At 62.8% G+C, this 57671-nt stretch carries 47 protein-coding genes and 2 tRNA genes (2 of these 49 running past the window's edge); 37 read left to right on the top strand and 12 right to left on the bottom strand.

Annotated features, from left to right (window positions below; genetic code table 11):
* A protein-coding gene (gene hrcA / locus HJ583_RS10300; protein ID WP_101942423.1) for a heat-inducible transcriptional repressor HrcA crosses the window boundary here: on the bottom strand, positions 1 to 883 show its 5' portion. It extends 146 nt beyond the left edge of the window; only the first 883 of its 1029 coding nucleotides appear in the window; it begins with the start codon at positions 881 to 883; the stop codon falls past the left edge of the window.
* Between the two features lie 240 nt (positions 884 to 1123).
* Here hrcA and HJ583_RS10295 point away from each other — a divergent pair, with 240 nt between their 5' ends.
* The 3 genes from HJ583_RS10295 (at position 1124) to HJ583_RS10285 (ending at position 11641) form a co-directional block, all read left to right on the top strand.
* Complete coding sequence (locus tag HJ583_RS10295) at positions 1124 to 8050, top strand: beta strand repeat-containing protein (protein WP_170021825.1); 6927 nt, start codon at positions 1124 to 1126, stop codon at positions 8048 to 8050.
* A 98-nt stretch (positions 8051 to 8148) separates the two neighbouring features.
* Entirely contained in the window at positions 8149 to 9963 is a 1815-nt protein-coding gene (locus HJ583_RS10290) for an O-linked N-acetylglucosamine transferase, SPINDLY family protein (RefSeq protein WP_170021824.1), read from the top strand.
* Positions 9953 to 11641, top strand: coding sequence for an FkbM family methyltransferase (locus HJ583_RS10285; protein ID WP_170021823.1), 1689 nt, complete (start codon positions 9953 to 9955; stop codon positions 11639 to 11641). The genes HJ583_RS10290 and HJ583_RS10285 overlap by 11 nt, the downstream gene beginning before the upstream one ends.
* Before the next feature lie 39 nt (positions 11642 to 11680).
* On the opposite strand, the gene HJ583_RS10280 is transcribed toward HJ583_RS10285, so the two are convergent.
* From HJ583_RS10280 to HJ583_RS10270, 3 genes are read right to left on the bottom strand one after another with little or no spacing between them, the layout of a single operon-like run.
* Positions 11681 to 12337 (bottom strand): FkbM family methyltransferase, encoded by a 657-nt coding sequence (locus tag HJ583_RS10280; protein WP_170021822.1) that lies wholly within the window; start codon positions 12335 to 12337, stop codon positions 11681 to 11683.
* A gap of 29 nt (positions 12338 to 12366) precedes the next feature.
* Positions 12367 to 13107: a hypothetical protein gene (locus HJ583_RS10275; RefSeq protein WP_170021821.1), complete on the bottom strand. Its 741-nt coding sequence runs from the start codon at positions 13105 to 13107 to the stop codon at positions 12367 to 12369.
* Entirely contained in the window at positions 13104 to 14285 is a 1182-nt protein-coding gene (locus HJ583_RS10270; protein ID WP_170021820.1) for a glycosyltransferase family 4 protein, read from the bottom strand. The genes HJ583_RS10275 and HJ583_RS10270 overlap by 4 nt, the downstream gene beginning before the upstream one ends.
* Before the next feature lie 145 nt (positions 14286 to 14430).
* Here HJ583_RS10270 and HJ583_RS10265 point away from each other — a divergent pair, with 145 nt between their 5' ends.
* From HJ583_RS10265 to HJ583_RS10230, 8 genes are all read left to right on the top strand, one after another.
* Positions 14431 to 15318: an NAD kinase gene (locus HJ583_RS10265; protein ID WP_170021819.1), complete on the top strand. Its 888-nt coding sequence runs from the start codon at positions 14431 to 14433 to the stop codon at positions 15316 to 15318.
* A gap of 27 nt (positions 15319 to 15345) precedes the next feature.
* Positions 15346 to 17016 (top strand): DNA repair protein RecN, encoded by a 1671-nt coding sequence (recN, locus tag HJ583_RS10260; protein ID WP_170021818.1) that lies wholly within the window; start codon positions 15346 to 15348, stop codon positions 17014 to 17016.
* A 99-nt stretch (positions 17017 to 17115) separates the two neighbouring features.
* On the top strand, positions 17116 to 18033 hold the full coding sequence (locus HJ583_RS10255) for an alpha/beta hydrolase (protein ID WP_170021817.1): 918 nt from the start codon (positions 17116 to 17118) through the stop codon (positions 18031 to 18033).
* 18 nt (positions 18034 to 18051) lie between these two features.
* A complete protein-coding gene (locus HJ583_RS10250) occupies positions 18052 to 18549 on the top strand; it encodes a heme-degrading domain-containing protein (protein ID WP_101942432.1) in 498 nt (165 codons plus the stop codon).
* A gap of 69 nt (positions 18550 to 18618) precedes the next feature.
* The gene (locus tag HJ583_RS10245; RefSeq protein ID WP_170021816.1) at positions 18619 to 19851 is read left to right on the top strand and encodes an MFS transporter; all 1233 of its coding nucleotides are present in this window, start codon (positions 18619 to 18621) and stop codon (positions 19849 to 19851) included.
* Between the two features lie 395 nt (positions 19852 to 20246).
* Entirely contained in the window at positions 20247 to 21839 is a 1593-nt protein-coding gene (locus HJ583_RS10240; RefSeq protein ID WP_170021815.1) for a GDSL-type esterase/lipase family protein, read from the top strand.
* A 149-nt stretch (positions 21840 to 21988) separates the two neighbouring features.
* Positions 21989 to 22064, top strand: a tRNA-Glu gene (locus tag HJ583_RS10235).
* Positions 22065 to 22130: 66 nt separating this feature from the next.
* A tRNA-Asp gene (locus tag HJ583_RS10230) sits at positions 22131 to 22207 on the top strand.
* A 131-nt stretch (positions 22208 to 22338) separates the two neighbouring features.
* Here the strand turns inward: HJ583_RS10230 and HJ583_RS10225 are convergent.
* The gene (locus tag HJ583_RS10225; protein WP_170021814.1) at positions 22339 to 22989 is read right to left on the bottom strand and encodes an FMN-binding negative transcriptional regulator; all 651 of its coding nucleotides are present in this window, start codon (positions 22987 to 22989) and stop codon (positions 22339 to 22341) included.
* A gap of 34 nt (positions 22990 to 23023) precedes the next feature.
* On the bottom strand, positions 23024 to 23641 hold the full coding sequence (locus HJ583_RS10220; RefSeq protein ID WP_170021813.1) for a DJ-1/PfpI family protein: 618 nt from the start codon (positions 23639 to 23641) through the stop codon (positions 23024 to 23026).
* Between the two features lie 91 nt (positions 23642 to 23732).
* Between HJ583_RS10220 and HJ583_RS10215 the strand changes: the two genes are divergently transcribed.
* From HJ583_RS10215 to HJ583_RS10120, 20 genes are all read left to right on the top strand, one after another.
* On the top strand, positions 23733 to 25067 hold the full coding sequence (locus HJ583_RS10215) for an aminotransferase-like domain-containing protein (RefSeq protein ID WP_170021812.1): 1335 nt from the start codon (positions 23733 to 23735) through the stop codon (positions 25065 to 25067).
* Positions 25068 to 25167: 100 nt separating this feature from the next.
* Entirely contained in the window at positions 25168 to 26865 is a 1698-nt protein-coding gene (locus HJ583_RS10210; protein WP_170021811.1) for a GspE/PulE family protein, read from the top strand.
* A gap of 11 nt (positions 26866 to 26876) precedes the next feature.
* Positions 26877 to 28097 (top strand): type II secretion system F family protein, encoded by a 1221-nt coding sequence (locus tag HJ583_RS10205; RefSeq protein ID WP_170021810.1) that lies wholly within the window; start codon positions 26877 to 26879, stop codon positions 28095 to 28097.
* Between the two features lies 1 nt (position 28098).
* Complete coding sequence (locus HJ583_RS10200) at positions 28099 to 28566, top strand: hypothetical protein (protein ID WP_170021809.1); 468 nt, start codon at positions 28099 to 28101, stop codon at positions 28564 to 28566.
* Positions 28567 to 28596: 30 nt separating this feature from the next.
* Positions 28597 to 29082 (top strand): type II secretion system protein, encoded by a 486-nt coding sequence (locus HJ583_RS10195; protein ID WP_170021808.1) that lies wholly within the window; start codon positions 28597 to 28599, stop codon positions 29080 to 29082.
* Positions 29083 to 29126: 44 nt separating this feature from the next.
* Positions 29127 to 29615 carry a pilus assembly FimT family protein gene (locus HJ583_RS10190; RefSeq protein ID WP_268968153.1) on the top strand — a complete coding sequence of 163 codons (489 nt, stop codon included), beginning with the start codon at positions 29127 to 29129 and terminating at the stop codon, positions 29613 to 29615.
* Positions 29605 to 30162, top strand: a complete 558-nt coding sequence (locus HJ583_RS10185) for a prepilin-type N-terminal cleavage/methylation domain-containing protein (RefSeq protein WP_170021806.1) — start codon at positions 29605 to 29607, stop codon at positions 30160 to 30162. Before HJ583_RS10190 ends, HJ583_RS10185 begins: the two co-directional genes overlap by 11 nt.
* The gene (locus HJ583_RS10180; RefSeq protein ID WP_170021805.1) at positions 30146 to 30958 is read left to right on the top strand and encodes a type II secretion system protein; all 813 of its coding nucleotides are present in this window, start codon (positions 30146 to 30148) and stop codon (positions 30956 to 30958) included. The genes HJ583_RS10185 and HJ583_RS10180 overlap by 17 nt, the downstream gene beginning before the upstream one ends.
* Complete coding sequence (locus HJ583_RS10175) at positions 30930 to 31388, top strand: agglutinin biogenesis protein MshP (protein WP_170021804.1); 459 nt, start codon at positions 30930 to 30932, stop codon at positions 31386 to 31388. The genes HJ583_RS10180 and HJ583_RS10175 overlap by 29 nt, the downstream gene beginning before the upstream one ends.
* Positions 31385 to 34279, top strand: a complete 2895-nt coding sequence (locus HJ583_RS10170) for a DUF6701 domain-containing protein (RefSeq protein WP_170021803.1) — start codon at positions 31385 to 31387, stop codon at positions 34277 to 34279. The genes HJ583_RS10175 and HJ583_RS10170 overlap by 4 nt, the downstream gene beginning before the upstream one ends.
* A gap of 51 nt (positions 34280 to 34330) precedes the next feature.
* Complete coding sequence (locus HJ583_RS10165) at positions 34331 to 35272, top strand: type IV pilus biogenesis protein PilM (RefSeq protein WP_170021802.1); 942 nt, start codon at positions 34331 to 34333, stop codon at positions 35270 to 35272.
* Positions 35269 to 35886, top strand: coding sequence for a PilN domain-containing protein (locus HJ583_RS10160; RefSeq protein WP_170021801.1), 618 nt, complete (start codon positions 35269 to 35271; stop codon positions 35884 to 35886). Before HJ583_RS10165 ends, HJ583_RS10160 begins: the two co-directional genes overlap by 4 nt.
* On the top strand, positions 35883 to 36545 hold the full coding sequence (locus tag HJ583_RS10155; protein ID WP_170021800.1) for a type II secretion system protein GspM: 663 nt from the start codon (positions 35883 to 35885) through the stop codon (positions 36543 to 36545). The genes HJ583_RS10160 and HJ583_RS10155 overlap by 4 nt, the downstream gene beginning before the upstream one ends.
* Entirely contained in the window at positions 36530 to 36883 is a 354-nt protein-coding gene (locus HJ583_RS10150; RefSeq protein WP_170021799.1) for a hypothetical protein, read from the top strand. The genes HJ583_RS10155 and HJ583_RS10150 overlap by 16 nt, the downstream gene beginning before the upstream one ends.
* Complete coding sequence (mshL, locus tag HJ583_RS10145; RefSeq protein WP_170021798.1) at positions 36880 to 38571, top strand: pilus (MSHA type) biogenesis protein MshL; 1692 nt, start codon at positions 36880 to 36882, stop codon at positions 38569 to 38571. Before HJ583_RS10150 ends, mshL begins: the two co-directional genes overlap by 4 nt.
* A complete protein-coding gene (locus tag HJ583_RS10140; protein WP_170021797.1) occupies positions 38568 to 39245 on the top strand; it encodes a tetratricopeptide repeat protein in 678 nt (225 codons plus the stop codon). The genes mshL and HJ583_RS10140 overlap by 4 nt, the downstream gene beginning before the upstream one ends.
* A gap of 41 nt (positions 39246 to 39286) precedes the next feature.
* The gene (locus tag HJ583_RS10135; RefSeq protein ID WP_170021796.1) at positions 39287 to 43669 is read left to right on the top strand and encodes a response regulator; all 4383 of its coding nucleotides are present in this window, start codon (positions 39287 to 39289) and stop codon (positions 43667 to 43669) included.
* 10 nt (positions 43670 to 43679) lie between these two features.
* Positions 43680 to 44849, top strand: coding sequence for a response regulator (locus HJ583_RS10130; protein ID WP_170021795.1), 1170 nt, complete (start codon positions 43680 to 43682; stop codon positions 44847 to 44849).
* A 190-nt stretch (positions 44850 to 45039) separates the two neighbouring features.
* On the top strand, positions 45040 to 45231 hold the full coding sequence (locus HJ583_RS10125) for a hypothetical protein (protein WP_101942472.1): 192 nt from the start codon (positions 45040 to 45042) through the stop codon (positions 45229 to 45231).
* Positions 45232 to 45433: 202 nt separating this feature from the next.
* The gene (locus HJ583_RS10120) at positions 45434 to 45832 is read left to right on the top strand and encodes a PKD domain-containing protein (RefSeq protein WP_170021794.1); all 399 of its coding nucleotides are present in this window, start codon (positions 45434 to 45436) and stop codon (positions 45830 to 45832) included.
* A gap of 62 nt (positions 45833 to 45894) precedes the next feature.
* Here the strand turns inward: HJ583_RS10120 and HJ583_RS10115 are convergent, their stop codons facing one another.
* From HJ583_RS10115 to moaC, 3 genes are read right to left on the bottom strand one after another with little or no spacing between them, the layout of a single operon-like run.
* Positions 45895 to 46347 (bottom strand): SixA phosphatase family protein, encoded by a 453-nt coding sequence (locus HJ583_RS10115; RefSeq protein WP_170021793.1) that lies wholly within the window; start codon positions 46345 to 46347, stop codon positions 45895 to 45897.
* Between the two features lie 18 nt (positions 46348 to 46365).
* Positions 46366 to 47856 carry a CYTH and CHAD domain-containing protein gene (locus HJ583_RS10110; protein WP_170021792.1) on the bottom strand — a complete coding sequence of 497 codons (1491 nt, stop codon included), beginning with the start codon at positions 47854 to 47856 and terminating at the stop codon, positions 46366 to 46368.
* Positions 47856 to 48338, bottom strand: a complete 483-nt coding sequence (moaC, locus tag HJ583_RS10105) for a cyclic pyranopterin monophosphate synthase MoaC (RefSeq protein ID WP_170021791.1) — start codon at positions 48336 to 48338, stop codon at positions 47856 to 47858. Before moaC ends, HJ583_RS10110 begins: the two co-directional genes overlap by 1 nt.
* An 80-nt stretch (positions 48339 to 48418) precedes the next feature.
* On the opposite strand from moaC, the gene HJ583_RS10100 reads away from it, so the two are divergent.
* From HJ583_RS10100 to HJ583_RS10085, 4 genes are read left to right on the top strand one after another with little or no spacing between them, the layout of a single operon-like run.
* The gene (locus HJ583_RS10100) at positions 48419 to 49879 is read left to right on the top strand and encodes a M48 family metalloprotease (RefSeq protein ID WP_170021790.1); all 1461 of its coding nucleotides are present in this window, start codon (positions 48419 to 48421) and stop codon (positions 49877 to 49879) included.
* A 24-nt stretch (positions 49880 to 49903) separates the two neighbouring features.
* Complete coding sequence (locus HJ583_RS10095; protein ID WP_217423365.1) at positions 49904 to 50131, top strand: sulfurtransferase TusA family protein; 228 nt, start codon at positions 49904 to 49906, stop codon at positions 50129 to 50131.
* A 16-nt stretch (positions 50132 to 50147) separates the two neighbouring features.
* Positions 50148 to 50690 carry a YaeQ family protein gene (locus HJ583_RS10090; RefSeq protein WP_101942479.1) on the top strand — a complete coding sequence of 181 codons (543 nt, stop codon included), beginning with the start codon at positions 50148 to 50150 and terminating at the stop codon, positions 50688 to 50690.
* Position 50691: 1 nt separating this feature from the next.
* Positions 50692 to 52098: a DNA recombination protein RmuC gene (locus HJ583_RS10085; RefSeq protein ID WP_170021789.1), complete on the top strand. Its 1407-nt coding sequence runs from the start codon at positions 50692 to 50694 to the stop codon at positions 52096 to 52098.
* Between the two features lie 150 nt (positions 52099 to 52248).
* Here the strand turns inward: HJ583_RS10085 and HJ583_RS10080 are convergent, their stop codons facing one another.
* Positions 52249 to 52482: a DUF1653 domain-containing protein gene (locus tag HJ583_RS10080; protein WP_101942481.1), complete on the bottom strand. Its 234-nt coding sequence runs from the start codon at positions 52480 to 52482 to the stop codon at positions 52249 to 52251.
* Positions 52483 to 52529: 47 nt separating this feature from the next.
* Positions 52530 to 53255, bottom strand: a complete 726-nt coding sequence (locus tag HJ583_RS10075; RefSeq protein ID WP_170021788.1) for a ParA family protein — start codon at positions 53253 to 53255, stop codon at positions 52530 to 52532.
* Between the two features lie 436 nt (positions 53256 to 53691).
* Here HJ583_RS10075 and HJ583_RS10070 point away from each other — a divergent pair, with 436 nt between their 5' ends.
* Positions 53692 to 55542, top strand: a complete 1851-nt coding sequence (locus HJ583_RS10070) for a pectate lyase family protein (RefSeq protein WP_235943797.1) — start codon at positions 53692 to 53694, stop codon at positions 55540 to 55542.
* Positions 55543 to 55640: 98 nt separating this feature from the next.
* Here HJ583_RS10070 and HJ583_RS10065 read toward each other — a convergent pair whose 3' ends face one another.
* Positions 55641 to 57395 carry a sensor histidine kinase gene (locus HJ583_RS10065; RefSeq protein ID WP_170021787.1) on the bottom strand — a complete coding sequence of 585 codons (1755 nt, stop codon included), beginning with the start codon at positions 57393 to 57395 and terminating at the stop codon, positions 55641 to 55643.
* A gap of 92 nt (positions 57396 to 57487) precedes the next feature.
* Here HJ583_RS10065 and htpG point away from each other — a divergent pair, with 92 nt between their 5' ends.
* On the top strand, positions 57488 to 57671 hold the 5' end (the start) of the coding sequence (htpG, locus tag HJ583_RS10060) for a molecular chaperone HtpG (protein ID WP_170021786.1). The gene runs 1736 nt beyond the window's last position; 184 of the gene's 1920 nt are visible here — the first part of the coding sequence; the start codon lies at positions 57488 to 57490; its stop codon lies off the right edge, out of view.

Genomic DNA, 57671 nt, shown 5'->3' with positions numbered 1-57671 from the left:
CACTGCATTCGTCCAGCGGGCTGATGCCGGATTCGCCGCCAATGAAGAGCTGCACGCCCTCGGCGCGATTGGAAATATCCAGCAACTGCACCAGGCCAGACTTCTGCTCGAACATTCGGAACAGCTCGCGCAGGCGGTTCATGTTGGAGGAAATGTCATCCACTTCCAATAGCTTGCGTTCGCCGGTGATCAGATAGCCCGAGTTCTGTTCCTCCATGGCTTCCTGGCCAACAGTAATGGCGGCCGACATCAGCTCGCTCATGTTCTGCTGCAGCTGCACCAGTTCACCGCGCAGGTGATCGACCATTTCGCCAAAGGCCAGCCCGGCGCAATGGTGGTTCAGGTAATTCGCGGCGGTGACGAGTTCGGAAGCTGTGTAGGCGCGCTGGGTGAACAGGATGCGATTCTGCACATCGCCGCTCATAGCCACGATGATCAGCAGCACGCGGGTGTCCGACAGGCTCACGAACTCGATCTGGCGGATTTTGGTGGCTTCGCGCCGCGGGGCGGCAACGATGCCGGCGAAGCTGGTCAGTTCGGAGAGCAGGCTGGAAGCCGCAGAGAGTACGCGGCGTGGCTCGTCCGGATGGATGTGGTGTTGAAGTTCGCGAACTTCGGTCTGTGCCAGCGGTTTGACGGTAAGCAGGGTGTCCACGAACAGACGATAGCCGCGCGCGGTAGGGATGCGACCGGCCGAGGTGTGCGGGCTGGTGATCAGGCCCAGCTCTTCCAGATCCGACATCACGTTGCGGATCGTAGCGGGCGAGAGTTCCAGCCCAGACTGCTTTGAGAGCACGCGCGAACCTACGGGTTGACCCTCGGCGATATAGCGTTCGACGAGCGTCTTCAGCAGGAGTTGGGCACGTTTGTCTAGCTGGGGCATGGCTGCATTGTAAGGGCTTGGCAGATGCTTTGGGCAGATCTTGCGGCCCGGCCCAAACAGCAGAATTGGGGGGCATTTAGCCGGCTCACATGCCGCTCCAGGCAGGCAAAAACTTGCAAAAATTTGCTAAACCTTTGTTCTGACACGCCGTTACAGAACGCATCGGGCTCCGACTGAAGCGGCTTGCTGCTGACTGGAACCTACAAAACTAGAGAAACGCATTCCCGTCAGGAGTTAGCCATGCCAACCGTTACCGGACTGTCGGCCTCACAGATAGCCGCACTGACCACAACCCAGGTGGCCGCACTCACGACCGCGGATTTCAAGGCGCTTTCCCAAACCCAGATCGGTGCATTCAGCGCAGAGCAGATTGCGGCGATGGAAACCCAGGATCTGGTGACCCTGACCGGGGCCCAGGTTGCTGCGTTCACCCCTTACAACGTAGTGGGTTTCACCAGTGGACAGATTCAGGCGCTGACTCAAACCCAGTTTCAGGGCATGACGGTTGAGCAACTCAGCTCCCTGAGTTCCGATCAGATAGCCGCCATGGAAACGCGTGATCTGGCGGCCTTGTCGGTGACGCAATTGCGCGGGCTGACGGTGGATCAGATTGTCGGGCTCGGTACGAGTCAGATCCGGTCTTTGAGTGCCACACAGGTCGCCGGCTTCTCTGCCGAGCAGATCGGCTCCTTCTCCACCACGCAGATTTCCGCCCTGTCGACGTCGCAAATCAAGGTTTTGACAACAGGGCAGGTGGCTTCTCTGGGGGCTGAACAGGTTGCGGCGCTGACCACGGCTCAGGTGAGGAATCTGACTGTTAGCCAGGTCCAGACCTTGTCCGAAGACCAGCTCAATGCGTTGGAAACCAGTGACTTCAGTGCTTTGACGGCAACCCAGATCCAGGCGCTGAAGACCAATCAGATCAGTGCCCTGTCGGAATCCCAGATTGCGGCTTTGACGACGCAGCAGGCTGCCAGTCTCACCCAGGCACAGATCCAGGTGCTCTCGCCGGAGCAGATTCAGGCCATGAAGACGCAGGACGTTGGCGCACTGGCTGTATCGCAGCTCAGGGGGCTGACAACCGAGCAAATCGAATCCTTGTCGTCGGCCCAAGTGGCGGCAATGACTTCTGGCCAGTTGGCCAGCTTCAGTGCGAATCAGCTCAAAGCGCTCACGACGGCACAGGTGTCAGCCCTTGAAACACAGGATCTGGCCGCGCTGCTTGCAACCCAGATCAGCAGTTTGAAAACGGATCAGCTCGCTGCGCTGAGCACCACACAGATCCAGGCCTTGCAGGCTACCCAGGTTGCCGCATTGAGTTCCGCCCAGGTACGTGCTTTGAGCAGCGCCCAGATCGCGGCGCTGGAAACGCGGGATCTGGCCGCCCTGTCTGCCACGCAGATTGCAAGTCTGACCAATGAGCAGGTGTCTGCCCTCGGCACACAGCAGTTTGCGGCCCTTTCAGGCGCGCAGATCAAGGGGCTGACGAGCAGCCATATCCAGGCGTTGACGACGGGCCAGATCGAAGCACTGAACTCGGTGCAGGTACAGAGTCTGTCTGCGACCCAGGTTTCTGCCATGTCATCCGATCAGATCGTGGCGATGGAAACCCGCGATTTCTCGATGCTGAGCGCTACGCAATTGCGCGGATGGGATGCCGGCCAGGTCGGCACCCTGACCACGAGTCAGATCGTGGCCTTCACGGCCATGCAGATCGCTGGTTTGACCACCTCCCAATTGTCGGGGCTGAGCACGGGGCAGGTCAGTGCGATCGAGACACGTGATCTGGTTGCCCTGACGGCAACGCAGATCCAGAGGCTCTCGACGGATCAGCTGAGCGCTTTGAGTTCGACCCAGATTCAGAGTCTGACCGCCCTTCAGATCAAGGGCCTGGATGCTTCGCAATTTGCGGGCTTCTCAACTGAGCAGATTCAGAGCCTGACGACAGCCCAGTTCAGCAACCTTTCGGCGGCCCAGCTGGGAGGGCTCAATTCGAGTCAGATCGCTGCAATTGAAACAAGCGATCTGCGTTTGTTGTCTGCAACCCAGCTTGCCGGGCTGAATTCTGACCAACTCAGCGCGCTGGGGACGGACCAGCTGGTAGCGTTAAAGACCAATCAGATTCAGGGTTTGACCACTACTCAGCTGGCTGGGCTCACGTCCGATCAGATCGAGTCACTGACGACCGATCAGTTCAGGGCCATGAGTGCCAAGCAGATCAGCTCTTTTTCGACTACCCAGGTCGCAGCTCTGGCGACCGATGATCTGACGTCCTTGACGACCGCACAGTTCAAGGCAATGAGTGCAACCCAGCTGGCCGCATTGACGACCAGCCAGATCACTGGGCTGAATGAAGAGCAGATCAGCGTGCTGAGCTCGGCGCAGCTGGCTGGCCTCGAAACCGCCGATCTTTCGGTCATGAATGCCACGCAGTTGCGGAGCCTGACGACGGCGCAGTTGCGCCAGCTCTCGACTGATCAGGTGGCTTCACTGACCTCAGCTCAGGTCGCAGGTCTTGGTGCCGCTCAGATCAGCGCCTTGAAGACGGATCAGATTGCAGCACTCAACTCCGAGGATCTCTCGGCGATGAGCCGGGTGCAGATCCGCAGCATGACAACTGCGCAGCTGAACGTACTGACGACGGATCAGTTCTCCGGGCTGGACTCTTCCCAGATCACGGCCTTGAGTGCCGCACAGGTGGGCTCACTGCGCACGGATCAGATTCGCGCCATGACGGTGGACGAACTTGGCGCCATGAGCCAGAGCCAGGTGCAGGGTTTTGTCACCTCACAGATCCGCGCAATGACGACCGAGCAGGTCAGCGCCCTGACGAGCGCGCAGATGTCTGCCATGAGTTCGGGTCAGCTTGCCGCACTTGATTCTGCCCAGATCGGGGCCATCGGTACCGGGGATCTGGCTGCCTTGAGCGCCACCAAGGTGCGCGGCTTTACGACAGCTCAGATGCAGGCGCTTACCAGTGACCAGATCACAGCCCTGACGACGGGCCAGATTGCCGGGCTGAGTACGGCTCAGGTTGCCGCGCTTGAGACCGCTGACCTGCAGGCCATGAGTTCGCAGCAGATTGCCGCGCTGACCAATACTCAGGAGCGTGCACTCACCAGCCAACAGGTGGGCGCTTTGACGAGTGACCAGATCGGCTCACTGTCTGCAAGCTGGGTTGCAACGCTCGCAACGAGCCAGATCGCCTCCTTGAGTTCCGAGCAGTTGAACAACCTGACGAGTGCCCAGATTCAGGCGCTCACGACTGGTCAGATCGCAGCCTTGTCGTCCAGCCAGATTACTTCGATGACGACGGAGCAGCTGTCCGCCTTGCGTTCGGCCCAGATGACGGGCTTTGAAACCGGCGATCTTACGAATCTGACCACCGCACAACTGGCCAGCCTGACGACGGCTCAGCTGGGCGGCTTGAGCAGCACCCAGATTGCTGCGCTCAGCACTACCCAGATCGGGCAGCTGAGCACTGATCAGGTACGGGGCTTGAGCAGCGCTCAACTCCAGGCGCTGACCACTACCCAGATGAGCGGGCTGAGTTCTGATCAGCTGGCGGCGCTGACGACTGCCCAGTTTGCAGCGCTCGAAACGGCAGATGTAGCCGCGCTGAGCACCGAACAGCTGGCTAATTTGTCGACTACGCAGGTGAATGCGCTCTCTACTTCCCAGGTGGCAGGACTCCAGACCTCGCAGATTCGCGGCTTGACCTCGGCCCAGGTGGCTGCGCTGAGCACCAGCCAGATCAAGGCATTGACTACGGCCCAGGCCGCTGCCTTGGGCACTGCGCAGACGGCGGGTCTGGGAAGCACCCAGATTGCTGCGATGGAAACCCGTGATCTTGCCGCGCTGAGTTCTGTTCAGCTGGCTGGTTTGACGACAACCCAGGTCGCTGCATTGGGCACCCAGCAGATTGCGTCGCTGACCACCACTGAATTGCAGGGGCTCACCAGTGCCCAGGTTCAGGCACTCGATAGCACCCAGATTCGCGCACTGACGACCGGCCAGATTGCTTCGCTGACGACCAACCAGACCAATGCGCTGACCACAGCCCAGCTGCTGGCCCTAGAGACGGCTGACCTGGCTGCGCTCACCACGACGCAGGTGTCGCAACTCGCAGCAGGGCAGGTGGCTGCCTTGACGACCAGCCAGATCCGCATTCTCTCCTCTGCACAGATCGGAGCGCTGAGTGCCGAGCATATCAATGCCATGTCCACGGATCAGGTGGTGGCGATTGAAACGGCAGACATCGGGGCGCTGAGCAGCACCCAGATCAGGAACTTCAGTGCAGACCAGATTGCCAGCCTGACGAGTGCTCAGGTCGCGGCCTTGAGCACCGATCAGATCCGCTCGGTCGAGGCGGATGATCTGGCTGCGGTGAGCAGCACGCAGATTTCCAGGTTGTCGACGGCCCAGGTGGCTGCCCTGACGACCTTGCAGGTTGTGGGTCTGGAAGAAACCCAGGTTGCTGCTTTGAGCAGCGCCCAGATCCAGGCCATGGGCACCAGCCAGATTGCTGCACTGGAGCTCAATGACCTTGCTGCCATGAGTACCGCGCAGCTTGCCGCATTCTCCACCGCACAGATCGCCGGTTTGACGACGGCCCAGGCGACAGCCTTGACGACAGCCCAGATTGCAGCCCTGAGCAGCGCTCAGGTGCGCGCGCTGGAAACGCGTGATCTGGTCACCCTGAATGCTGATCAGATTGGTGCGCTGGATACCCGGCAGATCGTTGCCTTGAGCAGCACACAGGTTCAAGCGCTGACGGCTGAGCAGTTGGGCGCCTTGAGTTCCGCTCAGGTTGGGGCACTTGAAACCTCTGATCTGGCGCTGCTGAGCACCACACAGATCCGCAATCTCTCGGCTGAGCAGATTGCTGGCCTTACTACGGCCCAGATCCAGTCCCTGAGTACCGATCAGGTCAAGGCGCTGACTGGGGCGCAGATTGCGGCCCTGAGCTCTACCCAACTGGTGGCCATCGAGACCCGTGATCTGGAAGCACTGGGCGTAGGCCAGGTCAGAAGCTTCACCACGGATCAGGTTTCTGGGCTGACCAGTGCCCAGATCCAGGCCTTGAGCACCACTCAGGCCCAGGGCTTGAGGACGGATCAGATTGCCGCACTGACCACTGCACAGGTTCGCGCAATGGAGGTCGCCGATGTGTCGGCCTTCACCACGGCTCAGCTCCAGGCCATTGAAACGGCGGACTTCGCCGCATTGAGCTCGGCACAGGTCCAGGGCCTGAGCACCGCTCAGGTAGAGGCCATGACAACGGCTCAGGCTGGCGCGATGACCGCGACTCAGGTTGGCAGCATGACGACGGCTCAGGTGGCGGCAATGCAGACGGCCGACCTGACACAACTGGGCTCCAGCCAGATCCAGGCGCTGAGCACGGCGCAGGTTGTTGCCTTGGGCACGACACAAGCTGCCGCGCTGCTGACCAGCCAGGTGTCCAGCCTCACAGCGGCCCAGATTGGCGCCATCGAAACCTCCGACCTCGTCGCACTCGATACCAGCCAGTTCCAGGCGTTGAGTTCCGCGCAGATCCAGGCGCTGGGCACTGGCCAGGTGCAGGCCTTGAAGACCACGCAGATCGAGGCGCTGACAACGACCCAGGCCGCCGCGCTTACAACGGCGCAAGTGGCTGCGCTGACCACCACGCAACTGGTGGCCGTGGAGACCAGGGACATCGCGGTATTGGGCGCCGCCCAGATGACCGCGCTGAGCAGTGCGCAGGAAGTGGCGCTGACCAGCGCCCAGGTAGCCGTGCTCTCCAGCGTTCAGATTGGCGCACTGTCCGGCGACTGGGCGGATGCGCTGGGAACCACCCAGCTGGCCGCACTGACCAGCGCTCAGACCCTTGGCATGACCACTGCCCAGATCCAGGTACTGGATTCGGCCCAGATCGTGGCCCTGACGAGTACCCAGGCTCAGGCGCTGACCATCGAGCAGCTCGCCGCCATGAGCAGTGCTCAGGTCGCCGCACTGGCGACGGACGATCTCTCCGTATTGAGTGGCAACCAGATCCAGGCGTTGGGCACGGCTCAGACCCGTGCGCTGACTTCCGCTCAGATCCAGGCGCTGACGACCACCCAGGTCCAGGCGCTCACCGCAGAGCAGCTTGGCGCTTTGAGTTCCGATCAGATCGCAGCCTTCGAAACTTCCGATCTGGCCGCCATGACAACGGCACAGGTGCGCAGCCTCTCCACAGCACAGATTGCCGCGCTGACCACGGCCCAGATCTCCGGGTTGAACACCACGCAGGTCAGTTCGCTGACGGTGGCTCAACTGGGTGCGTTCGAAACCAGCGATCTGCAACAGCTCACTTCCTCGCAGATCCAGGCGCTGACCGCGCTGCAGATCACCAACCTGAGTACTGCACAGACCCAGGTGCTGACTTCGACCCAGATTGCGGCGCTGAACACGAGCCAGATCCAGTCGCTGACGGCAGACCAGCTCGGAGCACTGACCTCGGCGCAGTTTGCCGCGATCGAAACCGGCGATGTGCAGGCCCTGACGGCGATCCAGATCCAGTCTCTGAGCACCACGCAGATCGCGGCACTCACGACCTCCGCCGCTGGCCAGCTCGCGGCACTGACGACCAGCCAGATCCAGTCGCTCACAGCGGCTCAGGTGGGGGCATTGAGTACCGCACAGATCTCTTCGCTGACGACCAGTCAGGTTACTGCGATCGACCCGACGGATCTGGTCTCGCTCACCACCGCCCAGATCGATGCGCTGAGCAACGATCAGGAAACGGCGCTGAATTCCAGCCAGCTCGTGGCGCTGAGCAGCCAGCAGATCGGTGCGCTCTCCACGACGTGGGCTGGCGCTTTGAGCACGACGCAAGTCGCACAGCTCACGGCTACGCAGATCACTGGTCTGACGACTTCTCAACTCGCAGCATTTGGCAACAGCCAGATCCAGGCGATCGAGGTGGTGGATCTCATGCAGATGAGCACGACTCAGATTACCAATCTGGCCGACAGCCAGCTGCAGGCCTTCAGTACTACGCAGATCCAGAACCTGACCGAAGGTCAGATCAGCGCACTGAATACGGATCAGCTGACCGCACTCACTGCATCGCAGGCCGCCGCAGTGACCGAAACCCAGCGCGCCGCCCTGACTACGGCTCAGATATCCGCCCTGGATTCCTGAGTAATGATCTGATTTGGCACCCCGAAACCGGTTTATTCCGGTTTCGGGAGCAGGCCGGGAGGCATTAATCTGCAGGCTACCCGTGAAAGGATGTAGCCGTGGCTGAGTCTGGAACAGATTTCGGGAGTGTGCTGCTGCGTGCCTGGCAGGGTCAGCTTGATCTGCTGCAGCTCTTCAATGCTGCTGCGGGTCTTGATGCGCAAGGCCTGTTTCCACTCTCGGCCGTGCTGTACCAGACCTGGCTGCAGCGCAATCATTCCGATCGTCAGCAATACGTCTACTTCAATCTGGGGTCCGCCTTGCTCAATGCGGGCGATCTGGAGCCTGCCCAGGCCGCCTATCAGAAGGCGGCAGAGCTGGATGCCGGATTCATCCAGCCACGATTCAATCTGGGTATCGTGCAGGAGCGGCTTGGGCACATCGCGGATGCACTGGAGATGTGGCGTTGGGTGACGGTCAATGTGAACCAGGAGGACCCTGAGCAGCGCGAGATGCTGATCTCGGCGCTGAATAATATCGGGCGGGTGCAGGATGCTGCCAAGCAGTACGGCGAGGCACATGATTGCCTCACACGCAGCCTTCAACTCAAACCCGATCAGCCTGATGTGCTGCACCACTGGGTCTTCATTCGGGCACGGCAGTGTGCCTGGCCGGTGTATTCAGCGATCCCTGGTGTGAGTCTTGAAGCCATGCGTGCGAATACCTCGGCGCTGGCCATGCTCAGTCAGAGCGATGATCCGCAGGCCCAGCTGGAGGCTGCGCGCAACTATGTGCGCAAGAAACTCGCGCCGCTACCGCCTCCGCTTACGGATGGCAGCCGCTATGCACATGACAAGATTCGCGTGGCCTACTGCTCGTCGGACTTCTGTCTTCACCCGGTAGCGATGCTGACGGTCGAGTTATTTGAATTGCATGATCGTGAGCACTTCGAGGTCTACGGCTTTTGCTGGACGCGCGAGGATGCTTCGCCGATTCGCCAGCGTATCGCCAAGGCTTTCGATCATTTCATCCGTATCGATACGCTGGATGACGAAGCTGCTGCCCGCCTGATTCGAGAGCATGAAATAGACATACTCATCGACCTGCACGGGCAGACGCTCGGTGCGCGCGCCAACATGCTGGCATATCGTCCGGCACCGGTTCAGATCACCTATCTGGGCCTGCCGGCCACCACAGGGCTGCCATCGATCGATTACGTGATTGCTGATCGCTTTCTCATCCCGGAGGAAAGCACTCCGTTCTACTCCGAAAAGCCGCTGTACATGCCGGACATCTATCAGGTCAGTGACCGCAAGCGGCTCTGCCTGCCGCCGCCGAGCCGTGAGAGCTGCGGCCTGCCGGTGGATGCTTTCGTGTTCTGCTCCTTCAACAACAATTACAAATTCACACCGGCCGTGTTCGAGGTCTGGATGCGCATCCTGCAGCAGGTGCCGCATGGGGTGCTGTGGCTGCTCTCGGACAATCCGTGGGCCGAGGCCAAACTGCGCCGTGAGGCGCTGGCACACGGCATCAATCCGGCCCGTCTGATCTTTGCGCCGCGTGTCGCACCCGAGGCTTACCTTGCGCGCTACATGGCCGCTGACTTGTTCCTCGACACATTTCCCTTCAATGCCGGCACCACTGCCAACGATGCGTTGTGGGCGGGCTTGCCGGTGCTGACGTGCCCCGGGCGGACCTTTGCCTCGCGCATGGCCGGCGCCTTGCTCACCGCAGCAGGCTTGCCCGAGCTGATCTGTGCGGATTTTCCCGCCTACGAGCGCAAGGCCATCGAACTGGCCAACGACCCGACCACCTGTCGACGCCTGCACGAACACCTGCTGCAGCAGCGCGAACATGGTCCCTTGTTCGACAGCCCGCGCTTCGTACGCCACCTTGAGCAGCATTTCCGGAGATTGATCCATCATGAAAATTAGCCTGCCCTGGGGGCGCCTGTTCCGCAGCGCTGACGCCATGCCTGCCGAACCGTCTGCAGCGTCCGCATCGAGTGTCGCTGCGCCCGCGCCTGCCATCCCGGCGCGGCGCCTGGTCTGCTACTGCGATGGCGGTTTTGGCAATCGCTTCAATGCGCTGGTCACCGGCCTGATCCTGGCTCGCCGGGCGGATTTGCCGCTGGAGGTGGTATGGCCGGTCAACAACTGGTGTGGGGCGCGCTTTGGCGAACTCTTTGATAGCCCGCTGACGGTGATCGAGCGCGAGCTGGTGAGCTTCGTGGCCGAGAAGGGCGAGTACCAGTATCTGATGACCGAGGATCACCTGCAGCAGGGCGTGAGCTTCCGCTCGCCGCTGGGCTTTGAGCAGGAAAGCGAGCTGCTGGCCTGTGTGGGCGGCGATGACAAACCGGTGTTTCTCTACACCCCCTTGATTCCGGCCTGCCTGCCGCCGGACGAGGTGCTGGCTCAGGTGCGTGCCTTGCAGGTCCGTCCGGAAATCCAGCGCCGAGCGGAGGCTTTCCTGGTTGCAAAAGGTTTGCAGGGCGAGTTCTTTGGTCTGCAGATCCGCAAGACTGATTTCGGCGCCAATGCGGCGGACGACGAGAATCTCTTCAATCTCGTCAAATCCTTGCCGGATCGGCGCTTCTTCGTCTGTTCGGACGATGCCGGTGTCGAGCAGCGTTTTGCCAGCCTCGCCAATGTGGCCGTGCATGCCAAACAGGCTTATGTGGAAAAGCTTAATCCGGGCGACTGGATGGATCCGACTCAGGACTGCAGTGGTCGCATCTATCACGGCAACATTAATCGCAGTGCCGCCAGCGTGATTGATGCGGTGGTGGATCTCCTGATCCTTTCGCATTCAAAAGTGGTGCGCACTTCGGGCAGTACCTTTCTGAGCACCGCCTTGCTGCTGCAGGCGGCACGCGCTGACGTGGCTACTGCGCCGGTTGTGCCGCAGGCGGCGGCCGCAAGCATTGTGCCGGCGCAGGCCTACAAGATGAGCCTGCCCTTGTTCGATACGATCCGGGCACTGGGCCTGCCTGCCCCTGCCGGCATTCTGCAGGTGGGAGCCAGCTATGGTCAGGAGATGCAGTATTTTCTCGAGAACGGCATTCGCGCGGGCCTCTTCATTGAGCCCCTGGCGGAGCCTTTTGCTCACCTGGCGAGCGTCTGTCGAAAGATTCCAGGCTATGTGGCGATGCAGGCGCTGTGTGCCGACACGAGCGGGCAGACGCATACCTTTCATGTCGCCAGCAATGGCGGCATGAGCAGCAGCATCCTCAAGCCGGCGCAGCATCTGCAGGTCTTCGATTATGTGAAATTCCCCACCAGCGTCGAACTCGTCTCCCACACCCTGGACGAAGTCATGGCCTTCGTGTGTGAGTCCGGTCACAGTGAGACGCTGGACAAGCTCGATACGCTCTACATGGACACTCAGGGCGCCGAGCTCCGGATCATGGTCGGTGCGCCGCAGACGCTGAGGCAGATCAACTACATCTTCACCGAAGTGATGCGCGGCGAGCTCTACGAGAAGCAGGCTTCCTTTCAGAGCGTGTGTGCCTGGCTCGATGTAATGGGTTTCACCCTGAACAACGTGTATTTCGGCCCCGGCCATACCGGCGACGCGCTCTTCATCCGCAAGAGTCTGCTCGGTTTGTGAGGGGCGCGGGCAGGGCGCCGAGGCGCGCCCTGATCTGCCTCAGCGCGCGTACACGTCACCCCACAGCAGACTTTCGCTTGAGGCACTGTTACACAGGATCTGAATCAGCTGATAGAAGGGCAGCCATTGCTGGAACTGGAAGTTTTCTTGCTCTCCGAGTGAGAGATTGAACTCCTTGTAGCCCAGGCAGATCAGGCGCTCGATCACTTCCATCGAGCGCGGCATGAACTCCGCCGTGAATTCGAAAGAGAGGATGCCGATTTTCGAGTTCAAGCCCTGGACGACGTTGCTCTCGTAGCCTTCCACGTCGATCTTGCAGTAGCGCGGCACGCCGTACTCGGCAACCAGAGCGTCGAGCGTGGAGATTTCGACTTCGGCGGTCTTGTCCCACACGACATTGGCAAAACGGCCGGTCTTCCAGTGTTCGGCTAGCGTGCTCAGTACCGGGGATTTGGAGCAGATATTCATCGTCATTCGCCCGGGCAGCTCGCCGAGGGCTTTTTCGACGACGGCCGCATCAAGCTGGCCGCCGAAGCGCTGGCGCAACCGGGCCGCCATTTCGGGCTGCGGCTCCACGCAGACCACGCGTGCCTTGTGAGCCAGAAAGACCGCCGCCTTGTCACCCAGATTGGCACCGATATCGAATACCAGATCGCCCGGATTGAGCAGCTTGAGAACTTCGTGTTCATTGGCCATGTTCGGGGCTCCGTGCACACTTGAAGGGGTCAGAAGGGATTCAGGCACAGGTCGGCCTGGAAAGGGTGGTTGGGGCGATCCAGCGGGCCGGGGATGGGCTCGCGGGAATAACCGGCAAAGCCATCCAGATCACGGCGCAGGTAGCTCAGTTCCAGTACCTCGGGGATCGGCACGCCTTCCACCATCACGAAGCCCTTGTAGTTGTTGGCGTGCAGATGAATCGGCGCATGGTGCTTGCCCAAGCATTCAAGCAGATGCTTGACGCGGCTGAAGAACAGCGGGTCGGCAAGCTTGTTGAAATCATGCAGCTCGCAGCAGATCACCTCGAAGGGCAGCAGGGCGTCCGGATTCAATTGCTCGAAGATCTCGTATTCACCGCCTTCGATGTCGAATTTGAAGAGAGGGTGTTGTGGTGTCCCTTCAAATTGAGCGCAGATGTCCTGCAGGGACAGAAAATCTCCTTCCGTGCGTGGCCCCCAGCCCTTGCGAAAGAAACGGAAAAATGGGTGCTCGACCGGCAGCTTTGCAACCGTGTGATCGAACTGGATTACCTTCGCTCCGCGTTGGGCCAGCGCCAGATCGAAGCTCACATCCGGCCCCACACCGATCGAAACGACGGCATCACAGTTCAGTGCCTGGCTTGGCACCACGTAGCCACCGTCATAGTCATTGCCGAGGCGGACCTTGCCTTGGCTGCGCATCGCCAGCGGACGCATCAGGGCCATCATATCCAGGATGCGATGCTGGCGGCGTGGGTCATAGAGGTTCATCGGGCGTCCTTGTCGGGCTGGAGCAGAGGAATCAGTTCGCGGATGGCGCGATCCCAAGAGTGCTGTTCGGCATTGCGCCGCGCCGCCTGGCGTAGCGGGTCGGCGGCGTGTGCCGGGCGTGGGCCGGAGAGGGTTGCTGCCGTGACGAGGTTTTGCAGGCACGAAAAATCCGGATCGACCCAGCAGCAGTCCATGTTGTCGCGCAAGGGCCCGCGCCTGAAAACGCTGGCGATCTTGCTGATGTCCGTGGCGTCGCAAAAATCGTCGGTGGCACCGCCGGAGCTGACGATCACCGGGGTGCCGCAGGCCTGTGCTTCGAGCACAGGCAGGTTGAAGCCTTCGGCGCGATAGGGCGATACGTAATGGTCTGCGATGCCATATAACAGGCGCATCTCTCCCTGCGAGAGATTCTGCGAAACGACCATGATCGCGTTCAGCACCTCCTGACTGAGCAGGCCCGGGTGGCTGGCGGCGACTTGCTGCAGCACACTATCGACCGGCAGGCCGTACAGCGCCCGGGCATCCTTGAGGATCAGGCGAATGTTGGGCTGGCGCTGATGCGCAAGGGCGAAGGCACGCACCAGAAGATCGATGCCCTTGTTCCAGGTGGGGACGCCGACGTTCAGAAACACCACCGCATCTGAAGGAATTCCCAGCGCAGCCCTTTGGCTGGCTAGTTCGGCGGCGCTGAGCGGAGAGAAAGTGGCGAGATCTACGCCATGGCGTACGACGCGGATCTTGTCTTCGGCGAAACCGAAGTCGAGCAGACGATCACGTGACCAGCGGGTGGGCGTGGTGAGCAGATTCTCACCCGTCGTCATCAGACTGAGGTCCAGATCCGGATTCTGCAGATTGCTGCGCTGGTAGCCCAGCTCCGTGATGGCATAGCTGATGGTGCGGCGGGCACTTGATCCAGGTGTATGGAGTGGCGAGCAGATGCGATATACACAGTCGGCTTCCTCTTCAGGGATTGGCGGCATGCCCATGATGAAGGTGTCTTCAGCCGCGCTGAAGCCCGAGGCGTGATCGCGTGCGTTCCAGTGCTGCAGGAACCAGGGCATGTCCCGGTGAAACAGCTCGAATCCGCCATGGCGCGCCAGCGCCAGGATCTGGTGCTGGTTGACCATGGCGAAGGAATGACTCACGCCACGCCAGCCGGCAATCAGGATGCGTTTCATCGGGTGCCTTCAAGGGGATCGGCTCGTATCAGGCAGTATGGAGGAGGGCAGGGCTTGAAAAGACCGGATAAAGGGGAATTTGTCCGGTCAAACCCTGTGCTTGAAGCCATCCGCAGCTTGGCCGGCTGTGGTTTAATCCCGGCCCATGGATGATGAATTCAGGATTGTTGCCCTGGTTGGAAAGTTCCGCAGCGCGGATGTGGCCGAGTCGGTCATGCGCATGGCGGCATTTCTGGCTGGGCGCGGGCTGGAGGTCTGGCTGGAGGCAGGCACTGCCCATGCCGTAGGCCATACCGGCGCTGAGCGCGTGCTGAGTTTTGAAGAGATTGGTGAAGGTGCTGATCTGGTCATCGTGATGGGGGGCGATGGCACCATGCTTACCGCCGCGCGTGCCCTGGGGGTGCATCAGCTGCCGCTGGTGGGGGTGAATCAGGGGCGCCTGGGCTTCCTGACGGATGTGTCGCACGAAGAAATGTTCGAGCGGGTCGGCGAGATCATTGATGGCCGTTACCTGCGCGAACGTCGCTCCCTGCTGGAGATCGAGCTGTGGCGTGCCGGTGAGTGCATCCATTCAGGCATGGCTCTGAATGACGTCGTGCTGTCGCGTGGCGAGATCGGGCGCATGATTGAGTTCGAACTCCGGGTGGATGGCGAGTACATCTACACGCAACGCTCCGACGGCATGATCATTGCCACACCGACAGGCTCCACTGCATACGCTTTGTCGGCCAATGGTCCGATCCTGCACCCGCGCCTAGCCGGCATCGTGCTGGTGCCCTTGTGCCCGCACGCGCTGACCTATCGGCCGCTGGCGCTGGCGCAGGACAGCGTGGTCGAACTCAAGATTCTCGGCGAGCGCGATGCGATGGTGCACTGTGATGGCCAGACCATATTCGAAGCCACGCTGGGTGACAGCATCCGCGTGCTGCGCTCGCAACAGGGCGTGACCTTGCTGCATCCCGAGGATTACAGCTATTTCAATGTGCTGCGCGAGAAGCTCCACTGGAGCGCGTTGCCGCCCCAACTTAACTGATCTGTTGCCAAGCGAAGAAACCAAGCCATGCTGCGCCGTCTGCTGATTCAGGATTTCGTGCTGGTTGATCGTCTGGAGCTGGATTTCCGGGCGGGCTTCGGTGCGCTGACCGGCGAGACCGGTGCCGGCAAATCTATCCTGCTGGATGCGCTGTCTTTGCTGCTGGGTGAGCGTGCCGATGGTGGTGTGGTGCGTAGCGGGCGTGACAAGGCCGACCTGGTGGCCGAATTCGATCTGGCTGAGGACTCCCCCGCCATCGAATGGCTGGCGTCGAATGATCTTTCGGGCGATGAAGGCGTACTGCTGCTGCGCCGCGTGGTGGATGCCGGCGGTCGTTCGCGTGCCTATATCAATGGCCTGCCTGCCACGGCCACCCAGTTGCGCGAGCTGGGCGATTTCCTTGCGGACATTCACGGTCAGCATGCACATCAGGCCTTGCTGCGTGCGGATGCCCAGCGCGATCTGCTCGACAACCACGCTGGCCTGCGTGGCCTGGCGCGCGAAGTCGCCGGCCTGTGGCGCGACTGGCAAGGCGCCCGCAAGGCCCGCCTGGAAGCAGAGCAGGGCATGGAAGCCTTGCAGCATGAGCGCGATCTGCTCGCTCATCAGGTCGAGGAATTGCGCGCGCTGGCTTTCGAGGTGGCGGACTGGGAGGCGCTGAATGCCGAGCATGCCCGCCTCGCCAATGCCGCGGGCCTGATCGAAGGTGCGGCGGCGGCACTGGACGCCCTCAGCGAAGGTGAGGCGCCGTTGGGTGCCGAGACCGAACGTGTGGCCGCGCGCCTGAGTGAGCTCGCCGGCTATGACGCTGCGCTGGCGCCGATTGCCGAACTGATTTCCGAAGCCGCGATCCGCATGGACGAAGCGGGCCATGAGCTGCGACGCTATCGCGATCGCCTTGAGCTGGACCCGGCCAGTCTGCAGCGGGCCGAGCAGCGCATCGAAGCCGTGGTGGGCATGGCACGCAAGTACCGGGTGTCGCCTGAAGGTTTGCCGGAGTTGCTGAGCGAGGCCTCTTCGCGCCTGGCCAGCCTCAGCGCGCTGGCCGATCCGGCCGCCCTGCAGGCACGCGAAGCCGAAGCGCGCAGCGCCTATCTGGATGCCGCCCGGCGCCTCTCGGCCGGGCGGGAGAAGACGGCTGCCGAACTGAGTGGGGCCGTCACTGCCGCCATGCAGGATCTGGCGATGGCCGGCGGGCGTTTCGAGATCGTGCTCCTATCCGAGCCGGAAGGCTCCGCCGTGGGGCTGGAAAAGATCGAGTTCCAGGTGGCGGCCAACCCTTCCCAACCGCAGCGCGCGTTGGGCAAGGTGGCCTCTGGCGGTGAGCTCTCGCGGATCGGGCTGGCAATCCAGGTCATCACTTCCGAATCACAAGCCGTGCCGACCCTAATCTTCGATGAGGTGGATTCCGGCATCGGTGGCCGCGTGGCCGAGATTGTCGGCCGCCGTCTGCGTGAGCTGGCGCAAGCCGGGCAGGGCCGCCAGGTGCTGTGCGTGACGCACTTGCCACAGGTTGCCGCACAGGCCAACTGGCAATGGCAGGTCAGCAAGCAGACTACGGCGGGGATCACTACCTCGCATCTGGTCGAACTCGATGAGGCCGGCCGGGTAGAGGAAATCGCGCGCATGTTGGGCGGCGTCAATATCACCGACACCACGCGCAGCCATGCTGCCGAGCTGCTCGGCACACGCAGCTGATCGGCTCCGCCGGCCACATGCGGCAATCGCGATCAAGACCGCTGCCGGGCCCGCTTGGCATACTTGCCGTTTCCTGATGACGTTTGAAAAGCAGCGCTCATGACTCAGTCTTCTCTCCCTTTGCAGCACCTTCTGCGCATTCCACTGTGGCCCGGCGTAGCACCCGGTTCCGAGGGCGTTCAGCTCACCGAAACCCTCACTGAGCGCAGCCCCGATCCGGCCGTCTTCATGGATCGCGCCGTGACCGGCATAGCCAGCCCGTACCTGACGGCCTATGTACCGTCCAAGCCGAATGGCACGAGTCTGGTGCTGGCGCCCGGCGGCGGCTATATCCGTGTGGTGCTGGACAAGGAAGGCATCGAGATTGCCGAGTGGTTGAACACCTTCGGCATTACCGTGTTCATCCTCATGTACCGCCTGCCCGGCGAGGGCCATGCTTCGCGCTCTGAAGTCCCGCTGCAGGATGCGCAGCGCGCCTTGCGTCTGGTGCGTGCGAATGCCTCGGCCTGGGGGCTGGCGGCAGACAAGGTCGGCGCCATGGGCTGCTCGGCCGGCGGGCATGTGATCGGTGCGCTGGCCACCCTTTTCGAGCGGCCGGTGTATGCACCGCAGGATGCGGTGGATCGCCAGTCAGCCCGGCCGGACTTTGTGTCGCTGCTCTATCCGGTGCTGACCATGGATGCGCGCTGGGCCCATGTTGGCTCGCGCGAAAAGCTGCTCGGCCTGTCGGCTGGCGAGGCCGTGGATCCGGCACTCGAAACCGCCTGGTCGTGTGAAGCGCAGGTCGGTCCGGCCACGCCTCCGTGTTTCATTGCTCATGCTGCCGATGACGCGTCCGTGCCCGTGCAGAATGCGCTGGCTTTCCACCAGTCTCTGCTTCAGCAGAATATTTCGGCCGCGCTGCATATCTTCGAAAGCGGCGGGCATGGTCATGGCATCCGCCTTGCCAAAGGCCATCCTACCGAAGCCTGGAGCGGGCTTTTCGAACGCTGGCTGCGTCAGCGCGGCCTGATCTGAACCCGGAAGGAACCCCATATGAATCTCGACGCCGATCTAGCCCGCATTGCCCTGCAGGAAGAGCGCCTGCAGTTCGAGTCCTTCGGCCCGGATACGGCCTGGGCGCTGGGCTGCCGCCTGCGTGAAGCAGCAGTGGCTGCGGGCCATCGCGTGGCCATCGAGGTGTGTCAGAACGGTTTTCCGCTCTTCTACAGCGCCTTGGCCGGCTCTTCGCCAGATAACGCAGACTGGATCCGGCGCAAGCGCAATGTGGTCGAGCGTTTTCACAAGAGCTCCTACGCGCTGTGCCTCATGATGGAAAAGCGCGGTTCTACGCTCACTGAGCGTTACGGGATTCCGCTTTCTGAATACGTGGCGGCGGGAGGAGGTTTCCCGGTCCGCGTGCGCGGCACGGGAGTGGTCGGCTTCATTGGCGTATCGGGCCTGGCCCAGCGCGACGACCATGGTTTGATCGTCGAGGTGTTGGCAGGAATGTTGGGCGTGGCGCTGGCCGAGGTGGCACTCGCTGCCGAATAAGCCCGGCAGCTTGCGTCGATCTGCTGGCTCTGCGAGGCTGGTGGCACTTTCTTTGCGCTGGACTCTGCCATGACTGACAAGGACGCACGTTTTCCCGCCTGGTTCTGGCTCACCCTGGCCGCCGCTGCAATGCTGGCGATCACCATGGGCGCACGCCAGTCGCTGGGCCTCTTTCTCTCTCCACTCAATACGGCGACTGGCCTTGGTGTGGCCAGCATCAGCTTCGCCATGGCCATCGGCCAGTTTGTGTGGGGCGCGGTGCAGCCAGTGGCAGGGGCGGTTGCTGATCGCCACGGACCGGGACGGGTGCTGGTGGCGGGGGTGCTGATCCTGGCCGCCGGGCTGGCGGTCACGCCCTTCATGGCGTCTACCTGGGGCTTGAGCCTGAGCCTGGGCTTGCTGATGGCGGCCGGCTCCGGCGCGGGCAGTTTCTCGGTATTGATCGGTGCCGTCGCGCAGCGCCTGCCGCCTCAGAATCGTGGCATGGCCTCCGGGATCATCAATGCGGGCGGCAGCTTCGGCCAGTTCGTGTTTGCTCCGGTGGTGCAGGGGCTGATCCTGCTTCTGGGCTGGATGGGTGCCCTTTGGGCGCTGGCCCTCATCACCCTGGCGGCCTTGCCGCTGGTGCGCGTGCTCAAGCGTCCGGCACATGATGAGGCGGCTGTCGCCAGTCATGCCGCTGCGACGGCGGAGCCATTGTCAGTGGTCTTGCGTGGCGCCTTGCGCGATCGCAGTTATCTGCTGCTGCACGCAGGATTCTTCACCTGTGGCTTTCATATCGCGTTTCTCGTCACCCATCTGCCGGGGGAGGTGAATCTGTGCGGGCTGCCGGCCGGCGTGGCGAGCTGGTCACTGGCATTGATTGGTCTGGCCAATATTTTCGGCAGCCTGTTTGCCGGCTGGTGCGTGCAGCGCTATCGCAGCAAGATGATCCTGTTCTGGATGTACGCCTCGCGGGCAGTGCTGATCCTGATCTTCCTGGCTGCGCCCAAGAGCGCGCTGACTTTCTATCTCTTTGCCATCGGCCTGGGTTTTACCTGGCTGGCGACTGTGCCACCCACGGCCGGGGTGGTCGGCAAGCTTTTCGGCACGCGTTATCTCGGTACGCTCTTCGGACTCACGCTACTGTCGCACCAGATTGGTGGCTTTCTCGGTGCTTGGCTGGGCGGTCTGGCGTTGGCAGGCTGGGGCAGTTTTGCCCCGATGTGGTGGGCGGATATCGTGCTCGCTGCGCTGGCGGCGCTGCTGAATCTGCCTATTCGTGAAGCACCACTGCAGCCTGCTACGGGGAGGGTGTCCTGACCACAGCTTGCCCTGCCGTTAAGTCTGTCGTAACCCCCGGTCGCGGGGAGTACCGGGCCGGTTGTCGGTATGTAAGACAAATTCCTACAAAGACTCTTCCAAAAGTTCGATTTGACTGCTAATTTCCGCTCCGGGCTGTGAAATAAATCACGGTTTTCGGCCCGTACAAAAACGAGACGCCAAGTAGCACCCAGGAGTCCGGAGACAGGCGGTAGCGCACCTTCCGGTGCGGTGTCGGGCGGGAGACGGGCGCAAGCCTGCCTCCCGGTTGACATGTCGGGTCACCCCTTGCGGTCTTCCCTGACCTGATCCAGAACCGCAATCCCCATCAAGTAGCGTTGCATGCCCTGAGGCTAAGCTCGCCGGAACAATTGTTCTTCCGAGGAGCTCTTTGCATGATCACGCGCCGCACCCTTCTGGCCCTATCCATCTCCGCAGCCTGTGTCGGTCTGGCCGGCTGCGCTACATCCGGGCTGGACAATCGCCCCGAACTCGCCGGAGTGGTCGCCGTAGGCGGCCCGTTGGCACATGCCCGGGTCAGCATCGTGGATGCCAAGGGCCTGCGCCGCAACGTTCAGGCTGATAGCCGTGGCCGCTATGAACTGGACCCGAGCGGGCTGACCGCACCGCTGCTGATCTCGGCCATCGAGGCCGGTAACAACAGCAATTGCCGTTACAACGCCACCCTGCGCGCGCGTTGCCTCGCTTCGGTGCTGACCGAGCTTTCCCCGGGCCGCAACATCGCCAACATCAATCCGCTGACCGACCGCATCGTGTCCGATGTGGCAGTGGGGCTCAACTACTACGGCCCGCAACAACTGGTCGATGCCGGCAAGGCGGCGGACATCACGCCGGCTGCTGTGGCGGCGGCCAAGAAAACCTCACTGGAGGGATTTGCAGCCGCCTTGAAGGCCGCCGGTGTCAGTGAGGTCGAGCGCTTTGACGCGGTGACGACCCCGATGCAGGCCAATGGCAAGGGCCTGGATGCGGTGCTGGAAGTGGTGAATCACAACCGCAATTACCATAACCCGAGCAGCGAGTCCGCCTATACGGTGCTGACTGACATCAGCTTCCGCCCGATCGTTGGCCTCAATGGCAGCGGCCCTTACGAGGCGCTGGATTTCAAGCGCGCACAGCAGGAGCTGGCTGCGATCAAGGCGGCCAAAGTCCGCGTACTGGTGGTCGGCGACTCGACGGCGGCCACCTACGAACTGGAACGCATGCCGCGCATGGGCTGGGGTCAGGTTTTTGAAGCGAATTTCCGGCCCGAAGCTGGCGTGAAGGTGCTTAACGCCGCGCGGGCAGGGCGCAGCTCGAAGGATTTCTACATGGGCGGCTGGTATCAGCAGATGGCGCGCTTCATGCAGCCGGGGGATCTGGTGCTGATCAATCACGGCCATAACGATCAGAACTGCGATGGCAGCAAGAAGGAGCGCGGCGCAGCCGATGTGGCCGGGCTGTGCAGCTACCCGAACGACGCCCAGGGGCGTCCGCAGTTCCCGTCAGGCAAGCCCGAGATGAGCTTCCACAATTCGCTGCTGCGCTATGTGGACATGGCTCGCGCAGCAGGTGCCACACCGGTATTTCTGACACCGACCACGCGTGTCTGGAACAAGGATCGCAAGCCCGGCTTCCCGGTGGTGCCGCAGCACCTTACGACGCAGAACAGCGCCCAGGGCTTCGCCTTCGTGGGCGACTACAGCCAGACCGTGAAGGACGCGGCCCGTGCGAGTGGCGTCCCGCTGATCGATCTGGAAGCGAAAACCATCAGCTTTGCCAATGCTCACCAGCAGGACTGGCAGAACTACTGGCTCGCCATCGGTGATTTCAAGGCCTGGCCCTGGTACGCCACCCAGAGTGCCGGCACCGCGAAGAACCCGGATACCACGCACTTCCAGCAACGGGGCGCCGAAGCCGTCGCTGCGCTGGTCGCGCAGGGCCTCAAGGAGACGCCCGCGCTCAACAGTTACGCTGTGCTGCTCAAATAGCGCGCGACCCCCTGTCTTGTCTCATTGCCCGGCACCCGATTCAGGTGCCGGGCTTTTTTTCGCGTCTGCTGCAGTCTGCCGGGCCAGTCGTGCTAGTATCCGCGCCTCTCGCAGCGGTGCCGCCAGGTTCGGTTTGCGGGAGACGTCCGGTCCCCATCGTCTAGAGGCCTAGGACACCGCCCTTTCACGGCGATAACCGGGGTTCGAATCCCCGTGGGGACGCCAGATTCGAGGAGGCTGCGCAAGCGCAGCTTTCGGCAGAGCAAGGAGTGCAGTTCAGGCTGTACTCATGGAGTGGTAGTTCAGTTGGTTAGAATACCGGCCTGTCACGCCGGGGGTCGCGGGTTCGAGTCCCGTCCACTCCGCCAGCAATACGCAAATGCCCTGTAATCATGTGGTTTCCACAGCATTGCAGGGCATTTTGCTTTCTGGCGTTACACACCGGTATTACACGCGGCGCGAGCACGATAGGTCTTGCGTCCTTCGTCTGCTGCGCTTTCTAAAGCTGCGTTGAGATGTCGGCGTATTCGACCAGATCCGCGACAGCTTCATTCCGGTGGGGATCCTGCCCGTCGCGCAAACCTCTTGTCACACCGGTCCGGTCCGCAGCATTGCGGTTCTGGCTCAGCTTGAATTTTCCCTCAATGCGCTGGAGCGGGATTTCGATGCCGATGATTGCCTTGAGCTGGCCGGCCAGATAGTCGTCCGGCAGATCACGCAGGGACCATGGCTCAGGCCGGCGCTGCTCGTGCTGCTCCGTCAGGTCCTTGAGCTGGCGCAGTAGCCAGGCCGCGTCTTCGGTGACTTCCGGCCTGCCCCAGGCATGGACCGCGGTGTAATTCCAGGTTGGCACTGCCCGGTGGGTTTCGGCCTTGCTCGGATACCAGGATGGTGTGACATAGGCTTGCGGCCCCTGGAAGACCACCAGGCATTCGAGGAGCCCCTGCAGATCCTGCCAGTGAGGGTTGGCTCTGGCCAGATGCGCGCGCAGTACGCCGCATTCGCCTTCGTCCGGATACAACAGAAAGGGCAGGGGAGAGGCTTGCAGACCGCTCGGGCCGTGAGTGATCAGCAGGCCCAGTGGATGAGCCTGCATGAAGGCGTGCAGGATTTCGCTGCGCGCTTCGCGGAAGGAAGCGGGGATGTACATCTAGGGATTGTCCGTCAGTGAGCAGGCTGCAGTTTCAGGCAAGCGTGGCCGTGGCGTCCAGATAGGGTGCGATATTGCGCTGCATGCGGGTGATGTATTCCTCTTTTTCGCCCACCGGCGCGACATAGTGGAGTGCGCTGCCGGCCGCTTCGATTCCGATCAGCCTGGCGATCACCCAGCAGGCGAGATACTGCGAGGCCAGACAGCCGCCGGCCGTGGCCAGATTGCCGCGTGCGAAGAAGGCCTGGTTGAGTACGGCCACATCAGCTTCCTCTACCCAGGGTCGGGTGGTGAGGTCAGTGCAGGCCGGCACCGCATCGAGCAGGCCCAGTTTCGCCAGCACCAGGGTGCCCGAGCATTGTGCGCCCAGTAGCTGGCGCGACGGATCGAGGCGCAATTGCGCCATCAGTGCGGCATCCGCAACGATCTCGCGGGTCTGCATCCCGCTGCCGATGAGCACAGCATCCGCCTCGGCTGCTTCGGCCAGCGAGGCCTGTGCTTCGAGCGGCAGGCCGTTCATGGAGCGAACCTGGCGGGTGGGGCTGGCGATGGAAACGCGCCAGTCCGGCCGCTTGATCCGGTTGAGGATGCCAAGCGCGATGAGCGAGTCGAGCTCGTTGAAACCGTCGAAGGTGAGGATGGCGATATGCATGGCGTGGTTTTCTCCGGGAGTCGCTGAGCGATGAGCCATCCTAAGTACAATATTCAATACAATCAAAAAATTGTCATGGATACATTCAGGCATGCCTCAAGCACGTTACAAACAGCTGGTTGACGCATGGGCGGCGGATATCCGGGCTGGCCGCCTGGCGCCGGGGACGCGTCTGCTCACGCATCGCCAGCTCGCTGCGCGTGAGAGGATTTCCCTCGCCACGGCCAGCCGCGTGTATGCCGAGCTGGCGGCGATGGGCCTGGTCAGTGGTGAAACCGGGCGTGGCAGTTTCGTACGCGAAACATCCCTGCCGCAGGGGCTTGGCATCGATCAGCAAGCCGTGGCTGCGGGCATGATCGACCTGAACTTCAACTATCCCTCGCTGCCGGGGCAGGCCGAATTGCTGCGCACGGCGTTGCGTCAGCTTGCCAGCGCGGGGGATCTGGAGGCCTTGCTGCGCTACCAGCCGCATGGCGGGCGCCTTCACGAGCGGGCAGGCATTGCCCGCCATCTTCTCAGTCGTGGGCTAGCGGTCACGGCGGAACAGGTCTTGATCGTCTCGGGAGCCCAGCATGGGCTGGCGACGAGTGTGATGGCCCTGCTGCAGCCCGGTGATCTGGTAGCGACGGATGCGCTGACCTATCCCGGCTTCAAGGTACTGGCCGAGGCGCAGCGCCTGGAACTGGCGGCGATTCCGGCCGCCGCTGGCAACATCGATCCCGATGCATTGGAGCGCCTGTGCCGGCAGCGGCGGGTGCGGGCCCTGTATCTGATGCCGACCTTGCACAACCCGCTGGGCTGGGTGATGAGTGCCAGCAGGCGCCGGCAACTGGTGGCGATTGCGCGCCGCCATGATCTGCTGATCATCGAGGACGCCGCTTATGCCTTCCTGGAGGAAGCCCCGCCGCCGCCGCTGGCCGCCTTGGCACCGGAGCGCAGCGTGTATGTCTCGGGCTTTTCGAAGAGCGTGGCCACAGGCCTGCGCGTGGGTTTTGTCGCCGCGCCGCTGGCCTGGCTGCCACGGCTGGAGCGCGCCATCCGGGTGAGCACCTGGAACACCCCCGGTGTCATGACGGCGATTGCCTGCAACTGGCTGGAGGAGGGGCTTGTCACGCGCCTCGAAGCCGCCAAGCGCGCGGATGCGCGAGCGCGTCAGGCCATCGTCTCGGACGTTTTCCAGGGCGTGGACTGTGTGCGTCATCCGGCCTCTTACTTTGTCTGGCTGCCCTTGCCGGAGGAGGCGCGGGCCGATACTGTGGCCCGCGCACTCATGCAGGAGCGGATATCCGTCTCCACGGCGGAACCCTTCGCCACGTCCGCCTCGGTGCCGCATGCCATCCGTGTGGCCCTGGGTTCGGTGGATCTTGCGGCCTTGCGCGCGGCCTTGTTGACGGTCCGCCGTGTGATCGACACCTACCGCTACTGAGCCTGCCCTTTTGCCCGCAGCCCCTACAGTTCCGGCACCGCGCTGCCGTTAAAGGTCTCGTACCCGGTAAGCCGGGTGTTGGGCTGGTCGGGGGCAAGGCATGGGAAAACCGCAGAAATATCGTCTGGGTGAGTTGCTGGTGCAGCAGGGGCTGGTGACCGAAGCCCAGCTTGAAGAGGCATTGGCGCAGCAGAAGCAGAGCGGGCGCAAGCTCGGCCGGGTGTTGGTCGAAAGCGGCGTCGTGACCGAAGAGCTGATCGCCACGGCGATTGCACGCCAGCTCGGCATCGAGTTCCATGATCTGCGCGAGAAGGATGTTGAACCCGCGGTGGCCAGCGTGTTGCCGGAAACCATGGCGCGGCGCTTCCGCGCGCTGGTGCTGGCCGATGAGGGGCGCAGCTATCTGGTCGGCATGGCCGACCCTTCGGACGTGTTCGGCTACGACGAGATTGCCCGCACCCTGAAGAAGGACGTGAGCCTCGCCGTGCTGGCCGAAGGCCAGTTGTTGGGGGCCATCGACCGCCTCTACCGCCGCACCCACGAAATCACCGGTCTCGCCAATGAGCTGCAGCGCGACCTGGGCAACGCTTACGTCGATTTTGGCGGCCCGGCGCTGGAGACCACGGCAGACGATGCACCGGTGGTGAAGCTGCTGCAGTCCATCTTCGAGGATGCCTTCCAGATCAAGGCTTCGGACGTGCATATCGAGCCGCAGGAGCTGCGCCTGCAGATCCGCTTTCGCATCGATGGCGAAATGCATTTGCAGACCGAGGTGGATAGCCGGGTCGGCCCGGCCCTGGTGCTGCGCCTGAAGCTCATGAGCGGGCTGGATATTTCCGAGAAACGCCTGCCGCAGGACGGGCGCTTCAACGTCAAGGTCAAGCAGCAGTCGGTGGATGTGCGCTTGTCCACCATGCCGACTCAGTATGGGGAGTCGGTGGTGATGCGGATCCTGGCGCAGAACAGTGGCCTGCTGGATCTGGATCGCATCGGCATGCCGGCGGAGATGCTGGCTCACTACCGGCGCATGATCAGCCATTCCTACGGCATGATCCTGGTGACCGGGCCGACCGGTTCGGGCAAGACCACCACACTCTATGCCACCCTGGCTGCACTGAACGCTCCGAGCACCAAGATCATCACCATCGAGGATCCGGTGGAATACCGCTTGCCGGGCCTGTCTCAGGTGCAGGTGAACGACAAGATCGAACTCTCCTTTGCCCGCGTGCTGCGCTCTACCTTGCGGCATGACCCGGACATCGTGCTGGTCGGCGAAATGATCGATCAGGAAACCGCCCAGATCGGCGTGCGCGCGGCCATGACTGGCCACCTCCTGCTCTCCACCCTGCATACCAACGATGCCGTCAGCACACCGGCGCGCCTGCTCGACATGGGCGTGCCGCAATACCTGCTCGCCACCACCTTGCTGGGCGTGATCGCCCAGCGCCTGGTGCGGATGATCTGCCCGGCCTGCAAGACGCCGGCCAGCCTCGATGCGAACGAGCAGATCTGGCTCGAGCGGGAGGCCAAGGGGGCTGCGGCGCAAGCCTGGCACGGCCGGGGCTGCAGCCAGTGCAACAATTCTGGCTTTGCCGGCCGCGAAGCCATCTACGAGATGCTGGAGATGACACCGCCGCTGGCCGAGGCCCTGAGCCGCAACAGCCTGGCTGACTTCAGCCGCCTCGCCCGCAGCCAGCTCGCTGGCAAGACCATGCGTGCCCATGCGGTGGCTCGCGTGCTGGCTGGTGAAACCACGGTGGCCGAAGCGATGCGCGTGTCCACCCAGATTGACGAATAGGAAGCGCGCGCATGGCCAGTTTCAATTACCGCGCACGCGATGCCCAGGGTGGGTTGCTTGAGGGCCTGATCGAGGCGCCGGAGAAATCGGCCGCCGCCGACCTGCTGATCTCGCGCGGCCTGGTGCCGGTGGAGATCAGCCCGGAGGCACAGCAGAGTCGTCTCTTTGCCCAGTTCTCCGGTGCGCGGCGGCGTATCAGCGATGAAGACATCATGTTCTTCAGCCGCCAGATGCACACCCTGATCAAGGCCGGAGTGCCCATCCTGCAAGCGCTCTCCGGTTTGCGCGATTCGGCCACCCATCCGGGCTTTGCCGCCATGCTGGGGCAGCTGCGTGACAGCCTGGACAGTGGCCGCGAACTCTCCATCGCCATGAAAGATACCGGTGCCTTCAACCCCTTCTACATCAGCATGGTGCGGGTGGGGGAGATGACCGGCAAGCTCGATGCCATCTTCATGAGCCTGTTCGAGCACCTGAATTTCGAGAAGGAAATGCGCGCCAAGATCAAGGCCGCGCTGCGCTATCCGATCTTCGTCGTGATCGCCCTGTCTGGTGCGCTCGTCGTGATCAACTGGATGGTGATCCCGGCCTTTGCCAAGGTTTTTGCGAGCTTTCGCACCGAGCTGCCGCTGATGACGCGGATCCTCATCGGTTTCTCGGATTTCTGTGTGAATTACTGGTGGATCGTGCTGGGCCTGGTGCTGGCCCTGATCTTCAGCGTGCGCGCCTTCGTCCGCACTCCGGGCGGTCAGCTCTACTGGCATCGTCAGAAACTGAGCCTGCCGATCATTGGTGAAACCATCCGCAAGGCCACCCTGGCACGCTTTGCGCGCAGCTTCTCGCTGTCGCTCGCAAGCGGCCTGCCAGTGATCCAGGCGTTCACGGTGGTGGGGCAGGTGGTCGATAACGCCCATATCGCGGCCAAGCTGGATGACATGCGGCGCGGCGTCGAGCGCGGCGAGAGCATCCTGCGCACCGCCGCGGCGAGCCGCGTATTCACGCCCATCGTGCTGCAGATGATCGCGGTGGGAGAGGAGTCCGGCTCGATTGACGATCTGCTGATGGAAATTGCCGGCATGTACGAGCGCGAGGTGGATTACGAGGTGGACAACCTCTCGGCGCGCATCGAGCCGATCCTCATCCTGTGTCTCGGCGCCATGGTGCTGGTGCTGGCCCTGGGTATCTTCCTGCCGATCTGGGATCTGAGCTCGGCCATGCTGGGCAAGCACTGACATGCGCAAGGATGCCTTCGGCTTGCCGCTGGGCGAATTGCTGATGTGGACGGTGATCGCCGGTATCGCGCTCGGTGTGCTGGGCCACAGTATCCAGACGGTGCTGGAGCTGACCGAAAAAACGGCCGTGGAGACAGCGGTGACGCATATGCGCAGCGGCCTGCGCCTTGAAAAAGTACGGCGCCTGGCGAATGGGCAGCCCCTCGGTGATCTGCCCGGGCGCAATCCGCTGGAGTTTTTGGCCAGCACAGGCCCGAGCAGCCTGAATGCGCTGAGCGAGCAGATCCGACCGCTCGACTTTCGCTTCGATCCGCAGCGCCACCAGCTTGTTTATCGCCCGGAGCGCCAACGTTTTCTAAAGATGCAGCAGTCCGGTGCCGATAAGGAGCTGACATGGCAGACCCGCGCGACGCAGCCCGATGGCAGTGATGTGGAGCTTGTGCTGCTTACCCCCTATGAATGGTTCTGATTGTTGATTGACTGCCGAAGGAGAAATGGAATGAAAAAAGCCCGTGGTTTTACCCTGATCGAGATGATTGTGGTGATGGTCATTCTCGGCATTCTTGCCGCCGTGGCCTTGCCTAAGTTCGTGAACATGACGGGGCAGGCTCGTCTCGCCAAAATGAATGGGGCTGTCGGGGCTGTGCAGTCTTCCATTACCCTGATCCATGCCAAGTGGCTGTCGCAGGGCTCTCCTTCTGGGGCTACGCCGACCATCACAGCAGAAGGCAACGTGGCGCTTGTGCCGAACGACACCACGGATCTGGTCAATGGCTATCCGGCAGCTGAAACCTTCCTGCGTACCAACGAGAACCTCGCGGGGCTCGATGCCAACTTCACCACGACGGGAACTTCGGCCACGGTGACCACGATTACCGATCCGAACGGTCCGGCCGCTTGTGCCTTCACGATTACGGAGTCAACGGCCGCGGGCGTTCCGCCGGCGCTCAATGTCGCTGGGCTGACCGAGGCGAACTGTCAGTAAGCCGGATGGGCGGTCTATAGGCCGCCCGATTTGCTGCCTGCATCATGGTGCGTGCGGAACACGTCTCGTTCCTGCAAGGAAAACGGCTCCCTAGTGGAGCCGGCTTCACGTTGCCCGAGCTGGTCGTCACCATGGTGGTGATCGGCATCCTGGCCGCCGTAGCGGTGCCGCGCTTTGCCACACGGGCCGAGTTCGATGCCTTCGGCTACAGCGAGGCGCTGCGCCAGGCGCTGCGCTTTGCGCAAAAGTCCGCCGTCGCCAAACGTCGCCCGGTGTGTGTGGCCATCAGCTCCAGCAGCCTGAGTCTCACCCTGGGGGCGAGTTTTGGTGCGGCAAGCTGCACCCTGAGCCTGCCTGATCCAGCCACTAATACGGCTTACCTGCTGGCCGCGCCGGCCAGTGTCACGGTCAGCAATGCCAGTTTCAGTTTTGATTCCCTCGGTCGCCCCTCTGCCGCGCAGAGCATCACGGTGAGTGGTGGTTCCAATGTGCAGACGATCCAGGTTGTGACGGAGACCGGCTATGTGCGCTGAGTCCTGCCCTTGCAGCCGGCGTCAGCAGGGCCTGTCGCTGATCGAGCTGATCGTCTTCATGGTGGTGGTGAGCGTGGGTCTGGCGGGTGTGCTCGGCGCACTCGATTACAGCAACCGTGTCAGCGTCAATCCGATGCTGCTCAAGCAGCAGGTGGCCATTGCTGAATCCTTGCTCGAAGAAGTCTCCAGCAAGCCTTTCACCTGGTGCGATCCGGACGATCCGAATGCCGCCACGGCAAGCAGTGCAAGCGGCTGCACGGTGGTGCAGGGCCTTGGCCCCACGGCAGGAGAAACACGCAGCAATTTCGACAACGTGGGCGATTACCACGGCTATGCCATGAACGCCGGCATTCTCAATCCGGTGAGCGGCACAGTGATCAGCGGGCTGCAGAGCTATCGCGCCAGTATCGCGGTGAGCCTTGCCGGCAGCGCGCTGGGGCTGGCCGACAATGGTGCCGCCCTGCGCATCGATGTGAGTGTGACAGCGCCGGATGGCAACCTGATCACCCTCACCGGCTACCGGAGCCGCTATGCGCCGAACATCTGAGCACAGGGCTGCGGCTGGCTTCACTCTGATCGAGATGATCGTGGTGATGACCATCACGGCCATTCTGGTGGCCATCGTGGCGGTGTTCATCCGCCGGCCGATGGAGGGGCTGGTGGACACCACCCGCCGTGCGGCGCTGGCCGATGCGGCCGATACCGCCTTGCGCCGCATGGCCCGCGAAATCCGCGCGGCTCTGCCCAACAGCCTGCGCGTGGCGCAGAGTGGCAGCACCTGGTACATCGAATTCCTGCCGGTGCTGGCGGCCGGCCGCTACTGCGAGCAGAGCGACTGCGGTAGCACGCCGCTGGATACGGTTGGTGGCAATGCCAGCCTCTCCTTTGCCGGACCTGCGCCGGCGCTGAGTCCGATTCCCGCCGGCACCGAGGCCGTGATCTACAACCTTGGTGTGACGGGCCTGGATGCCTATGCCGGTGGCAACAGCGTGGGTCTGGCCAGTATTGGTGCCAGCAGCATCAGCTTCTCGGCGAGCAAGATCTTCACCTATGCCTCGCCGGGGCGGCGCGTCCAGCTGATCGGGCCGCCGGTGAGCTATGCCTGCAGCTCGGGCGGCACACTGAGCCGGATCTGGGGCTATACCAAACAGGCCAGCCAGCCGGTGGCACTGCCGGCGAATGCCAGCAGCGCCGTGCTGGCCGATTTCGTGGCCAGCTGCGCGGTGGATTACACCCAGTCAGCCATCGACCAGAACGGTCTGCTCTATCTCTCCCTGCAGCTGGCACGTGCCGGCGAAACCGTTTCCGTGAGCCATGCGATCCAGATCAATAACACGCCCTGAGGCGGCACGCGGCTTCGTTCTGCCGACCGCGATCTTCCTGATCGTGATCATGGCCAGCCTTGCCGTGCTGGTGGCCCGACTCGGCACGGCCAGCCTCGCCGCCAGTGGCCAGGATGTGCAGGGCGCGCGGGCATTGCAGGCGGCGCGGGCCGGCATCGAAGCCGGGCTGTATGCCGTGCAGATCAATGGCAATTGCCCTGGCGGCACGCTCAGTGGCCTGGCCGGGCTGAATGGTTTCAAGGTCAGCTGGGCGTGTACAGCCTATGCCTTCAAGGATGGCTCGGCCGATGGCAGCAATAACCGCAGTATCTGGCAGATCACCGCCACGGCTTGCAGCACCAGTGGCACGGCTTGCCCCTCAAGCAGCACCACCGAGCAGCAGAGTGCCGATTACACCGAACGCCAACTGGTGGTGGTGACCGAGCGATGAAGCTGCGCCGCTTCCTGCTCATGGTGTTGCTGTGCGGGCTGGACATCGGGCCGGGTCAGGCCGCGATCACGGTCACCTATGGCAGTGCCGACCAGACCGGGGGGCTGGGGGATTACACCCTGACGCTCTCGCCGCCCGCCGGTACCCGTTCCGGCGATGTGCTGATCGCCCAGATCGCCACGCCGGGTAATGAGGTGACTTCCTTTAGTCCGCCTGCTGGCTGGACGCTGATTACGCCGGCCAGCAACACCAGTGGCGCGGCGATCCAGCAGCGCATCTACTACCTGAACCTGTCTGCAGCGGCGGCCGCTAGTTACACCTGGACGATCTGGGACTGGAGCTATCGCAGCGCCGGCGTGATCTATGCGCTGCGCGGTGCCAAGGCGCTCAACTGTGGCAGTGCCAATACCACCAACTGCGCGGGCAACCTGCAGTCCGGCGGTGGTAGCGGCATCACCGCGCCGAATGTGCACGTCACGATGGAAAACGGCAGTCTGCGCATGGCATTTTTCGCCGACCAGGATGGCTCGGCCACCATCACGCCGGGGCTCGAAAACGGGGCCACCGCCGGGGTGTATTACCGTGGCGGCTCCGGCGATACCGGCATGGGTATTCACGGCAGTTACTTCACCATGAGTGCTGCCGGCAATGGAGACACCCAGAGTGCCAACCTCAACCGCAGTGAGAACAATATCGGCAGCACCTTGTTGATCGCGCCCGCCGTGGTGGCGGCCAGCCTGGATCATCTGCGCATCGAGCTCACCGGCACGCCGCTCACCTGTACCCCGTCCACGGCCACCATCAAGGCCTGTGCCGACAGCAACTGCAGCGCGCTGGCGACGAGTGCCACCACGGCCACCCTGACAACCAGCAACGGTAGTTGGGGGACGAGTCCGCTCACTTTTACTGGCAGTGGCACCAGCAACCTCGCCGTGCGCACCACAGCCACCACGACCCTCGGCGCGACCAGCAGCCCGGCTGCCAGCAGTGCCACACGCTGCTACCTCAACGGCACCCAGCTCACGAGCTGCCAGCTGGCTTTTGCGGATTCCGGCCTGCTGCTGACGATTCCGAGCCAGGTGGCCGGTGTGACATCCACCGGCACTGCACGATTCTCGCTGGCTGCGGTGAAGAAGGCGGACAACGGGCTGTCCTGCACGCCGGCTTTTGCCAATGTCACGCGCAGCGTGAAGTTCTGGTCCAGCTATACCAGCCCGGCCAGTGGCAGCAAGAGCCTTGCCGTGAATGGCACAACGGTGGCGACCGCCAGCCCCGGCACCGGCGTATCGCTGGCCTTCGACTCGACCGGTACGGCCAGCGGCCTGACCCTGAGTTACATGGACGCTGGCCAGCTCACCCTGAATGCGCAATACGACGGCAGCGCCGGCACCGGTGATAGCGGCCTGGTGATGACCGGCAGCGCGGCTTTCGTGACCGTGCCTTATGCGCTGTGCGTGGATAGCCCGGACGCCAACTGGGGCTGCACGGCGGCGGATACCAGCTGCGCCAAATTCACCAGTGCTGGCAGCGCCTTCAATCTGCGTGTCACAGGCAAGGCCTTTCAGGCCGGCACCGCGACCTGCGCGCTGCCGACTACGCCGAACTATCTGCAGAACGCCCTGGCGCTCAGCTCCACGCTGGTGGCGCCGAGTGGTGGTGTGAATGCCAGCCTGAGCCCCACTACGATCAGTATCACCAGCGGCGGTACGGCCACGCAGGCGAGCCAGACCGTGTCCGAGGTCGGCGTATTTACGCTCACCGCGACGCCGCCCGCCGGCGGCTATTTCGGTTTGACAGTGCCTCCCGGCACCAGCGGCAACTCTGGTCGTTTCGTACCTTACGGCTTTGCGGTAACGAACAACACGCTCAATGACCGTAGCGATATCAATACCGCCACAGCGATCGGCAGCAGCGAGAGCTGCGCAAGTGACTTCACCTATCTCGGTGAGCCCGCCCGCGCCTTGTTTCGCCTCACCGCAGTGAGCGCCACGGGCGGCACCACCCAGAATTACTTCGGCAGCTTCGCGCGTCTGCCACTGAATGTGGTGACCAGCCTGGGCAGCAATGGCCTGCTCTTTGGCGCCCAGTACGGCAGCACACCGGTTTCGCTGAACACCCGTCTGGCTGCCAGCTGTGCCAGTTGCGGCAGCTTTGCAGCCGGGCAGGCCGATGTAGCGGCCGATCTCACCCTGGGGCGGGCGAGCGCCAGCGCGGTGGACGGCCCTTACAACGGCACGAATGGTGTCAGCTTCGGCCTCGTGGCGCGGGACGCCGATGCGGTCGGCATGAGCAGCCTGAACTTCAACTGGGATCTTGCCGGCGCAGCAGAAGGCACCAGACTGCAGCCTGGCTCTACGACGAGCAGCTACTACTTCGGTCGTCTCAAGGTCGATAGCGCCTATGGCTCCAGCTTGCAGAACCTGCCGGTGCCCACCTGGGCCGAGTACTGGAGTGGCAGCGTTTTCGCGCGGGCCGACGGACAGGCGAGCCGGCCGCTCGATAGTTGCACCCGGCTCACGGTACCTGCCAGTTCCACCATCACCGCCGGCACGGCGGCGGCCCTCTACTGCACTGGCGGAGTAGGGCTCTACGGCAGCCTGGCGGGCGTCACGGCCAGTTTCAACGGCATTTCTTCCGGGGGCACGGCCACTCTAGCGGCGGGAAGTGCCGCTGTCATTTTGAGCAAACCGACGAATAGCGGGGGCGGATACCTTGATTTCGCGCCATCCGTGCCGTCATACCTGAAGTACAACTGGGATGGGACAGACCAATCCGGCGCCGCATGCAGCGCAAGCACTGATGGCGATCTGCATGACGACAACCCGCGGGTGCGCATCCGCTTCGGGGCACGGCGCAACAACGCGCTGATCTATTCGCGTGAGGTGTATTGAGTGGCGGCCCGGGCATCGGGTGTTGAGCGTCGGTAGTTCAGAAAGGTGACGATGTTTTTTGGTGCAGGCAGATCCCGTGAGCAGCTCCCCCTGAATCTGGCGACTTCGCCGGGCCGGGTGGTGGCGGTGCAGCTTGTCAGCGAAGCGCCTGCGGCACAGCCGCAGCTGGCACTGGCACGCGTGCTGGATGCTACGGGCAATACGGCTGCACGCCTCGAGCAGATGGCGCAGGCCCTGTCCCTCCGTCAGAGCCCGCTGCGCTTGCTGCTGGAGCCGGATGAGTACCAGTTCCTGCAGACCGAGCTGCCTAATGTGCCGGACGAAGAACTGAAAACCGCGTTGCGCTGGCAAATCAAGGAAATGCTGCGCCATCCGCTGGACGCTGTGTCGCTCGAAGTCATTCCGCCGCCGCCTGATCCGCTCGGCCAGCGGCGCACCAACGGTTTCGTGGTGGCCGCACCGAATGACTTGCTGCGCGAGCGCATGCTGATGTTCCGACCCTGGAACTCCAGCGTGCGCGCTATCGATGTGATTGAAATGGCTCAGCGCAATCTGGCCGACCGTCTTGAAGAGCCCGGGCGCGGCACCGCAGTGCTGGCGATCACCCCCGGCGGCTGCCTGCTCACTGCCAGCCGTGAGGGCGTGCCGTATTTCGTGCGCGGCTTCGATCTCTCCAGCCTAGCCTTGCAGGCCAGCGAAACGCTGCGCCGCGAGCAGCTCGATCGTCTGGTGCTGGAGCTGCAGCGCTCGGTGGATGTGCTGGAGCGTCAGCTGGGGTTCCTGAACGTTTCCACCTTGTGGATTGCGCCGTTTGCGCATGCCGAAGAATTGCTGAGTCTTTTGATCGACACCCTTTACCTGCCGGTGAAGCTGATCGATCTGGCGACCCTGTTTGACTGCAGTCGCTGCCCGCTGCCGGTTGATCCAGAGGAGCAGGCCGCGCTCTTCCATGCCCTGGGCATGGCTCTGCGCGGGCCGGAGGGTGCGCCATGAAGGCCTTCATCAATCTGGCCAATCCAGACCTGCTGCCGCCCAAGCCCTTCTTCCAGTTCCGCACCATGATGCTGGCACTGGGCCTGGTGCTGCTGATGCTGATCGGCCTGAGCAGCTTCATCCGCTGGAGCCTCGCGAGCTACCTCGCCGTTGCGCAGCAGGCCCAGCTGCGTGTCACGGCCCGCGAGGCGCAACTCAAGGCCCAGCAGGCCTTGCTGACCGTGCGCGAGAAGAGTCCGCAAGTGGCGCTGGATCTGGCTGCCGCGCACGCCGAAACGGCACGCCTGCGGCAGATTGCCGTCAACCTGGCAGGGCAGGCGGGCGGGCCGCAGGCCTCCGCCAGCCTCGCCGCACTGTCGTCCGCGGTGCTGCCCGGCGTGTGGCTGGAACAGGTGGCGTGGCAGCGTGGCGCAGTTTCCCTGCAAGGCTATGCCTTGCGTGCGCCTCAGGTGCCGGAGTATCTGGAGCGTCTGCGCAGCCAGGAGGCTTTCCGCAAACAGCGTTTCGAAATGTTTGAACTCGGCCGCAAGCAGTTTCCGGCGCCGGCTGGTGTGGCTGCGCCCGAGGCCCTGGCCTTCAGCCTGCAGGCGCGAACGGGGAGCGGGCGGCCATGAAGAAAGCCTGGCTCTTTGTCGCGGATCGTTTTGATGCCTTGCAAGCGCGTGAGCGCCTGCTGGTCTTTCTCGGGTTGGCGGCCTTGCTGGCCGGCATCTTCATGTTCAGCGTGCTGGAGCCGGCGCTCTCGCGCTACCGCCAGGCCCGGCAGAGCCTGCAAGAGAGTACGCGCAGCCTGGCCAGCCTGAGCCAGGAGGAGAGCCTGCTGATCGAGGGCAGTCAGCGCGATCCGGATGCGGCGGAGCGTAGCGCGCTCGGCGAGGCGGAACGTGAGATTGCACTCCTGCACAGTCGCCTGACCGGCCCCGAGGCTCGCCTGCTTGCGCCCGAGCGCATGAGTGCCTTGCTGCAGGCGCTGATCGCAGCGCAGAAGAACCTGCTTCTGGTCTCGATCCGCTCTGGCGAACCCGTGGATCTGTTGGCCGCTGCCAGCGCACCGGCTGCCACGCCCGGCGGCTCGAGCCTCTACCGTCACAGCGTGAAGCTGGTGCTACAGGGGGATTACCCGGCACTGGCCGCCTATCTGCACGCCGTCGAAAGCTTGCCGGTACAACTGGAAGTGAGTGCCTACACGCTGCAAGTGCAGGAGTGGCCGCAGGCCCGCCTGAGCCTGACGCTCGATTTCAACAGTCTGGAGCGCGCATGGCTCGGTTTCTGATGCTCCTTCTTTCCCTGTGGGCCCTGCCTGCGCTGGCGCAGACGGACCCGTTACGCCCGCCGCCCGGTTTCTTCACGCCCGGTGCTGCCCCGGCGACGGTCGAAGAAGCGCTGCGCCTGCAAGGCGTGCAACTTTCCGCCGGACGCCAGCGCGCCCTCATCAACGGGCGCAGCTTGGCGCCGGGCGAGCGCATCGGTGATTACCGTCTGCTCAGTCTGGATGCCGCTTCCGCTTTGCTGCAAGGCCCTGCCGGTCGCTTGCGTCTGCATCTGCTGCCTGCTTCGCAGGCCGCCCCGACTATCTCATCCCCGCTGCCGCCGGGAGGTCGAACCGAATGAAAACACTCTCCAGTCTCGTCCTTGTGCTCTTGCTGAGCGCCTGTGTTGCCCAGCAGGCAGCCAGGAAGCCGGCTGACACGATCCGCGCCGAACTGGCCGCGGCCGCCGCCCAGCCTCCCTCCGCGCCGCAACTCGCGCCGGGCCAGCAGAGCGCTTTCTATCCTTCGCTGCGCCTGGATATGCCGGAGGCCACCGCGCGGGTGATGGAGCCGCGCTTCGATCTGGTGGTGAGTGATGCGCCGGTGCGCCAGGTGTTCCTGAGCATGGTGGCCGACACGCGTTACTCGATGCTCCTGCCCAACGATCTGGACGGTAAGGTGACGGTGAGCCTTAAGGATGTGAGCGTGCGCGAAGCGCTGGATGCGCTGCGCGAACTCTACGGTTATGAATATCGGATTGAGGGCAGCCGCATCTTTATTCAGGGGCGCAGCCTGCAGACGCGGATCATGAAGGTCAATTACCTCAACGCGGTGCGCAAGGGCACTTCCGATATCCGCGTGATTTCCGGCTCGGTCAGCGATTCCGCCAGCAGCTCCGGCAGCACAACGGCGGGCACCAGTGGCACGAGTTCCAATACCAGCACCAATTTCGTGACCAGCAAGATCACCACCACCGCCCAGAGTGATTTCTGGGGCGAGTTGCAGGAGGCGGTGAAGTCCATCATCGGTACGGCCGAAGGGCGCAGTGTGGTGGTGAGTCCGCAAAGCGGCGTACTGGTGGTGCGCGCCTTGCCTGGCGAGATTGCGCAGGTGGAAGCCTTTCTGGCTGCCTCGCAGCTGACTCTGGAGCGCCAGGTGATCATCGAGGCCAAGATCATGGAAGTGGTGCTATCCGACAGCTTCCAGGCTGGCATCAACTGGGCCGCTTTTGGCGGCAGCCGCATCAGCGCCGGCCAGCTCACGCCGGGCAGCAGCATCAGCCAGGGCGGGGCGATCAGCACTACACCGATCGGCACCAGCGGGGTGGGCAACATCTCGAACAGCTCCGACGCGGTGGGCGCCATGTTCGGCATGATCCTGCGCAGCAGCAACTTCACTGCGGTGATCAATCTGCTCGAGGAGCAGGGCCGGGTGCATGTGCTTTCCAGTCCACGCGTGGCGGCACTGAACAACCAGAAGGCGGTGCTCAAGGTGGGGACTGACAACTTTTTTGTCACCAACATCAGTTCCACAGCCTCTACCACCAGCAATGGCAACCCGACCTCTACGCCCAACCTGACCCTGCAGCCTTTTTTCTCCGGTGTGGCGCTGGACGTGACACCGCAAATCGACGGCGAAGACCGCATCACCCTGCATATCCATCCGATGGTCAGCAAGGTCACGGCGGTGACCCAGGAAATCAACCTCGGTACCCTCGGCAAGTTCAGCCTGCCGCTGGCCTCCAGCCAGGTCAGCGAGATGGATAGTGTGGTACGCATCCGCGATGGTCAGATGGTGGCCCTCGGCGGCCTGATCCGTGAAGGCGCGGCCAATACCGACCAGGGCATCCCGGGGGCGAGCAACCTGCCCATCGTCGGCAATCTGTTCAAGAACCAGAGCATCGAATCGGAGCGGCGCGAGCTGGTGATCCTGCTGCGCCCGACGGTGGTGCAGAACCCCGGCAACTGGTCCGACGACATCCGGCAGAGCAATGCCCGCGTCGGCCGTCTGCTCGATGAGCGTGGCAACCCCAGCGGGGGGCCGCAATGAACGCGTCGAGCCGCCTCGTGAGCGGCGCGCTGTTGGTCTGCTGCCTGCTGCCGGCGTTTGCGGCCTCTGCCGCGGAGCCGGCTCGTGCCAGCCGGGCTGCGCCGGCCAAAGTGCTCAGTGCGCCCGAACAGGCTCGTCAGTACCTGCGCAGCGGCCGCGTGGTGGAGGCCGCCGACAGCCTGCGTGCCCATCTCCAGTTACAGCCGCAGGATCTCGACAGTCGTCGCCTGCTGCTGCAGTTGCTGCTCGATGGCGGCCATCGCGCCGAAGCCGAGGCCCAGCTGTCCGAGGCGCTGGCGTTGCAGCCGGATGCGCCGGATCTGCGCCGCCTGCAGGCCAGCCTGCTGGCCCGGCGTGGCGAAGCCGCGCTGGCACTCGCTAGCCTGCACCGCTCGGCCAGCTTCGGCCAGCACGCCGGGGATCTGGCTTTTGCCGGCCAGCTGGCCGTACAGGCCGGCCAGCCCGAGGCGGCGCGCGAGCATTTCGAGCAGGCTTTGCGCCTCGGTCCGGTGCAGCCGCGCTGGCAATTGGCCTTGGCCGGAGTGCGCCTGAGCCTGGGCGACAAGGCGGGGGCCCGTGCCCTGCTGGAGGCCATACCGGCAGAGAGTTTGGCGGACTATGCTGATAGCTCGTATGCCAAGCAGCTGATGGCTGCGGCCAGACTGGCCGACTGAGCTATTGCTGTTCGCAGGGCGCCATTCCGGGGGGAGCGCGCATGGGATCACTGTTTCACGCCAGTTCGATCCGCCGCAGCCTGCTGTGGCGCTCCTTCTTCATCGTGCTGCTGGCGCTGCTGGTGTTTGCAGCCACCACCTATTACCTCGTCGTCCTGCCCGGGCAGCAGCGCTCGGCCGAGGCACAGATGCATGCCAGCTCGGCGGAGCTGGAAAACCGTTTGCGTCGTCTCCTGCGTCTGGTGGAGACCACGGTGCGCGTCAGTCGCACCTGGATGATCGAGAGTCGTTTCGCGCTGGATACGCAGAAGCCTTTCGATCAGGGCCTGTCGGTCGATATCGAGGCGCTGCGGCGCCTGAACCAGTTCTTCGTGCCGATCCTCGACAACAACCTGGAAATTTCCTCGGTCATCCTTGCCGATGAGTCCGGTGCCGAATCGCTGACCCTGCGTGATCGCCAGGGGCAGCTCATCAACCGTCTGAGCAATCCCGCACGCTGGGGGCGGCAGGTGTACTGGATCACCTGGGGCCAGGGCTTGAGCAATCCACGCATTGAGCGGCGCGAGCTGGATTACGACGCCCGCACACGCCCGTGGTTTACCGGAGGCATGGCACTGAAGGGCGATGGCGAGCTGTTTTGGACCCAGCCCTACACCTTCTTCACCACCCGCGAGCCCGGTGTGACGGCGGTGTCACGCCTTACCGCGCCAGACGGACGCCGCTACCTGATCGCCCATGATGTGAGCCTGCTCGATCTTTCTCATTTCACGCGCGAGTTGCAGGCAGGCAAGAATGGAGTCGGCGCCTTGTTCGATAGCCAGATGCGCCTCCTGGGCGTGCCGCGCAGCCCGCATTATCAGGATGAGGAGGCGATCAAGCAGGCCGTGCTGCAGCCGATCGATCATGAACCGCTGCTGGCCGTGCGCGAGGCCACGCGCCACTGGCAGCAGGCGGGGCAGCCCGACAAGCAGCTCGGAAGCCTGCAGCTCAGCGATGGCGAGGCATGGCTCTACCAGTTTCGCCATCTGCGGCTGGGTTCCCAGCAGGTGTGGCTGGGCGTGTATGCCCCGGAGGCAGACTACGCCTTGCTTGGTCCGCGTGAGCTGAGTGTGCTGGGCATCCTGACTCTGCTCACCCTGGGGCTGACCGCCTGCGTGATGTTGCCCAGTGCGCGTGGTTTTGCCCGCCCGCTCGAAAAACTGGTGGTCGAGAGCGAGCGCATTGGCCGCATGGAGCTCGATCAGCCAGTGGTCGTGGCTTCCCGCCTGATCGAAGTGCGTCAGCTGGTAGCCGCCCAGGAAGCGATGCGCGAGAGCCTGTTGGGCACTACGCGCAGCCTGGAAGAGGCCAATGCGACACTCGAAGCCAGGGTGGCCGAGCGTACCCATGCGCTTGAAAAGAGCAGTCGCAGCGCCGAGGATTCGCGCAAGCAGTTGATGACCATGGCCAACGCCTTGCCCTGCGCGGTTTTCCGCTACGAGGCCGGTGTTGGCGGAGGCGGGCAGTTTGTCTTTGTGAGCGCTATGGCCTGCGAAATCTGGGGGATTACGCTGAGCCAGATGCTGCGCGATTTCGAGCAGCGCTGGGGGCGGGTGCATCCGGAGGACGCCGCCCCGGCACGTGCCGCTTTCGAGGCCGCCATCGAGGCTCGTGAGGGCATCGAGTCCTTGTTCCGGTTGGTCGATCCGGAGGGCGCTGTGCGCTGGATCGAAACCCGCGCCCAGGTGGCGCAGGCCGAGGACGGCCGCTGGATCTGGAACGGCTACTGGCTGGACGTGACGGCGCAGCAGGAGGCCAATCGCGCGCTGGCCGATCGCATGGAGTTCCAGCGCGTGCTGGTCGACACCATTCCCTATCCGATTTTCTACAAGGGGCCGGACGCCCGTTTTCTCGGCTTCAACCGCAGCTACTGCGAAACCTTTGGTGTGGCGCGCGAAGCCTTGCTCGGCAAGCAGGTGCTGGACCTGGAATACCTGCCGATAGCCGACCGGATCATCTACCAGCAGGAGGACGAGGACATCATTGCGCGTGCCGGCAGCCTGCAGCGCGAGGCCCTGATTCCGTTTGCCGACGGCCAGACGCATCACACGCTGTACTGGGTATCGGGTTTTCGCAAGGCCGATGGCAGCCCAGGCGGGCTGGTTGGCACCTTCGTCGATATCTCTGCCCAGAAGGCCGCCGAAGCCCAGATGACCCAGGCCAAGGAGCTGGCCGAGGAGGCTGCGCGCATCAAATCCGACTTTCTGGCCAACATGAGCCACGAGATCCGCACTCCGATGAACGCGGTGATCGGGATGGCTCACCTGATGCAGAAAACCGGGCTGGACCCGCGCCAGCACGACTACCTTGCCAAGATCCAGCGCTCCAGCCAGCACCTGCTGGGCATCCTGAACGACATCCTCGATTTCTCCAAGATCGAGGCCGGCAAGCTGGAGGTGGAGGAAGCGGACTTCGATCTCGAACGCCTGCTTGAGAACGTGGCCGACCTGATCGCCGAGAAAACCGCCGCGAAGGGCCTCGAGCTGATTTTCGACATTGCCGCCGATGTGCCGCGTCAGCTGCGCGGCGATGCCCTGCGCCTGGGGCAGGTGCTGATCAATTACGCCAACAATGCGGTGAAATTCACCGAGCGTGGCGAGATCACCATCCAGGCGCGCCTGCGCCACTCAAGCGAGACGCGTGCGCTGGTGTATTTCGCGGTGCGCGATACCGGCATCGGCCTGACGCCCGAACAGCAGGCCCGCCTGTTCCAGAGCTTTCAGCAGGCGGATGCCTCCACCACCCGCAAGTACGGTGGTACCGGCCTGGGCCTGGCAATCTGCAAGAGCCTTGCCAGCCTGATGGGGGGAGAGGTTGGCGTGGAGAGCGAAGCCGGGCAGGGCAGCTGTTTCTGGTTCACTGCCAGCCTCGGCCTTGGGGAGACACAGAGCAGGACGCTGCTACCGGATCCGGATCTGCGTGGCCTGCCGGTGCTGGTGGTGGATGACAACGAGAACGCCCGCACGGTGCTGGCCGAGATGCTCGGCAGCATGAGTTTCCGGGTGACCACCGCGGCGGGCGGGCGCGAGGCGCTGGCAGTGCTGCGCGAAGCGGCCCAGGCCGGTCAGCTGCCAAGCATCGTGTTTCTCGACTGGCAGATGCCGGGAATGGACGGCATCGAGCTGGCACGGGCCATCGGCGAGCTGGGTCTGGCGCCTGCGCCGCGCCTGATCATGGTGACGGCTTACGGCCGCGAAGAAGTCATGAAAGCCGCGCCGGGCGTCGGCATCGACTATGTGCTGGTCAAGCCGGTGAATGCCTCGCTGCTCTTTGATGCCGCCATGCGCTTGCTGGGCGGCGCGTTGGTGGAGCCTGCGCCGGGCCTCACCGGGCTGGATGTTGATGAAAGCCGCCTCGCCAGCATCGCCGGTGCGCGCATCCTGCTGGTGGAAGACAATGATCTGAACCAGGAAGTGGCCTGTGGCCTGCTCGCGGATGCCGGCTTCGAAGTGGAGGTGGCTGAAAACGGTGCCCAGGCGCTCGAGCGCCTCGCTGTCAGTCACTACGATCTGGTCTTGATGGACATGCAGATGCCGGTTATGGATGGTCCGGCCGCAACCCGCGAGATCCGCCGTCAGCCGGCTCTGGCTAATCTGCCGGTGATCGCCATGACGGCGAACGCGATGCAGCAGGATCGCGAGCTGTGCGCCGAGGCCGGCATGAATGATTTCGTCACCAAGCCGATCGATCCGGGTGCCTTGTGGGCCGCATTGCTGTGCTGGATTCCCCCGCGCCACACCTCGGCCGCGGCTGCGCCCTTGGCACGGCCCGCGGCGGCGGAGTCCTCGGTCGTGCTGCCGGAGGTCCTGGACGGCGTCGATATGCAGGCTGGCCTCAAGCATGTGATGGGCAAGCGCGCGCTCTATCTCAGCCTGCTGCACAAGTTTCGCGACGGCCAGCGCGGTACGCTGGCCGCACTCCAGGCGGCTCTCGATCTTCAGGATTACGTCAGCGCAGAGCGCCTTGCGCACACCACCAAAGGTGTCGCCGGCAATATCGGTGCGGCCACCGTGCAGGCCCGCGCGGCGGTACTCGAAGCGGCGCTGCGCGAGCAGCGCATGGAACAAGTGCCGGCCGCATTGGCTGGGCTGGCCGAGGCGCTGAACAGGGTACTGGCGAGTCTGGATGCGCACCTTGCTGAAGTGAGGTGCGAGGCGGCTGAAAGCTCGCCGGAGGCGCTGCTCAGCCTGTGCCGCGAGTTCAGTGCCCGTCTGGCCGATGACGATTCGGCAGCAGTCGACAGTTTTGAGGCCGCCGCCGGCGCGTTGCGCGCGGCTTTCCCGAGTCGTTTCACGCTCATTGAGGGCGCAATCCGGAGTTTCGACTTCGAGACCGCACTCACGACCCTGCAAGACGCGCTCGCCGAGCGCGGCATTCGCCTGTGAGGAGTTCGCCATGGACCTGATCGAGATCGAGAAAGCCACGGTACTGGTTGTGGATGACACGCCGGACAATCTGAGCCTCATGAGCGGCTTGCTCAAGGAGCACTATCGCGTCAAGGTCGCCAGCAATGGTGACAAGGCCCTGCGCATTGCGGCCGCCACCCCGGCTCCGGACCTGATCCTGCTCGACATCATGATGCCCGACATGGATGGCTACGAAGTCTGCCGGCGCCTCAAGCTGGACGCTGCCACGCGCGATATCCCGATCATCTTCCTCACCGCGCGGTCCGAAACCGAGGATGAAGAGAAGGGCCTGGCGCTCGGTGCGGTCGATTACATCACCAAGCCGATCAGCCCGCCGATCGTGCTGGCGCGTGTGCAGACCCATCTGAATCTCAAGGCCAGTGCCGACTTTCTGCGTAGCAAGAGCGATTTTCTGGAGCAGGAGGTTGCTCGTCGTACCCTCGAAATCATGGCCATCCAGGATGTGACCATCCTTGCCATGGCCTCCCTGGCCGAGACGCGGGACAGCGATACCGGCAACCATATTCGCCGCACCCAGTTCTACGTCAAGGCGCTGGCCGAAAAGCTGCGCAGCCATCCGCGCTTTGCCGCCTATCTCACCGACTACACCATCGGCATGTTGTTCAAGTCTGCCCCGTTGCACGATATCGGCAAGGTCGGCATCCCGGACCGCATCCTGCTCAAGCCGGGTCGCTTCGAAGCGCATGAGTTCGAGATCATGAAGACCCACACCACACTCGGGCGTGATGCCATTGCCCATGCCGAAGAAGCCCTCGGTACCCGCGTGGAATTTCTCAGCATGGCCAAGGAGATCGCCTACTCTCATCAGGAAAAATGGGATGGCAGCGGCTATCCGGAGGGCCTGGCCGGGGACGCCATCCCCGTTTCAGCGCGGCTGATGGCACTGGCTGACGTGTATGACGCCCTGATCAGTCGCCGGGTGTACAAGGAGGGCATGCCGCATGAGAAGGCGGTGAGCATCATTCTGGAGGGGCGCGGGAGTCATTTCGACCCAGACGTAGTCGATGCCTTTGCCGAAATCCAGGAAGAGTTTCGCGCAATTGCCCTGCGCTACGCAGATTCCGATCTCGATATGGCCCGGAAAACAGACTATCAGCTCATTTCCGGCATGGGCGCGGCCCCCGGAAATACCGCCTGAGAAGGCGCAAAGCCTCTTGCGGCAAGGGTTTTGGCGCAGATAAAGAGAGGTGAATGTCTTATATAAGATGGTTATTAAACGGAGCTTATTCCAGAATCCAAACATCCGATTGGATTTGATCTGGCGCAACTCATAGTATTCACACCAAGCACTCACCCCGGTGCTCAGGTAAATGAAAGAGAGGCTTGAAATGGTTCCCAGTTTTGGTTTGTTTGAATTCGAACCCGCACACAAGGCTTTCGTGAGCAGCGAAGATCAGGAACGTGCAGGTTATCTGGCTGAAGTCGTGCTGAACAGCACCGAATTCGGCGCCGGCAACCACAGCGAATCTGCTGCCCGCCGCAGCGGAATCTCCAGTGCGCCGATGTTCAACCCCTTCTGATAGCGGGTTGCAAGCAGAGTCAGAAACGGCCCGCTCATTGCGGGCCGTTTTATTTTTTCGGCCGGTTTCTGGCTTTGAAAAGGATTTTCAGCGTTGTGCCTGCCTTGCAGGCTTTTAATTCCTTTTTCACCGCGCTGAAGTCTATTTGCGTGACCACTTGATACGCTGGATTTTCCCTGATTCAAGAGAAAGTCCAGCCATCATGCGCATTTCCATTTCGTCTTCTGCCCGTTCGCTGTGTCACGCTGGCGGTGTGCTGGCCCTGCTGAGCCTCGCAGCCTGTGGCGGTGGTACCACTTCGGACGACGAGCTCAGTATTTCTGGCATTACCCAGTCTGCCACCACCGTCGATTGTGGCGCGGCGGCGTATGCCACGGCCTCGGTCAGCTATGACGGCGATGTGACGGCCAGCGACATTGATTACAGCTGGGTGCAAAGCTCCGGTACTTCGGTATCGCTGAGCTCAAGCGATACTTCCAAGGTCTATTTCACCGCCCCTTCGAGCGCCGGCACGGTGGTTCTGAAGCTCACCGTGAGCACCGATTCGCTGAGCGATTCGGAGTCGGTCAGCTTCACGGTGTCCGGTTCCAGTTGCAGCTAATGCGGCCAGGCTGAAAATGACAAAGGGCGCCCGCGGCGCCCTTTGTTTTTAGTTTGACCCGCTCAGATCAGATCGGCATTTATCACCGTCTTGAGCACGGTCTGCAGCTCACCATTGCGTTCGCGCAGCTGGAACCACCACAAGGCGCCTTTCTTGAAGGACAGGGCGCTGTCCTCGTCGCGCAGCAACAAGGACGCGACCTGGCCCAGGGTTGGCTGATGGCCGACCACCAATACCGCGCCACCGGCTTCCGGCCAGCCAGCGGCTTCGAGCAGGCTTTGCGGCGTGGCGTCCAGGCCGACAGCCGGATTGATTTCGTAGTCCGAGCGCCAGGCTTCGATGGTTTGCCGTGTGCGGGTGGCCGGACTGACCAGCACCCGCAGCTCGGCCGGGGCGTGTTCATCCAGCCAGCGCGCCATGCGCTGGGATTGCTTCAGCCCGCGCGGGGTGAGGGTGCGGTTGATGTCGGGGCTGCCCTCACCGGCGTCGGCGTGACGCCACAGCAACAGATCCAAAATTTTCTCCTGTGCCGGCTATTTGCCGGCCGTGTGTTTTTTGCCGAGTAGTTTTCGGCAACGCGGCAGGATAGCGCGGCGAAGTTGCAGGCTTGTTGCAGCTTGCCAGCCCACTACGAAGGCGACTGCTTCAGTGAGCTCGGGCCGACTGCGGGAGAAGTCCGCGAGGCGTGGCATGGCAAGCGCGAGGTCGTGCAGGTGGCCCAGATCCGCCTGCAACTCGGCCAGGCTGTTGGTGGTGGCCGCCTGTTTCTTGTCCAGGGTGGCGGCGAACAGTTCCTGGCCCAGGCGCAGACGTCTGGTGGCAATCCGCAAGGCATGCAGCGCTTCGGTGCTGCGCTCGGTGTCGGCGCTGCGGTAGCGGCGCTGAGCCTGGCGCTGCAAGCGTGCGAGCGCCTGGGCGGCGAATGCTTCGAGCGGCATTTGAGCTTCCGCTTGCGGGAGGGCATGCAGGGCTCGGGTGAGGGCCAGCAGGGGCTGGCCTGCGCCGGGCGCGGCGAGGCGGGCCCGAACGGCGGCATGGGCATGCTGGCGGGCGGCGGATGCGTGGGTCAGCAGGGCAGGCAGGCGCGCATCGCTGTCGCCCTCGGTGACGGCCAGAATTTCGTCGCAGAGCACATCCAGATCACGCGCTTCGGCGAGGCTGGCGGCTTCGCGACGCAGGGTGGCTTGCCAGTGGGCCGTGAAGCTTTCCGGCAGCAACGGCGCAAACAGGCGGATCAGGCTGCGCAGGCGGCGCAGGGCAAGGCGTAGCTGGTGGACGAATTCGGCATTGTCGCTACTGATAGCAGCATGCTGATTGGCGGCCCAGGCCGCAATTTCCGTAAAGGCTGCCGCGCTGAAGGCTGCCAAAGGCTGGGTTTTTGGATTCGCCGGGCTGATCCTGTGGTGCTCGGGAAGGATGAGGTCGCCGCGAAACAGGCGGTAGCCGCGCGCGGCCTTGCTCGGGTCGTAGGGCAGCAGCGGCAGGCTGGCGGCAAGTTCGCTGGCGATGGCCAGCAGATCATCTGCGCTGCCGTGCTCCAGCTCCAGTTCCAGCTCGCTGATGGCCTCGCTGCGGCCGTTGGCGCTGACTTCGCCGGAATCGATCATCACCAGCACGCGCACGTCAGCCGAAGGGGTGAGGAGCAGGGTCTGGCGGTGGAAGTTGGTGGTAAATAGCGGCACGATGGCGCCGCGATGCGCCTCGAGCAGCTTGCGCGGCGCCTCGGCATCCACTGCCGAGAAATCGAATTCACCCGTGAAACGCTGCTCCCATTCAGGCCGCGACGAGAGACCGCCGAAAGACTCGGCTGCGCATTTCACGGTCTGCAGCCAGGTGTCGCCGATCTTGCGGGTGCGCAGGGCAACCCGGCGTGCTGACAGTGCCATGTCCGGCGTGTCGTAATAGGTGTTGATCAGCTCCTTGGCTGCGCCCAGGCGCTCGGCGCGGGCCAGCAGCGGGTGGGCGAGGATGGCCGCGTGGGCGGCAGGTGCAAAGGCCAGCTTGAGTTCGATCTCCCTGGCCATTACAGGGCCTTCCAGTGGCCGGACTTGCCACCTTCTTTTTCGAGCAGGCGGACGGATTCGATCTGCATGCCGCGATCCATGGCCTTGGCCATGTCGTAGATGGTCAGCAGTGCCACGCTGGCAGCCGTGAGTGCTTCCATCTCCACGCCAGTGCGGCCCACGGTTTCGGCCGTGACGGCGCAGTCGATGGCGCTCGCGGCTTCGTCGATCGTGAATTCCACGGCAACTCTGGTCAGCGGGATCGGATGGCAGAGCGGAATCAGCTCAGCCGTGCGTTTGGAGCCCTGAATCGCGGCAATGCGCGCGATGCCCAGAACGTCGCCCTTCTTGTTGTTGCCGGCGAGGATGGTGGCAAGGGTTTGCGGCTGCATGCGGATGCGTCCGGCAGCCACTGCACGGCGGGCGGTTTCGGTCTTGGCACCCACATCAACCATGTGGGCCTGGCCCTGGGCATCGAAGTGGGTGAGGGGAGATTGACTCATATGGAGGACTCTTTACAGTTTTTGAGGCGGCCCGCGCGCTGTGGTTTTGAACGCATCAAGCCGGGCAGTATCATAGCCGGATGCAAATTCATTCTGCTCCCTGTCGCCTGTTGGCACGGCTGCTGATTGCCGTGTTGTTGATCCAGCCTGTGGCTGCCCAGCAGTTGGCCAACCGCCTTCCGGATCTGGGGGATCCCGCCCAGCAATCGCTCTCGCCCGCCCAGGAGCGCCGTATTGCCGAAGAGGTGATGCGCGAGGTGCGTTTCCGCGAGCCAAGCTATCTGGACGACCCCGAGGTCGAGGAATACCTCACGGCGCTTGGGCGTTCCCTCACATCGAGCCCGGTGGTGGCTGGCCAGAACTACCAGTTCTTCGTGCTGAATGATCGCACCATCAATGCCTTCGCCATGCCGGGCGGGGTGATAGGTTTGCATACCGGGCTGATTGCGACGGCAGCTACCGAGTCCGAGCTGGCCTCGGTGATGGCGCACGAGATCGGTCACGTCGAGCAGCACCACATGGCGCGCATGCTCTCGCGCCAGGGCAATACCACCGCCATGATGATCGGTTCGCTGTTGCTGGCCATCCTGGCCGGGCGCAACAGTCCGGCGGCGGCCGGCGCTTTGCTGGCTTCTGGCCAGGCGGCGGCGATCCAGAGCCAGCTCTCCTACTCGCGTGACTACGAGCGCGAGGCGGACCGTGTCGGGCTGCAGATTCTGGATTCCTCCGGCTTTGATCCGGAAGGCATGCCGAGCTTCTTTGAGCGCATGTATGCCCAGACTCGCGGCATGGACAACAATGCACCAGCCTATTTGCGCACTCACCCGCTGACTCAGGACCGGGTGTCCGACATCGGTTCGCGCGTGCATCAGCTGCGCGCGCAGCCGCATGCCAGTTCCATCGATTTCGCGCTGGTGCGCAGTAAAGTCGAGGTCTTGCAAGCGGGGGGGCAGATTGCCCTGTCACGTCTGCTGCCGCGCAAGGTGGTGACGGCGCAGGAGCAGTCCTCCCGCTGGTATGGCTTGGCACGTGCCTACCTGGCCGAGAATCAGCTCGACAAGGCCGCTCAGGCGCTGGTGGAATTGCGCAAGCTGAAGCCGGATACCTCCATGCTGGCCATGCTCAGTGCCGACATCGAGCGTGCTCATGGCCGCTTCGAGACGGCCGCACGCACCTGCCGCGAAGCGCGTACGCTCTATCCGATGCGCCGCTCGTTGCTGTATTGCGAGGCGGAATCCTGGCTTGCTGGCGGTAAGCCGGAAGAAGCCCTCAAGGTGGTCGACCCGCTGCTGCGGGCACCGAGTACGGACTACCGTCTCTACGTGCTGCAGTCCAAGGCCAACACTGCATTGGGACGTACCACCCAGGCACATCGCGCACTGGGCGAGGTCTACCTGCTGCAGGGGGATCTGAGCTCGGCACTGGATCAGTTGCAGATTGCCCAGCGTGCCGGTGGTGGTGATTACATGGAGCAGGCGGCTCTGGATGCGCGCCTGCGTGAAGTCAAAAAGCTGTTCGAAGAAGCGATGAAAGATCGCTGAGTCTTCCGGAAAGAGAACAAGATCATGAGTACAAGCGAACTCGACGTGCGCGGCCTGAAGTGCCCGCTGCCCATCCTGCGCACCAAGAAAGCCCTTGCCGGCATGGCAAGCGGCCAGTTGTTGCGTGTTCTCGCCACCGATCCCAGCGCCAAGAAGGATTTCGAAGCCTTTGCGCGCCAGACCGGACATGAGCTGGAAGACCAGAGCGCGGCGGATGCCGCTGAATTCGTCTTCGTGATCCGTCGCAAGTAACAGAAAGAAGCAACCCTTGGCCCTGCGTTCCACCGTTTTCAAGGCGGAGGTCGGTATCTCCGACCTCGATCGTCACTATTACGCCGCCCACAATCTGATTCTGGCCCGGCATCCTTCCGAAACCGACGAGCGCATGATGGTGCGCGTGCTCGCCTTCATCTACAACGCCAGCGAGTCCCTCGAATTCGGCCGTGGCATCTCCACCGATGATGAGCCGGCCTTGTGGGAGCGTGATCTGACAGGCGCCGTGCAGCACTGGATCGAAGTCGGCCAGCCTGACGAGCGCCTCGTGCGCCGGGCCTGCGGGCGTGCCGACAAGGTCAGCGTCTATGCTTATGGCCGTGGCGTGGAACAGTGGTGGCAGCAAAATGCTGCAGCCTTCGGCAAGCAGGACAAGCTCACGGTGTGGCTGGTCGACAGCCGCCAGAGCCAGGCGCTTGCAGCCCTAGCCGAGCGTGGCATGCAGCTGCAGTGCACGCTGCAGGATGGTAACGCGATGGTCGCGGCGGATGCCGATACCCTCGACATCGAACTCAAGCGACTCACCGAGGAACGCTGAGATGGAGTTCGCGATTCTTGCCGTGTTGGGCTTGCTGGTGCTGGCCGCTATCTGGCTGGGCTTGCGTTTTGCAGCGCAGGCTACTGCACAGCAGGCGCAAAGTGAGGCGCTGCTGGCACGTGTTGATGTGGCGCTGGGCAATAGCCATCGTGCCATGCTCAACGATTTCGCCGCCGGCCTTGATCGCCTTGGCGATCGCATGATCGCTGCCCATACCGACAGTGCCGAGCGCCAGCGCGCGCTGGTGGGCGAGGAGTTGCGTGCCACGCGTGAGGCCATGCAGGCACTGCAGCTTGCCCTGCAAGGACTGGTGACGAAGCAGGGCAGTGAAACGGCACAGAAGCTTGCTGAACTTGCCAGCACCCTGATTGCGCGCCAGGAGCAGCTCAAGACCGAGATGCTGGCTCAGACGCTCGAAAAACTGGCCGAAGCCGCCCGTGCCGACCGCGAGCTGCTGCAGGACGGGTTGCGCAAGGCTTCCTTGCAGCAGGCCGAAACCACTGAGAGCCTGACCCGCAGCATGAACGAGCGTCTCGATGCGATCACCGGTGTGGTCAATCAGCGTCTGGACGAAGGCTTCGCCAAGACCAATGAAACCTTCACCAACGTCATGGCGCGGTTGGCGACCATCGATGAAGCGCAGAAGAAGATTGGTGACCTGACCGTGAATGTGGTGAGCCTGCAGGAGCTGCTGGGGGACAAGAAGGCGCGTGGCGCATTCGGTGAAGTGCAGCTCGAAGCCCTGGTTCAGAACGCGTTGCCACCGGATGCCTACGAGTTCCAGTGCCAGCTGGCCTCAGGCGTGCGCGCCGATTGCGTATTGAGACTTCCTGAGCCGACTGGCCGGGTCGCAGTGGACTCCAAGTTTCCGCTCGAAAACTATCACCGCATGTTCGAGCCGGGGCTTGGCGAGATCGAGCGCAAGGCTGCCGAAAGCCTGTTCAAGCAGGACATCAAGCGCCATGTGGACGCGATTGCCAGCAAGTACATCGTGGCAGGAGAAACCTCCGATGGCGCGGTGATGTTTGTGCCGGCCGAAGCTGTGTTTGCCGAAATCCACGCCTACCATCCGGATCTGGTGAGTTACGCGCAGGCCCGCCATGTGTGGATCGTGTCGCCCACCACCTTGATGGCGGTGCTCAATACCGCCCGGGCGGTACTCAAGGATGTCGAAACGCGCAAGCAGATCCATCTCATCAAGGACGCGCTGGGCAAGCTTTCAAAGGATTTCGGTCTCTTCGATCAGCGCATGAAGAAGCTCGCCGATCACATCCGTCTGGCCCATGAGGATGTGCAGGATGTTCACGTTTCAAGCAAGAAAATTTCTGGCCACTTTCAGAAGATCGAAAAAGTGCAGCTTGATGAAGTCAGTGAGCTGCTGAGCGCACCAGACGATGCTGAGGGCTGAGAAGCTGTTCACGATCTTACTGCGAGGCCGTGATCCGGGCTCATGCACTGCTCGGAATCCTCATTTATCAACATAAACTCCGGTTCCTGTGCCGCTCTTCACCCTGCTGACAGCCTCTCGCTACAGATCGTGAACAGCTTCTGAGCTCCCTCAGCTCACGCGGGCAAAGCGTGGCTGATGCTGGCCGTCGATCTCGATGCTTTCGACAAACATCGCATAAGGCCGCACCCACAGCCCTGTTGCGTTGTAGAGCGGGCGATAGACCACCAGCGCTTCCAGACTCTCGCTATGGCGGGCGACGCCGACAACTTCGTATTCACCCCCCTTGTAATGGCGATAGTGGCCGGGCTCCAGGGCGGGCAGGGGAGGTAGGTCGTGGCTCATGGCGGGGTGGGCTCGCAAAAAGCGTGATTATCGCCCACGCGTGTGAATCAAAGCTGCTGCAGTACCGGGCGTGAGGCGAGGATGGGCTGGCGGGTGCGCAACTCTTCGCGTGAGCCGTGGCTGCCGGGCGTCGGGGCGGCGGCGGCCAGAATGGCATCCAGCCAGGCAGTGATCGGCTGCCACTCCGGCAGATAGGCTTCGACCTTGTTCGGCGGGAAGTCGAAGATCGACAGGCCTGCTTCGAGGCACTTGCTGTAAGCCTGGGCCATGCGGATCGTACCGATGCAATCGAGCGCCTGTTCGCTGGCCCAGGCCTGCAAGGCTTCTGCCTGACGGGTGCGGCCATCGATGCGCATACCCACGCAGGCGATCTTGCAGCGACCGCTGGCCACGCGCGGGAAGGCGCGCAGCTCGCGGATGCTCTCGGCAGCCGAGTTACGGTCGAAGATCCCGGTCGCTGCGGGCAGCAGGATCGCATCGGCATACATGGTGACCTTCATCAAGCCGAAGCCCTGGAAGCCGCCGGGGGTGTCGAGCACTACATGCTTGACCCCGGCAGGCGGGCGGGCGAAGTTTTTCTCATCGATCGACCAGCCGTGAATCTTCTTGTAGCGTGGATCGCGCAAGGAGAGCCAGAGGCGCGAGGACTGCAGGCGATCGATATCGCCCAGCATCACTTCTTCACCCAGTGAGGCGAGATAGGCGGCGATATGGGTGGACAGTGTGGACTTGCCCGAGCCTCCCTTGCGGTTAACGACAGCGATCACACTCATGCAGCAGCCTCCGGTAGCGCGCCCAGGCGTCAGGTTTTTCTCGGCAGATAGCCGATAGCCTGCGCAGCAAGAGAGCACGAGCTTCCATTGTAGGAAGCAATCCATTCTGTGCAATAGCCATCAGGCGGGTATTCCGGCCGCATGCGTGCCGATGGCCGGACGTCTCCGCCTGTATTTTTCTTTGCTGCAGTGCGGAGTCTGCTGAAGTGGGCAATCTTGCGCCGCAGCATGTTGTTCCAACGCAGAAAACAGTTTCGTGTTTTCGGAAACACGATGAACGGACCCCAGACTTTCATTGACAGCCCGAGGTCGCTGCACTAGTTTTCTCCTGCTCGTCTATTACTTTTGTAAGAGTTTGTCTTACGTCTAAAGTTGTAGCGTCAGACGAGGTGGCAGGCCGGAACAGGTCTGCGTCATAAATAAGTTAGGAGACACCATGCAAAGCAAGATCCTGGGCGGCGCCGCCCTTCTGCTGTTGGCTGCAAATGTGCAGGCCGCCAGCGACTATCCCACCGGTTACACCAAGTGCGCACAGAACACCGGCGCCACCTGCACGATGGCGGGTACCCGTTCGGTTGCGCTGGGCAAGTCCGGCAGCTTCGTGTATGCCACCAAGACTGACAGCTTCGCCTGTATTGGTTCGGCTTTCCCGACCAACACCTATACCACTTCCGCATGGTGCTCCTATGGCCCGCTGAGCAGCTCGTCCTCCAGCGCTGCCGTGAGCAGCGCCGCAGCCAGCAGCGTTGCCGCCTCTTCGGCCGCTTCCAGCAGCAAGGCCGCCAGCAGCGCCGCCGCTTCGTCGGCTGCAGTGTCTTCGGCTGCGGCATCCTCGGTTGCCGCTTCGTCCGCAGCTGCGAGCAGCGTTTCGGCTGCAGGTATTGACGCTCGCACCCTGACGGGTGCCAGCACTCCCCTGCAGAACGTCAGCGGCAGCTATACCTATGGCGTGCGCAACTATCTGGCGCCGGCCACGATCGATGGCCTGCACAACCCAACCAACTACAAGGCCGCTCCGGTGCTGCCGACCTGGCAATTCGCCACGGTGGATCCGACCGGCGGGGTGCTGAGCTTCGAGCGTGCCACGGCGCCGCAAAATGGCTGGCATACCTGGTCGCGCAAGGGCAAGGTAGTCGTGACGGGTGGTTCGGCTGCTGCGGCCAACCGTGTCTACACCGTGTTCAATGGTCAGCAACTGGTTGCAGCCCTGGCTGAAGCCGGTCTGGAACCGAAGATCGTGCGCGTGGTGGGCCACATTGATCTGCGCTGGAGTGCCAACAATACGGTGTTCAAGGAATACACCAGCTACATGGATCAGAAGTACGGCGGCTCGATCATGATCCCGTCGAACACTACGCTGGTCGGTATCAACGACGCTCAGGGGCGTACCGCTCGGATCACCGGCACGTCGATCCTGATTGGTGGCGAGTTGGCCAATGGTGCTGCAGATGCGCAGGCCGGTTACACCGCCTGGGTTAATGCTGGCAAGGACCCGGAAGACTACCCGACCTGGACCCGCAACATCATCATCCGCAACCTGCAGATCGATGCGCCCTGGGACGTGAATCCGGAAGATTCGGCCAATGCCTACGCTGACGGCATGACCCTGTCGCGCGCGCAGAACATCTACATCGATCACATCTCGATGGGCGATGGCGATACGCCGGATTCGCTGGCGTCCGATACGCGCCACGATGGCCTGCTGGATATCGTGCGCGGTTCTGATTACGCGACGGTCACCAACAGCTACTTCTTCAAGCACCACAAGGTGACTCTGGTCGGTAACGGTGACTCGGGGCGTGCCTGGAGCGATGACGGCCGGCTGCACGTAACTTTGTCGAACAACTTCTACGATCGCCTGGGCTCGCGTCTGCCCCTGAACCGTTATGGCCAGGTGCATATGTTCAACAACTACATCTATGGCCGTACCGATAGCTCTGTGCCGGCTGACCTGAAGTTTGGCAGTGGTGTGGATCCGCGCTACAAGTCGAACATGCTGGTCGAGAACATGTATTTCGAGATCACGGCATTGGCGACCGACAGCTTCTGCAAGAAGGGTATTGATGGCGGTAACGGTACGAATCCGATCGGTTTCCGTTCCTCCGGCCACCTGATGCTGACCGACAAGGGCGGCAACACCACCCCGGTGGCTTGGGATGGTCAGTGTGGCTATGCCGTGCCGACTGGCGCCAATGTGTGGACTCCGCCTTACGCTTACACGCTGCAAACCGCCGCAGCGGCCAAGGCTTCGGTGATCAGCAACGCAGGTGCTGGCAAGCTGAAGTAAGTTTTACCGTCAGGCCGGTCGCACAGGCCGGTTCGATGCAGCCCTGATGAGGCCCGTCACGCAGGTGGCGGGCGTTGTCCGTTAACCCTCGGGAGTGCCTACTTGCGGCGTCTGCGGATTACCCGGGCGCGCAGGGGCAGGGTGAAAATGAAGCTGGCGCCCTGTTCCGGATCGGCTTCGGCCCAGATCTGTCCGCCATGACGCTCGATGATGCGGCGTACCGAGGCCAGTCCTATGCCGGTGCCGCCGAAGCCCTGATTGCCGTGCAATTGTTGAAAGGGCTGAAACAGGCGTTTGGCATGGGCCATATCGAAACCGATACCGTTGTCGGCGAGCGTAAAGCGAATGAACTCCGCTTCTTCTTCGGCCGTGAAGCTGATTACGGCTGGGCGTCTGCCGCGGGTAAATTTCCAGGCATTGCCGATCAGGTTGGTGAGCGCATTGCGCAGCAAGGCTTCATCACCCTCCACATGCAGGTTGGCCTGGGCCTGGAAAAGCACCTGGCGTTCCGGGCTGGCGAGGCGCAACTCCTCCACGATGTCGCTGGCGATCAGGGTCAGGTCGAGTTCCTCGATCACCAGAGGGGCACGTGAAACGTTGGCCAGGGCCAGCAGTTCGTCGATCAACTCGCCCATGCGCACGCTGGCGCGGCAGATGCGATCCAGATAGTCGCGCCCCTGATCATCGAGGCGTTCGCTGAAGTCTTCGCGCAGCGCGTGTGCAAAGCCATTGATGGCGCGTAGCGGCGCGCGCAGGTCGTGGGAAATCGAATAGCTGAAGGCGATCATTTCGCGGTTGGATTGCTCCAGTTCGGCTGTTCGCCGGCCGACTCGCTCTTCGAGAGAGGCGTTGATGCGACCGAGACTGGCACGCGCCGAGCGGTGGCGCTGTGAGTCGGCGTAAATCAGCCAGGTGAGCAAGCCGAGCAGGCCGATCAGTGCGCCGGCTCCCGTCAGCAGGCGGCGCTTCATTGCGGTAAAGCCAGCCCTTGCCACCGCGGTAGGGCGGGCAGCCTCCACGATCAAGGGGTAACGGCTCAGCCAGCGGAAGACGCCGACCTGGCTCTCGCCATCTATTTCATAAGTGGTGCCGAAGGCCTTGTCCGGGCGTTGGCCGTTGGCCTGGCTGGCCAACAGGCGGCGGAAGTCCGGCATTGGGGTGTCAGTTTCTCCAGGCATGCTGGTCAGCAGGCGGGTGTCTCCATCGAGCAGACTGGCCTGGTCTGAGTCCGTCAGGCGGATGGCTCGGAAGTACTGCTCTAAGGTGGCCACCTCCAGCAGCGCTACGCCGTAGCTTTGCACTTCGCCTTGCGCGCCACGCAGGATGCGTTCCACCGGCAGGTAGCGCAAACCATCTGCCCCTACGATAGCGGTGTGGATGAGGAGCCCCGGCTGAGGCTGACGGCGGAAAAGTTCCACCGACGGCAGAGGGCTGGAGAGGGTGGTGGCCAGCATGTTCTGCTGCACGCCCACGATTTCCTGCCCTTTTGCCGACCAGATGGCGAGGCGAGCAATGTGTGGGGCTTGCAGCAATTCCTGGCGGGCTAGCTCGCGCAGGTTTTCCGTGTTGGCTGATTGGGCTTGCATGCGGCCAAGGCTGCGTAGGGCACGATCGGCATCTGCCAGATCATGCTCGAGCATTTCGGCGAGCGAGTGAGCGAGGCTGGAGAGTTCGGTTTCCTGGACTTTTTGCTGACGCACCCAGTCCTGTGTGATCAAGGCCCAGGTGCCTGCGAGGATCAGCACTACCAGCAACAGATAGATCCCGAGGAAGGACCATGCCGATCGCGCCAGCAGATCACTGGCAAGCGGCTCAGCCTGGCTGCTTTCCGGTAGAGCGGGAGGACGGGCCAAGTGGATGCTCCGCAAAGCGGGGGCTTGAAATCCGGAACCGGCGCCCCTATCTGTCCGGATGCTAACAAATGCATTACCGGAGGATAAAGAGCATGACTGAACGGGCAGCATCCACCACCGAAAAACGTGGTTTCCAGGCTGAAGTGAAGCAACTGCTTCACCTGATGATTCACTCCCTCTATTCCAATCGCGAGATTTTCCTGCGCGAGCTTGTCTCCAACGCTTCGGATGCCTGCGACAAGCTGCGCTTCGAAGCATTGGACAATGCCGCATTGT

This window comes from Uliginosibacterium aquaticum (assembly GCF_012972705.2).
In the GTDB taxonomy this organism is placed as follows: Bacteria; Pseudomonadota; Gammaproteobacteria; order Burkholderiales; family Rhodocyclaceae; genus Uliginosibacterium; species Uliginosibacterium aquaticum.
The sequence above is the reverse complement of the archived record's forward strand: the minus strand, read 5'-3'. Positions and strand labels throughout refer to the sequence as shown.

Bases quoted from the DNA above. Each gene is read 5' to 3' on its own strand.
- HJ583_RS10285 (WP_170021823.1), top strand. From the start codon at position 9,953: ATGAAAATTAGCCTGCCCTGGGGGCGCCTGTTCCGCAGCGCTGACGCC.
- HJ583_RS10155 (WP_170021800.1), top strand. From the start codon at position 35,883: ATGAAGAAAGCCTGGCTCTTTGTCGCGGATCGTTTTGATGCCTTGCAA.
- HJ583_RS10140 (WP_170021797.1), top strand. From the start codon at position 38,568: ATGAACGCGTCGAGCCGCCTCGTGAGCGGCGCGCTGTTGGTCTGCTGC.
- HJ583_RS10110 (WP_170021792.1), bottom strand. From the start codon at position 47,856: ATGGCCAGGGAGATCGAACTCAAGCTGGCCTTTGCACCTGCCGCCCAC.
- moaC (WP_170021791.1), bottom strand. From the start codon at position 48,338: ATGAGTCAATCTCCCCTCACCCACTTCGATGCCCAGGGCCAGGCCCAC.
- HJ583_RS10240 (WP_170021815.1), top strand. From the start codon at position 20,247: ATGATCACGCGCCGCACCCTTCTGGCCCTATCCATCTCCGCAGCCTGT.
- HJ583_RS10070 (WP_235943797.1), top strand. From the start codon at position 53,692: ATGCAAAGCAAGATCCTGGGCGGCGCCGCCCTTCTGCTGTTGGCTGCA.
- HJ583_RS10170 (WP_170021803.1), top strand. From the start codon at position 31,385: ATGAAGCTGCGCCGCTTCCTGCTCATGGTGTTGCTGTGCGGGCTGGAC.
- HJ583_RS10225 (WP_170021814.1), bottom strand. From the start codon at position 22,989: ATGTACATCCCCGCTTCCTTCCGCGAAGCGCGCAGCGAAATCCTGCAC.
- HJ583_RS10215 (WP_170021812.1), top strand. From the start codon at position 23,733: ATGCCTCAAGCACGTTACAAACAGCTGGTTGACGCATGGGCGGCGGAT.
- HJ583_RS10160 (WP_170021801.1), top strand. From the start codon at position 35,269: ATGAAGGCCTTCATCAATCTGGCCAATCCAGACCTGCTGCCGCCCAAG.
- HJ583_RS10255 (WP_170021817.1), top strand. From the start codon at position 17,116: ATGACTCAGTCTTCTCTCCCTTTGCAGCACCTTCTGCGCATTCCACTG.
- HJ583_RS10190 (WP_268968153.1), top strand. From the start codon at position 29,127: ATGGTGCGTGCGGAACACGTCTCGTTCCTGCAAGGAAAACGGCTCCCT.
- HJ583_RS10195 (WP_170021808.1), top strand. From the start codon at position 28,597: ATGAAAAAAGCCCGTGGTTTTACCCTGATCGAGATGATTGTGGTGATG.
- HJ583_RS10270 (WP_170021820.1), bottom strand. From the start codon at position 14,285: ATGAAACGCATCCTGATTGCCGGCTGGCGTGGCGTGAGTCATTCCTTC.
- HJ583_RS10080 (WP_101942481.1), bottom strand. From the start codon at position 52,482: ATGAGCCACGACCTACCTCCCCTGCCCGCCCTGGAGCCCGGCCACTAT.
- HJ583_RS10280 (WP_170021822.1), bottom strand. From the start codon at position 12,337: ATGGCCAATGAACACGAAGTTCTCAAGCTGCTCAATCCGGGCGATCTG.
- HJ583_RS10100 (WP_170021790.1), top strand. From the start codon at position 48,419: ATGCAAATTCATTCTGCTCCCTGTCGCCTGTTGGCACGGCTGCTGATT.
- HJ583_RS10085 (WP_170021789.1), top strand. From the start codon at position 50,692: ATGGAGTTCGCGATTCTTGCCGTGTTGGGCTTGCTGGTGCTGGCCGCT.
- HJ583_RS10135 (WP_170021796.1), top strand. From the start codon at position 39,287: ATGGGATCACTGTTTCACGCCAGTTCGATCCGCCGCAGCCTGCTGTGG.
- HJ583_RS10295 (WP_170021825.1), top strand. From the start codon at position 1,124: ATGCCAACCGTTACCGGACTGTCGGCCTCACAGATAGCCGCACTGACC.
- mshL (WP_170021798.1), top strand. From the start codon at position 36,880: ATGAAAACACTCTCCAGTCTCGTCCTTGTGCTCTTGCTGAGCGCCTGT.
- recN (WP_170021818.1), top strand. From the start codon at position 15,346: ATGCTGCGCCGTCTGCTGATTCAGGATTTCGTGCTGGTTGATCGTCTG.
- HJ583_RS10075 (WP_170021788.1), bottom strand. From the start codon at position 53,255: ATGAGTGTGATCGCTGTCGTTAACCGCAAGGGAGGCTCGGGCAAGTCC.
- HJ583_RS10150 (WP_170021799.1), top strand. From the start codon at position 36,530: ATGGCTCGGTTTCTGATGCTCCTTCTTTCCCTGTGGGCCCTGCCTGCG.
- HJ583_RS10180 (WP_170021805.1), top strand. From the start codon at position 30,146: ATGCGCCGAACATCTGAGCACAGGGCTGCGGCTGGCTTCACTCTGATC.
- HJ583_RS10095 (WP_217423365.1), top strand. From the start codon at position 49,904: ATGAGTACAAGCGAACTCGACGTGCGCGGCCTGAAGTGCCCGCTGCCC.
- HJ583_RS10205 (WP_170021810.1), top strand. From the start codon at position 26,877: ATGGCCAGTTTCAATTACCGCGCACGCGATGCCCAGGGTGGGTTGCTT.
- HJ583_RS10220 (WP_170021813.1), bottom strand. From the start codon at position 23,641: ATGCATATCGCCATCCTCACCTTCGACGGTTTCAACGAGCTCGACTCG.
- HJ583_RS10125 (WP_101942472.1), top strand. From the start codon at position 45,040: ATGGTTCCCAGTTTTGGTTTGTTTGAATTCGAACCCGCACACAAGGCT.
- HJ583_RS10245 (WP_170021816.1), top strand. From the start codon at position 18,619: ATGACTGACAAGGACGCACGTTTTCCCGCCTGGTTCTGGCTCACCCTG.
- HJ583_RS10210 (WP_170021811.1), top strand. From the start codon at position 25,168: ATGGGAAAACCGCAGAAATATCGTCTGGGTGAGTTGCTGGTGCAGCAG.
- HJ583_RS10130 (WP_170021795.1), top strand. From the start codon at position 43,680: ATGGACCTGATCGAGATCGAGAAAGCCACGGTACTGGTTGTGGATGAC.
- HJ583_RS10265 (WP_170021819.1), top strand. From the start codon at position 14,431: ATGGATGATGAATTCAGGATTGTTGCCCTGGTTGGAAAGTTCCGCAGC.
- HJ583_RS10275 (WP_170021821.1), bottom strand. From the start codon at position 13,107: ATGAACCTCTATGACCCACGCCGCCAGCATCGCATCCTGGATATGATG.
- HJ583_RS10165 (WP_170021802.1), top strand. From the start codon at position 34,331: ATGTTTTTTGGTGCAGGCAGATCCCGTGAGCAGCTCCCCCTGAATCTG.
- HJ583_RS10185 (WP_170021806.1), top strand. From the start codon at position 29,605: ATGTGCGCTGAGTCCTGCCCTTGCAGCCGGCGTCAGCAGGGCCTGTCG.
- HJ583_RS10200 (WP_170021809.1), top strand. From the start codon at position 28,099: ATGCGCAAGGATGCCTTCGGCTTGCCGCTGGGCGAATTGCTGATGTGG.
- HJ583_RS10250 (WP_101942432.1), top strand. From the start codon at position 18,052: ATGAATCTCGACGCCGATCTAGCCCGCATTGCCCTGCAGGAAGAGCGC.
- HJ583_RS10120 (WP_170021794.1), top strand. From the start codon at position 45,434: ATGCGCATTTCCATTTCGTCTTCTGCCCGTTCGCTGTGTCACGCTGGC.
- HJ583_RS10175 (WP_170021804.1), top strand. From the start codon at position 30,930: ATGCGATCCAGATCAATAACACGCCCTGAGGCGGCACGCGGCTTCGTT.